The 44657-nt window shown below is 45.4% G+C and carries 33 protein-coding genes and 1 tRNA gene (1 of these 34 only partly in view); 11 read left to right on the forward strand and 23 right to left on the reverse strand.

The features are described from left to right. From rlmB to HQ43_RS00535, 8 genes are all read right to left on the reverse strand, one after another. Positions 1 to 22, reverse strand: the 5' portion of a protein-coding gene (gene rlmB / locus HQ43_RS00495; RefSeq protein WP_036788442.1) for a 23S rRNA (guanosine(2251)-2'-O)-methyltransferase RlmB. The gene continues 716 nt to the left of window position 1, outside the view; only the first 22 of its 738 coding nucleotides appear in the window; its start codon is at positions 20 to 22; the stop codon falls past the left edge of the window. A 14-nt stretch (positions 23 to 36) separates the two neighbouring features. Further along, complete coding sequence (gene recN / locus HQ43_RS00500; protein ID WP_036788299.1) at positions 37 to 1713, reverse strand: DNA repair protein RecN; 1677 nt, start codon at positions 1711 to 1713, stop codon at positions 37 to 39. Positions 1714 to 1722: 9 nt separating this feature from the next. Next, complete coding sequence (locus HQ43_RS00505) at positions 1723 to 2571, reverse strand: type IX secretion component PorD family protein (RefSeq protein ID WP_036788303.1); 849 nt, start codon at positions 2569 to 2571, stop codon at positions 1723 to 1725. Further along, entirely contained in the window at positions 2571 to 3767 is a 1197-nt protein-coding gene (coaBC, locus tag HQ43_RS00510; protein ID WP_036788305.1) for a bifunctional phosphopantothenoylcysteine decarboxylase/phosphopantothenate--cysteine ligase CoaBC, read from the reverse strand. The genes HQ43_RS00505 and coaBC overlap by 1 nt, the downstream gene beginning before the upstream one ends. 3 nt (positions 3768 to 3770) lie before the next feature. Then, positions 3771 to 4544: a 3'-5' exonuclease gene (locus tag HQ43_RS00515; protein ID WP_036788308.1), complete on the reverse strand. Its 774-nt coding sequence runs from the start codon at positions 4542 to 4544 to the stop codon at positions 3771 to 3773. Between the two features lie 85 nt (positions 4545 to 4629). Beyond that, positions 4630 to 5760 carry a DNA polymerase III subunit beta gene (dnaN, locus tag HQ43_RS00520; RefSeq protein WP_036788311.1) on the reverse strand — a complete coding sequence of 377 codons (1131 nt, stop codon included), beginning with the start codon at positions 5758 to 5760 and terminating at the stop codon, positions 4630 to 4632. A 283-nt stretch (positions 5761 to 6043) separates the two neighbouring features. Then, on the reverse strand, positions 6044 to 7336 hold the full coding sequence (locus HQ43_RS00525) for an ATP-binding protein (protein WP_036788315.1): 1293 nt from the start codon (positions 7334 to 7336) through the stop codon (positions 6044 to 6046). Between the two features lie 1132 nt (positions 7337 to 8468). Continuing rightward, a complete protein-coding gene (locus tag HQ43_RS00535; RefSeq protein ID WP_036788322.1) occupies positions 8469 to 9566 on the reverse strand; it encodes a TlpA disulfide reductase family protein in 1098 nt (365 codons plus the stop codon). Positions 9567 to 9946: 380 nt separating this feature from the next. Here HQ43_RS00535 and spt point away from each other — a divergent pair, with 380 nt between their 5' ends. After that, entirely contained in the window at positions 9947 to 11137 is a 1191-nt protein-coding gene (spt, locus tag HQ43_RS00540) for a serine palmitoyltransferase (RefSeq protein ID WP_036788325.1), read from the forward strand. Positions 11138 to 11193: 56 nt separating this feature from the next. On the opposite strand, the gene HQ43_RS00545 is transcribed toward spt, so the two are convergent. From HQ43_RS00545 to HQ43_RS00560, 4 genes are read right to left on the reverse strand one after another with little or no spacing between them, the layout of a single operon-like run. Further along, a complete protein-coding gene (locus tag HQ43_RS00545; RefSeq protein WP_036788328.1) occupies positions 11194 to 12030 on the reverse strand; it encodes a hypothetical protein in 837 nt (278 codons plus the stop codon). Then, positions 11984 to 12781 carry a metal ABC transporter permease gene (locus HQ43_RS00550; RefSeq protein WP_036788331.1) on the reverse strand — a complete coding sequence of 266 codons (798 nt, stop codon included), beginning with the start codon at positions 12779 to 12781 and terminating at the stop codon, positions 11984 to 11986. Before HQ43_RS00550 ends, HQ43_RS00545 begins: the two co-directional genes overlap by 47 nt. Before the next feature lie 16 nt (positions 12782 to 12797). Next, on the reverse strand, positions 12798 to 13238 hold the full coding sequence (locus HQ43_RS00555; protein ID WP_052102973.1) for a hypothetical protein: 441 nt from the start codon (positions 13236 to 13238) through the stop codon (positions 12798 to 12800). Positions 13239 to 13266: 28 nt separating this feature from the next. Then, complete coding sequence (locus HQ43_RS00560) at positions 13267 to 16359, reverse strand: glycoside hydrolase family 2 TIM barrel-domain containing protein (protein WP_036788333.1); 3093 nt, start codon at positions 16357 to 16359, stop codon at positions 13267 to 13269. Positions 16360 to 17166: 807 nt separating this feature from the next. On the opposite strand from HQ43_RS00560, the gene HQ43_RS00565 reads away from it, so the two are divergent. Then, a complete protein-coding gene (locus HQ43_RS00565; RefSeq protein WP_036788335.1) occupies positions 17167 to 18372 on the forward strand; it encodes a metallophosphoesterase in 1206 nt (401 codons plus the stop codon). Positions 18373 to 18401: 29 nt separating this feature from the next. Here HQ43_RS00565 and dacB read toward each other — a convergent pair whose 3' ends face one another. Next, a complete protein-coding gene (gene dacB, locus HQ43_RS00570) occupies positions 18402 to 19823 on the reverse strand; it encodes a D-alanyl-D-alanine carboxypeptidase/D-alanyl-D-alanine endopeptidase (RefSeq protein ID WP_036788337.1) in 1422 nt (473 codons plus the stop codon). A 211-nt stretch (positions 19824 to 20034) separates the two neighbouring features. Here dacB and HQ43_RS00575 point away from each other — a divergent pair, with 211 nt between their 5' ends. From HQ43_RS00575 to HQ43_RS00605, 7 genes are all read left to right on the forward strand, one after another. Next, positions 20035 to 21198, forward strand: a complete 1164-nt coding sequence (locus HQ43_RS00575; RefSeq protein WP_036788344.1) for an AI-2E family transporter — start codon at positions 20035 to 20037, stop codon at positions 21196 to 21198. 108 nt (positions 21199 to 21306) lie between these two features. After that, a tRNA-Lys gene (locus tag HQ43_RS00580) sits at positions 21307 to 21382 on the forward strand. Between the two features lie 160 nt (positions 21383 to 21542). Beyond that, positions 21543 to 22238, forward strand: a complete 696-nt coding sequence (locus tag HQ43_RS00585; protein ID WP_052110400.1) for a Crp/Fnr family transcriptional regulator — start codon at positions 21543 to 21545, stop codon at positions 22236 to 22238. Positions 22239 to 22282: 44 nt separating this feature from the next. Further along, the gene (locus HQ43_RS00590; protein WP_394358403.1) at positions 22283 to 23629 is read left to right on the forward strand and encodes an MATE family efflux transporter; all 1347 of its coding nucleotides are present in this window, start codon (positions 22283 to 22285) and stop codon (positions 23627 to 23629) included. After that, on the forward strand, positions 23626 to 24765 hold the full coding sequence (locus HQ43_RS09345) for a metallophosphoesterase (protein WP_052102975.1): 1140 nt from the start codon (positions 23626 to 23628) through the stop codon (positions 24763 to 24765). The genes HQ43_RS00590 and HQ43_RS09345 overlap by 4 nt, the downstream gene beginning before the upstream one ends. A 95-nt stretch (positions 24766 to 24860) precedes the next feature. Continuing rightward, the gene (gene tig, locus HQ43_RS00600; RefSeq protein WP_036788348.1) at positions 24861 to 26234 is read left to right on the forward strand and encodes a trigger factor; all 1374 of its coding nucleotides are present in this window, start codon (positions 24861 to 24863) and stop codon (positions 26232 to 26234) included. Positions 26235 to 26473: 239 nt separating this feature from the next. Then, entirely contained in the window at positions 26474 to 26689 is a 216-nt protein-coding gene (locus HQ43_RS00605; RefSeq protein WP_152565542.1) for a hypothetical protein, read from the forward strand. 461 nt (positions 26690 to 27150) lie between these two features. Here HQ43_RS00605 and HQ43_RS00610 read toward each other — a convergent pair whose 3' ends face one another. The 9 genes from HQ43_RS00610 to HQ43_RS00650 all read right to left on the reverse strand — a co-directional run bounded on the left by HQ43_RS00610 (position 27151) and on the right by HQ43_RS00650 (position 41077). Next, positions 27151 to 28842 carry a family 20 glycosylhydrolase gene (locus tag HQ43_RS00610; protein ID WP_036788360.1) on the reverse strand — a complete coding sequence of 564 codons (1692 nt, stop codon included), beginning with the start codon at positions 28840 to 28842 and terminating at the stop codon, positions 27151 to 27153. A gap of 256 nt (positions 28843 to 29098) precedes the next feature. After that, on the reverse strand, positions 29099 to 32395 hold the full coding sequence (locus HQ43_RS00615; RefSeq protein WP_036788363.1) for a S41 family peptidase: 3297 nt from the start codon (positions 32393 to 32395) through the stop codon (positions 29099 to 29101). Positions 32396 to 32438: 43 nt separating this feature from the next. Beyond that, complete coding sequence (locus tag HQ43_RS00620) at positions 32439 to 32888, reverse strand: YqaA family protein (protein WP_036788366.1); 450 nt, start codon at positions 32886 to 32888, stop codon at positions 32439 to 32441. Continuing rightward, entirely contained in the window at positions 32873 to 33805 is a 933-nt protein-coding gene (locus tag HQ43_RS00625; protein WP_036788369.1) for a hypothetical protein, read from the reverse strand. The genes HQ43_RS00620 and HQ43_RS00625 overlap by 16 nt, the downstream gene beginning before the upstream one ends. Further along, entirely contained in the window at positions 33796 to 35109 is a 1314-nt protein-coding gene (gene purD / locus HQ43_RS00630; RefSeq protein WP_052102976.1) for a phosphoribosylamine--glycine ligase, read from the reverse strand. Before purD ends, HQ43_RS00625 begins: the two co-directional genes overlap by 10 nt. After that, the gene (locus HQ43_RS00635) at positions 35106 to 37268 is read right to left on the reverse strand and encodes a S9 family peptidase (protein ID WP_036788374.1); all 2163 of its coding nucleotides are present in this window, start codon (positions 37266 to 37268) and stop codon (positions 35106 to 35108) included. The genes purD and HQ43_RS00635 overlap by 4 nt, the downstream gene beginning before the upstream one ends. Positions 37269 to 37303: 35 nt before the next feature. Beyond that, a complete protein-coding gene (locus HQ43_RS00640) occupies positions 37304 to 38854 on the reverse strand; it encodes a THUMP domain-containing class I SAM-dependent RNA methyltransferase (protein WP_036788376.1) in 1551 nt (516 codons plus the stop codon). 74 nt (positions 38855 to 38928) lie between these two features. Next, positions 38929 to 39462 (reverse strand): lipocalin family protein, encoded by a 534-nt coding sequence (locus tag HQ43_RS09350; RefSeq protein ID WP_052090053.1) that lies wholly within the window; start codon positions 39460 to 39462, stop codon positions 38929 to 38931. A gap of 37 nt (positions 39463 to 39499) precedes the next feature. Next, the gene (locus HQ43_RS00650) at positions 39500 to 41077 is read right to left on the reverse strand and encodes a sulfatase family protein (RefSeq protein WP_036788378.1); all 1578 of its coding nucleotides are present in this window, start codon (positions 41075 to 41077) and stop codon (positions 39500 to 39502) included. 490 nt (positions 41078 to 41567) lie between these two features. On the opposite strand from HQ43_RS00650, the gene HQ43_RS00655 reads away from it, so the two are divergent. Together HQ43_RS00655 and HQ43_RS00660 are read left to right on the forward strand one after the other, a co-directional pair. Beyond that, positions 41568 to 42833 carry a putative DNA modification/repair radical SAM protein gene (locus tag HQ43_RS00655; protein ID WP_036788380.1) on the forward strand — a complete coding sequence of 422 codons (1266 nt, stop codon included), beginning with the start codon at positions 41568 to 41570 and terminating at the stop codon, positions 42831 to 42833. 28 nt (positions 42834 to 42861) lie between these two features. Continuing rightward, positions 42862 to 43629, forward strand: a complete 768-nt coding sequence (locus HQ43_RS00660) for a TIGR03915 family putative DNA repair protein (protein ID WP_036788382.1) — start codon at positions 42862 to 42864, stop codon at positions 43627 to 43629. A gap of 380 nt (positions 43630 to 44009) precedes the next feature. On the opposite strand, the gene HQ43_RS00670 is transcribed toward HQ43_RS00660, so the two are convergent. Beyond that, positions 44010 to 44642: a DNA alkylation repair protein gene (locus HQ43_RS00670; RefSeq protein ID WP_036788455.1), complete on the reverse strand. Its 633-nt coding sequence runs from the start codon at positions 44640 to 44642 to the stop codon at positions 44010 to 44012. Between the last annotated feature and the right edge of the window lie 15 nt (positions 44643 to 44657).

Genomic DNA, 44657 nt, shown 5'->3' on the forward strand with positions numbered 1-44657 from the left:
TTTCGCTATCTTTTACTGCCATACGAATCTGTTTTATCATTTATACTGTTTGAGAAGCACCTTTGCATTATGGATAGCTTCGTCCGTCAGGACACTTCCACTAAGCATTGAAGCGATCTCTTTTTCTCTCTCTTCGTAGGAGAGATGATCTATATGAGTATTATACTCTCCTTGTTCATCTTGCCTCTTAAATACTCGAAGCTGCTCTTGTGCCAATGCCGCAATCTGAGGCAAATGTGTTATGGTAACGACCTGTACTCGATGCCCCAGGTCCTTCATCATCAAACCCATTCTTTCCGCGATCTGCCCACTGACTCCGGTATCAATCTCATCGAATATGATTGTAGGAAGAGTGGAGTGTAGTGCTATTATGGCTTTCAGAGCAAGCATAAAGCGAGAAATCTCTCCGCCGGAAGCTATTTCATTGATCGGACGAAGCTCGGAACGATTATTTGCAGAAAATAAAAAGCGAACCTTGTCCATCCCATTTTCAGAGAGACTACCCTCTTCCCAATCCACCTCTATCCGGAATAATGCTCCTGCAACACCAAGTTGTTTAAGCTCTCTTTCAAGAGGTTCGGAGAGACTTTTTGCCGCCTCTACTCTGGACAGATGAAGCTCTCTTGCAGTAGCCAATACCTCGGCATAAGCTACATTCACAGCCTGAGCCATATCTTCAAGTTCACTTGAGCCGTTTTCTATCGCACTGAGAGACTTCCTGTAACTCTCTTGCAGTTCAAGCAACTCTTTTGTATTCTCTTTCTTATGCTTGTGAAGGAGTGTCTGTATGACATCCATCCGTTGAGTCAGCTCTTCAACCTGAGCAGGATTCGCACTAAAAGCATCCATCTTTTGGGCACACTCTCTGGACAACTCCTTCAATTCTATCTTGACACTCTCCAATCGCTCTGCATACCCCTCTGCATCTGTCCAGTAAGAGAGAACACCCTGCATAGCTTTGGCAGCATCCTCTATCTGAGAAAGAGCAGAAGGGACTTCGTCTGCATCGGATAGATATGCAACCTTTCCGATTGCTTCCGTTATCTCCTGTGAGTGCTGCGCCTGCGACAGTATGCTCTGAATCTGCTCCTCTTCCAGCGGTTTAAGGGAAGCCTCGGCAAGTTGGCGATACTGATACTCTATGTACTCACGTTCGCTACTTTGCCTTTGCAACTCTTGCGTTCTTCTCTCCAAAGCTTTTTTTAGAGATTTGTAGAGTTGGAGCTGTTCCCTGTAACGAGAAAGTATCTCTCTGTTTTGCCCGACAACATCAAGCACGGAGATCTGAAAGGAAGACTCTCCTATCAGCATATTGTTGTGCTGAGAATGGATATCTATCAATCGCTCTCCGAGAGTTCTCATCTGTTGAGCGGTTACCGGGGTATCATTTATGAAAGCCCTGCTCTTACCGGAAGCCAAGATCTCTCGACGGAAAGTGCAGGTATCGTCCTCTGCATCCAAATCTTCCTTATTCAATATCTCCTTGATATCGGAAAGGAATGAAATATCAAACGTTGCTTCGACAACACTTTTTGTCTCTCCTTCTCGAATGGTCTTAACATCTGCCCGACCTCCAAGTATCAAGGCGATAGCTCCCAAAAGAACAGATTTTCCGGCTCCGGTTTCCCCTGTGATGGAGGTCATTCCGGAAGTAAAATCAATCCTTGTTTCCTTAATGAGAATAAAGTTCTTAATGTAGAGAGACGTTATCATAATACTTGTCTACAAATGTAGCGTTTTTGTCGGGAACAATCTCTTTATGAGAGCCACAACTTTAGGCTCTTTACCCATAAGTCGGATCACCTCATCCACTTTAGCATCTTCCCATATCCAAAGCCACGAACCCTTTTCGGAAGAAATCTCAAAAGCCTCCAAACTTTTTCTTATCTCATCTTTTGCCTGCTCCGAATGCTCCATAAGATGATCCAGTCCCTTACGATGATAAAGATACCAGACAGGCAACAGCTGCTCCGAAAGGTCTGTAACCAACGTAAATCTGTTCTTGGAAAGAGTGTTGGCATCCCATCCATTCCATTCTCCACGAGAGGCAGCATTCTTGGCAAGAGTGGTAGCTCGTCTCAAGTGAGCTACTCCTCCATTTTCTTCAAAACTCGAAAGCCAAAGTCCCAAAGCAATCTCTCTGTAAAAAGACAGGAGTGCCTCAAGTTGGGATGTAGGTTCTTGCTGATAAGCTATAATTGTTCGAGAAGACTGATAATCAAAAACGACCTCTTTATCGTACCACTTGAAAAGAGTGCTGTATGCGGAAGAGTGATACACCGGACGCCTCACGTCTATGGTTATATCCGCCACTATACGAGAAGAAGCAACCTGCCTGGGGTAGATTGTCAGCAAAGCCATAGGGATCGGTACCTCTATCTGCCTCTCCCCGGCATTAAGATAAGAAAGGCTCTCTCTTTCCAAGCTGTTCATCGCCTGCCTTTGGTGAGACGGCAAAGCGGAGGCATCGATACGCACAGAAAAGAACTGTGCCGAACTTTGTGCCTCTATCTCTTTGATGGAAAAAGAGACAAGCAAAGAGAAAAAGAGCAAGAGCCTTGAGAGTCTCATCAGAACAGGATTCGCACTATTTCTTTTGCCACATCGGTTTTAGACATAAGAGGAAGATCATGTCGCTTTCCGTCTGCTTCCAAGACCGATACTTTATTGGTATCCACGCCGAACCCGGCACCTTCGTGAGCCATAGAGTTGAGGATGATGGCATCAAGATTTTTACGCTTCATCTTATCCAAAGCGTATGATGTCCCCTCTTCTGTCTCCAAAGCAAAGCCGATCATCTTTTGATGCGATTGCTTTATGGCTCCGATTCCTGCCGCAATATCCGGATTGGCAATGAGTTCCAAGTTCCACACCTCTTTCCTCTCTCTTTTGACCTTATCCCCTTCCGGAGAAGCCACTCTATAATCTGCAACTGCTGCACAGAATATGGTAGCATCCGTCTCTGCATCGAAACAAGAACGAACCGCAGCCTCCATTTCCAAAGCAGAGGTTACTTTAATCAGTTGACTCACCTCTTTATCGGACGGCATCACAGATGCAGGACCGGTGATGAATATCACTTCTGCGCCCTCCTCGTGCAACGCTTGAGCCAGAGCCGTTCCCATTTTCCCGCTGGAGTAGTTACCGACAAATCGCACCGGGTCTATCTTTTCATGAGTAGGTCCGGACGTTACGATCACTCTTTTTCCTAAAAGTCTTTTCTCTCCGGAAAGAGATTCCGATACCCTGCGGAAGATCTCTTCCGGCTCCTCCATACGCCCTTTACCGATAAGTTTGGAGGCAAGAAAACCCTCTTGAGGAGAGATAATGATGCAGCCTCTCTCTTGAAGTCTTTGGAGATTTTCTTGAGTAGTAGGGTGTGCAAACATATCTAAGTCCATTGCCGGAGCGATATAGACCTTTGCCCTGGTGGAGAGATAGGAGGTGATGAGCATATTGTCTGCCACACCGTAAGAGCACTTTGCAATGGTAGAAGCCGAGGCAGGAGCTATGATAAAAGCATCCGCCCACAATCCCAAGTCCACATGGCTGTGCCACTGACCGTCTGCCTTGTCGAAAAACTCGGATATGACCGGTGCTTGAGACAGCGTAGCAAGCGTAAGCGGAGAGATAAACTCCTTTGCTGCAGGCGTCATGATCACCCGCACTTCCGCGCCGGCTTTCACAAACAGCCTTACAAGAGTGGCGGCTTTATAGGCTGCGATACTTCCTGTTATCCCTATGACGATATGTTTACCCTGCATCATTTTTTATTTCTTTGGTGCGTGTATTTCGGCATACACTTTCATGAACTCCAACTTTGTGTTACGAGGGAAGTCCGAAGACAATATCCAGTCGTAATATCCGGGATCTCTTTTCAACACTTCGGCAGCAACCTGATTGCGATACTTGCCAAAAGCGATCACTTTTTCATCCTTATCGTTCCACTGCAAACGCCCTGCGTAATCCACCACACGGCGTTGCTTGGTGTACTCATCCAAGAAATCCACATCTCCTTGCAGGTCATCATATCTGTCGAGCTGCCCTAAAAGGACCTCATACGTAGCTATCGTATCTGCCTCTGCAGAGTGTGCGTCCACCAGCTCTTTATTGCAGTAAAACTCATAAGCCGCAGCAAGAGTACGCTGTTCTTTCTTATGGAATATCACCTGAACATCTATCACTTTTCTGTCGGAGAAGTCCACGGGAATTTCTGCCCTTAGAAACTCCTCCACAAGCATGGGTAAATCGAATCTGTTGCAGTTGTATCCGCCAAAGTCGCAATTCTCTAAGATACGAGCCAGATCCTTTGCTATGCTTTTGAATGGGGGTTCATCTTTGACATCCTCATCCGATATACCGTGCACCGCTGTTGCTTCTGCCGGGATGGGTATTTCGGGGTTGATCCGTCGGGTTTTTGTCTCTGTGTCTCCGTTTGGATAGACCTTGTGAAGAGAGATCTCCACTATTCGGTCTTTGGTAATATCCGTACCGGTAGTTTCAAGATCGAAAAAAACCAAGGGTCTTTGAAGTTGAAGCTTCATTTCTCAGTATGTATAAGTATATCAAAAAGCAGATACGGAACAGTCTCGAAAGAGCGCTCCGCATCTGCTTCTATTGTTCTGTTCATTACCTCATCAGAGGCATAACCATCGCTTTCAGCTCTACATTTTCCGGAAGAGAGGCAGGCATTACCAGACCGGGAGCGGTCTTGTCTCCGAGTTTGAACTGAAGAGTATCGGAAAGGTCGAATGTAGAGAATATGTCAAGAAGATGATTGATCTTGAAGCTTATGATCATATCCTCTCCCGAATAGGATACATCCATATACTCATCCGCAGAGGTGGAGTAGTCTATGTCTCGACAGCACATTCTAAGTGCATTTGCCTTGAGATCCAGCTCTACCATTCCCAATGTTTTATCCGAAAACATCGACACACGCCTAAGGGCTGCCACCGTCTTTTGACGATCCACTTCCAACACGTTAGCCTGTTCTTTCGGAAAGACACTGCGGTAGTTGGGATACTTTCCGGCTATCAGACTGCAACGCAAAGTAAATTCATCGCAGCTCATGATCGTATGTTTGTCTCCCACATGAATGTTGATAAGGCTTTCCGGATCCAGCTTCTGCAACAGAAGACGAATAAGCAACGAAGGCTTTCGCGAGAGAATAAACTCGACCGGAGCAGCAACCTTCACATCGCTGTTGGAGTAAAGCGCGAGAAGAAATCCGTCCGTTCCCACAAAAGAGAGTCTGTCCTCTCTGGCATCCACACAGATACCGGTTGTGATAGGGCGTGCTTTGTCCTGACTTGTGGCAAATAACGTATAAGCAATTCCCTCGTCCAACACTTTTGCCGGTACGGCATAGCTCGGAGCATCTTCCCTTAAAGGATCCATCACAGGATATTGATCTGCCGCCTCTGCCCTGTAAACGAATTGTCCGTTAAGGTAAGAAACCACAGTATTAAGATCGGCTTCGTTGATATCGAAAGTGATAATCTGCTCCGGTATCTCTCTTAAAGGCTCCAGCAAGAAAGCACTCTTGACTGCAAAAGAGAAGTCATCTCCCTCTTGTTCATCCAGATCCATCCATGTTTCAAGTCTGTTTTCCCCATCGGAAGAAGCCAAAAAGAGCTTTCCGGCACGCACTTCAAACAGAACGCTTTCTAAGATTGGCACACTGTTCCGTGATGCAATAAGGCGGCTGAGTATCTGAAGTTGCGCATGAAGCTTTGTGTTTGAGACCTTAAATTTCATATATGTAGATATTTAGTTTAATTCTTCACGACCATTCCTCCCGTCTGTTTTCAGGAGTCTTTACCCGGAGATCTCTTGCCCTCGGTTGCCGTACAACTCTTCCAAAATCAAGGATATAAGAGGCAGAAACAGAGGAGACATCACGTTGTTTTCGTACAAGGATCTCAAAGAACAAATATACATAAATTGGTCGGATGGGCAATTATTGTAAGTGAGGATGTCCTTAACTCCAATACAAAAGAGGAACTTGTATGGTTTGAATATTTTTTACTCTTGTGTACCACTAATCTCTCAAGCAGCCAAGAGGAATTACTTTGACACCATCTGTGCGAGTATATGCCATTTGTCCTCCGGTCAGAATTATCAATAAATCGGGTTCTCGTATAGGCATCTGCCGCTCTTGTTTGTTGTGTTCTCGGATGAGTCGTTTAAGTTCCAGCAGATGCTCAGCTCCCATATCTATTTCTTTGCTTCCAAGTTTACATTCTATAAGCGCATATCTACCATCCTCAAGATGAAGTACTATATCGGCTTCAAGCCCATAACGATCATTATAGTATGAGACATGACTGTTTACATCCATGGTGTAAGCCCTGAGATCTCGTACACACATCTGTTCAAATATGAAGCCGAATGTTTTTAGCTGAACCGACAACGCCTCCGGAGACATCCCGAGCAGTGCGACAGCAATTGACGGATCGCAAAAACTTCGTTTGGGAGAGCTTCTAATAGCGGTTTTACTCCGGATCGCCGGGCTCCATGCGTCTATATTCTGTATGACAAAAAGGTTCTCCAAGGCTCTTTCATAATCATTGAACGTATCCATGGACAAACAGACTTCTCCGGAAGCCGTAATATCAGACAAAAGTGTAGTTTTCTTTGCGAGAGTGGATATATTACGAGCATACGAACGTAACAGGAAATCTGCGGTCTTTGTATCTCTCTGCCGTCCATCTATGCGTGAAATATCCTCACTGCAAACCGTGCGTACATAATTTTTTGCAATAAGCAGCTGTGCCTTATGTGAGCGGGCAAAAAGAGAGGCAGGCCAACCTCCCCGAGAAGCGGCGAATATAAGATCTTCTATACTCATTTTTGATGTTTTACCATCGATATCGTAGTTCGGATCATTGAATAGATTTCGCAGGGAGACTTCCCCTGCTGAGTCCCCGGACTCCCATAAACTCATTGGAAACATCTTCATACGAGCTATTCGTCCTGTGCCGGAGTGTAGGATTTTGCTTTTTTCTATCGCATTAGACCCGGTGAGGATAAACTGACCGGGCAATCCACGCTCATCGACTTGAGTACGAACCGCATCCCATAAAACCGGAGCATCCTGCCATTCGTCTATAAGCCGAGGCACATCTCCTTTGAGCAATAATGAGGGCTTGGAAGTCGCAGTAGCAAGATACTCTTCTCTCATATCAGTATCCTGCATTTTGATAATGCTTTTGGCAAACTGCGCTGCCGTGGTTGTTTTACCGCACCATTTCGGACCTTCTATCAGCACCGCACCAAAGGCATCGAGAAGATCTTGAAGCATTGCATCGGCTGTTCTTTGAAAGTATTCCATATACTGAATATTATAAAGGCAAATGTACGAAAAGAGTTTCTTTCAGCAAATTCATTCGGTGTTTTTGTGGCATTTCATTCGGTGTTTTTGTGGCATTTCATTCGGTGTTTTTGTGGCATTTCATTCGGTGTTTTTGCGGTTTGTCCGCTATCTTTTCTCTAGGGATAATCTTCTTCCCTCTATGCAAGTTTTCTAAAATTGAAATACTCTATGTTCATTTGGAGGAGGTTGTTCGGATCAATGCTGTCGGGGAAGCTTTGCCCGTCTGCCAAACAACTGTTTATCGAACCCACCCGCTATATTTACTTCGATACTATTAGTAGCGTCAATATGGTGTTTCTACAGACAGGTTTGTTATTGAACCTATCGGGTGCTTTTGAAGCCCTCATAAGGAGTTTTTCCGAAGCTCTATTTTTATATATTCCATCCCGAAAAATACTCCTTTTTTTCTTGCTCTCTATTTTGATCGGAGGGGTCATTTTCAGAGCACGACCAAACTGTTAAATCAGGGCTGTTTTATTAACACAATTTCTGATACCTATTAAGCAAAAACGCTAAACGAGCATATTGTTTCGGCTTAACGTGTTTAATTTTTCAACGAACACGTTTAGTGATTTCATTAAACACGTTTACCGGATTCGATTAACGTGTTTAGCTAAAATAACTAAGGCGCTAATAATCAGACTGCTATGTGTTTTCACCCTAAAAAGCACCTAAAAAGGAGAATTTCTTTATTAGGAAACGTTTACAGAAAAGAGTGTTAAAATTCACACCTATTAACGCGAAAAAGCCCCATGAAATGGACTGAGAAAAAATTTTTTCCAAATTCGCGATTTTCAGTAAAACCCTGATTAAAAACCTATTACAACGGCTGATTGATTTGATCTTCAAGAAGAGAGAGACGAAAGAGGTACCTGAGAGGAGAAAATTAACAGCTCCGTTTTTATATAAAAGCTCCCTGAAAATGCTGTTTTTTTTGCCCTCGTCAAAGCAGTTGAAAAGTGATAAAAACAGCCTCGTTTTGGTACAAAAAAGAAGCTGCGCCTTATCCGCTCCGAAAATGGCAGACAAGGCGCAGCTTATTTATCCTTTTAGACCTTCCCGAAGATCGGGGCAGGCTCTTCAGGAGATCTTACTTGATGTATTCAGCAATAACCGTGCTGAGTTCGCTTGGATTGATACCGCGTTTTAGGATCACCCCTTCAGGGCTGATAAGCATAAGGTGAGGAATACCGTTTACACCGTAAGCACTAGCACCTGCACTCTCTTTGTCGAAAAGGTTTTCCCACACGATACCGTGCTCTTCTTTAGCCTTTTCGTTTGCTTCAAACTTGTCCCAAGTAGCAACGCCAAGTACGCGAAGACCTTTGTCTTTATAAGCATCGTAGGCTTTGCGGATATGTGGCATGGCTGCCTTGCAAGGACCGCACCAAGAAGCCCAGAAGTCTACAAGAAGATAGCTCTTGCCGTCCATGAAAGAAGAGAACAACACTTCTGTTCCATCCTCTTGAGCAGCTGTGAAGTCTACGTAATTAACGCCTTCTTTTGTGGCTTCAAAGTTCTTTACAGCCTCATAGCCCTTGAGAAGTCTTGGGCTCTTCTTTACCATGTCGGAAGCTGCTTCATACATTTGTACGAACTCTGCATCTTCCAAGAATGGTCTTGCGAACTCGAAAGATACACGACCAAGAACATTTTCTTTATTGGCTTCATAGATGGCAAGAGCTTCTTTCTTCAAGCCTGCAATAACTTCCTCTTCCTTAACGCCATAGAGAGAATCTTTTTGCTCTTCTTGCAAAGTAGAGTCTGCCATCAAAGTGTTGCCGTATTCCCTTAGATCCTTGATAGCAACTCTGCGTGTCTTGATCAAAGAACTCCAAGAGTCTGCAAGAGGAGTACCGGCAAAGTCTACCTTAGGAGCAGTACCTTCTGCCACCGGATTTACTGTAACGGTAAGGTTACCCGGCTCAGCGATAAAAGAACCTGCAATGTCTTCTACCTTGAACACCAAATAAGCGATAGTGTCTGCTGTAATAGGAGCAAAAGTAAACTTACCTGCTTCCACCAATACTGAGTCCACCACTTTTTCGTCTTCCGAATAGATGTAGGCATACTTGCCGTCAAGAGAACCATCCGATACGGTACCGGAAATAAGTGCCTCGTTTTTTGAAGTGTTACAAGCAGTGAGCAACAGCGCTGCACTCATAACACCGAAAATAAACTTCTTCATAATAAAAATAAATGTTTGTGATAATCTTCTTGTCTTAAAGTCTCTGAAAGAACATCCAAAGATGGAGCAAAGGTACAAATATTTAGTCGGTTAGCTCATATTTAGAGAAAAACTTTTGTGCCGACAGTGATATTTTGGAGAATTTTATACAAGAGAGGAAAACAAGAGTATCTCTCAAAGTGCAATCCTCACACCCTTTTCTGCAAATGCAAACGGCTCTTCTGTCTCAATGAGATAGTATCTTTTCAACATTTACACATTGCACACTTTCCTGTTTTTTGTTCAATTATTTATATCTTTGCCCAATAAAGATACTTGGAGGTCTGTTTACGACTGCAGGACAGCGGCAGTCCGATCTCTCTAAAACGAAGCAGATAAGAATGCAACTCCTACAAAACAAACTCAGAAAGTTTGATGCCGACAAGAAAGCAATAGCTGCCGGCATATATCCATACTTCCGAACTATTCAGAGTGAACAGGGTAATGAAGTGATCATAAACGGGAAGAAAGTGTTGATGTTCGGATCGAACTCCTATCTCGGACTCACCAATCATCCCAAAGTGAAAGAAGCAGCCGAACAGGCAACCAAGAAATATGGTACAGGCTGTGCGGGATCAAGATTTTTGAATGGTACGCTTGATATACACCTCGAACTGGAAGATGAGTTGGCAGATTTCCTTGGGAAAGAAGCCGTACAGCTCTACTCTACCGGATTCCAAGCAAATGTCGGAGCGGTCTCATGCGTTACCGGTCGGGAAGATTACATTCTCTGGGATGAGAGAGACCACGCATCCATCATAGAAGGACACCGTTTATCGTTCTCGACAAAGCTGAAATTCCGCCATAACGATATGGATTCGCTCGAACAGATGTTGCAGAAATGCGAACCGGACAGAGTAAAGCTAATTGTCGTGGATGGCGTATTCAGCATGGAAGGAGACCTTGCTCCTCTTCCGGAGATAACCCAGTTGGCAAAGAAGTACAACGCAGCCGTCATGGTGGACGAAGCGCATGGCATCGGAGTGATGGGCGATATGGGACGAGGAACATGCGATCATTTCGGAGTGGTCGATGACGTCGATCTCATCATGGGAACATTCTCCAAGTCTTTTGCATCCCTCGGTGGCTTCATCGCCGGAGACAAGGACACCATAAATTATCTTAAACATCATGCCCGTTCTTATATCTTCAGCGCAAGCTGTACACCAGCTGCCACCGCAGCTGCTCGTGCTGCTCTGGAGATCATGAAGACAGAACCATACTATATAGATAACCTTTGGAGGCTTACGCACAAAGCGCTTAGAGGTTTCAAGGAACGCAATTTCGAGATCGGCGCAACCTCTACACCTATCATTCCACTCTTTGTCAGAAACAATGAAAAGACATTCATGATTACCAAAGAGCTGTTTGAGAGAGGGTTATTTGTCAATCCGGTTGTTGCTCCTGCCGTAGCATCGGGAGATACGTTAATACGCTTCTCGCTCATGGCATCCCATACCGACGAGCAGCTGGATTTCGCTTTAGACCAGCTCCAAGAAGTGTTCATAAAATATGGTGTCATAGAACAATAAAACAGAAGAAGCTCGACAACAATCGAGCTTCTTCTGTTTTATCGCTGTGATAGGAGCTATCGCTTGTACTGTCTAAACCAATTGTCCTCTTCAAAGATCTCTCCCCAGACGGAGCGGAACTTCTCTATCTCTTTCTCCCGATCCCTTACGGCAGATAGAGAAAACAAAGACACAGCACCAAATAGATCTCTCTTCTTTCCGGCAAGAGCCGGCTCCGTCTCTCGAAAATCCTTTCTCCAAAGAGACAAAAAAGTAATTGAGTCGTTCTCCGATTTGGCTAACTGTTCGATATAAAAGTAAGCACGAGACTCCTCTGACCGGTCTGAGACATAAGGCGGACACAGTCGCTTCTTTTTGCCATGCTGTTGGTACCCGGCAATTGCTCTGATCTCCCACGAAAAGGGAATGAAAGAGAGCTTTTTCAAGAAGTACTTTTCTGTGGTACGATCGCCTGTCCTGTTGGCAACATCCCAGCCTATGAGCGAGGCTCTCCACTTTAGAGAGGGAAAAGAGTCGCTTCTGACAAGTTGTTGAAAAAGTATTGAAGCCCGGTTGTAATCCGCACTATCCAACGCATTTTGAGCGTTGGCAACGAGATCCGAATAGCTTCTGCCGGTGTACAAATCATACTCCCGGCGCAGCTTTGAAGAGAGTGCTTCTCTATCTATCTCTTCTGAAAGAGGGTAAATCAACTGATGAGACGGGATCAAAAACAGGTTTCTCTCATGCTCTTGCAGCAGTTCTTCAAACCTTTCGGAGCTTTTCACTCTTGCGTTGTACTCCTTCCCTTTGTTCCAAATACGGCATCCGGAAAGAGTTAGAAGCAGAATAAAGAAGAGAAGAACCCTAACGCACCTTCTGTGTTGCCCATTTTGCCAGCCAAGCGAAGCCATAAGAGATACAAAGAAGAACTATGATAGTAGCCCCTGTAGGCAGATTCAAGAAATAACTGCCGGCTAATCCGACCAGCGCTGCCAGCATGGAGATGGAGATGGAAAGCAGTATGATTTTCTTCAGATCATGAGCATACAAAGAGGCAATCATCTGCGGAATGGTTAGCATACTCATCAACATCATCACTCCCATCGTTCTTATCGTAAGGACAATCCCTATGGAAAGAAATCCTATCATAGCAAAACGCACGACACCAACACCTTTTGCACGTGTGGAAGCGTACTCAGAGTCGAACATGATAAAGAGCAACGTCTTATAATAGTAGAGCACCAAAGGTATCAGGATAGCAAGAAAGCCGATCAACATCCAGAAATCGGCTTTTGAGACCAATAGGATATTTCCGAAAAGGTAAGCGGAAAGATTGGGAGCATATCCGGGCGTAAAATGACTGAAAAGAATACCCACCGCCATACCTAAAGACCATACAGCGGCAATGGCAGAGTCTTCTCTCACTCTCCCTTTACTGCTTAAGCCCTCCACCAAAAAGCCACTGCCCAATGCAAAAAGAGCAGCCGTATATATCGGATTTACGCCTAAAAAGAAGCCCAGACCAAGTCCGCCGAAAGAGGCATGCGTAATGCCTCCACCGACAAATACCATTCTACGAACCACCATAAAGGAGCCGATAATCCCCGTGAGTACGGAGATCAGCAGTGCCACAGCTATCGTATGCAGCAGAATATCGGTCATACGCTATCGGTTATGCTCAGGCAGAGGGATGGGTATAGCTGTTTTCTAGAGCGGAATAGTCTCTCATTTCGTTCACGATCAAGAATAGTTCGTCCTTGATAACAGCAGGGAGCGGGATGTTTCTAAGCTGAATGCTCCTCGCCCATCCGGGAACATCTTCTTGCTTGAGCGTGTAAAGGACATCCCGGAAACTATCTTCATCTTCCGCTGTATAGAGTGCCGGATCCATTCCGGCATATCTATCCAGCTCTTCATCATCGTAATACTCTATCTTGGTACTCACTCCGGAGTGAAGGCTATCCTTGATGCACGTCAGGTGCATACCGCAACAGCCTTCCGGGCGTTCCTTCTGTTCCTGTTCCCGTTCCTCTTCAGATAGAGGTTTACTCCTGAGCAGTATTCCTACCAGAACAGCCGTAATCACCGCTATACCTGAAAGTATGATCCATGTTTCCATATACAGTAGATTACAGAGTCTTTTCCTGTTATTTTCTATACGGACGTATGACGAAGCCGAAAGCGGTCTCTTCCACCGGCACTAAGAACTCTTTTCTCACACCGGGTCCGCATGTTGCAGTACCTATACCCATTTGGCGATGATCCAAGTGTACTGTTACATCCTCTCCATCGGGCAGATGATGTTGGTGAGTGGCTTTACGGATAGAGCTGTCGCTGTACGGATAAGCACTGAACTGGAACAGCTCCTCACCGAGTGCTTTTACATACAACCCTTTACCTCTTCCGTCTGTAATCTCCATCCAGCGAGTACCTGTTCTGTTACCCGTAGCTTGCGGACGCACATAGTTGTGGAACATCTCATCGACGCTTCGAGAATCTATCCGAACGATGCCGGCATCTGCTCTATCCACGTATGTTTCGTACGGAGCACGTCCCAAATATTTCACGTTGCGGAACTCCTTGGACATCGTAAAGGCGAGTCCCAAACGAGCCACAGCCTTCAACACTTCTTGGTTAGGCTTCCAAACGATGGATATTTTCACCTCTCCTTGAGCACCCTTACTGATCTTTTGTTCTGCAAAACCGAGTTTCTGACCACTTCTGCCCAGTAGTTCCAGATTCACTATGGTAGATCCGTCTTTCTGTGCCACAACGGAAACCACCTTTTGTTGCAGGCTATCTATTCCGGAAGATTGCCATGCACGGTTGCCATGAGCATCTCTAATGTCGTTGTCCGTAGGCGGTCTCCAGAGCGATATGGCTATCGGTGAGGTCAGCATTTCCTCTCCATCCAATGTCAGGGAAGAGATTGCACCGGTTGTTTTATCTATACGATACTCCACTTTCTCCTTACCAAAAGTGCGAACAGAGGGCTTTGCCGGAGCAATAGGAAGTGCAAACTGATCGTAAGCAACCCTCTTTCCGTCCGGAGCACACCACTCTATGTAGAAAAATCTTTCACCTACACCTTCGAGTTCTTTATCGAAAGCGATACGCATTTCGCCTTTTGAATCGGGAGCGAGATCCAGATTCTCTTTGCCATGAACAAGCATATTTCCTTCGCTATCGAGCACATTCCACTCGGCGTGGAAGGCATTCGTATTGGTGAAAGCGTACCAGTTGCGTACCTCCAAGCGGACTTCTTTCGGAGAAGCAGAGAGCAGACTGCTCTTTATATTCTGATACACCTTCTGTACTTCTGCCAAATGAGGGTGAGGAGTACGGTCTGCGGCAACCAATCCGTTGGTACAGAAGTTCCCGAAGCTGGGAACATTCTTCGGGCCATAGTCGCCACCGTATGTCCAGTAACTCTTACCGCTCTTCGGATCGACCTCTCTGAACGACTGATCCACCCAGTCCCACACGCAACCTCCTTGTGCTTTCGGATACTTCTCAATGACATCCCAGTAAGTTCTGAAGCCACCCAAGCTGTTACCCATAGCGTGAGCGTACTCACACAAAATGAATGGACGGTAGATGTCTTCCCTTGTTACATACTCCTCGATATGCTCCGGTGAGCGATACATTCGGCAGTATATGTCTGTGTTGTACGCCTCTTCGGATCTTTCGTACTGTACCGGACGAGAAGTATCTTGCTTCTTGAGCCAGTTGTATGTTGCTTCAAAGTTCACCCCGTTTCCTGCTTCATTACCGAGCGACCAGATGATAACCGATGGAGTATTCTTGGTTCTGTGATACATTCTCTCGGTCCGCGCCATGTGGTGAGCCATCCAGCGCTCATCCTTAGCGAGCGACTCTTTTCCGTAGCCCATACCATGGCTTTCGATGTTCGCTTCATCTATCACATACAGTCCGTACTGATTGCAAAGATGATACCAGTAAAGATCGGTAGGATAGTGCGAGTTTCTTACCGTATTGATGTTATGCTCTTTCATAAGGAGTATATCCTGAAGCATCTCTTCACGGGATATTGTGCGACCGCGTTGGGAGTGTTCATGACGATTGACCCCCTTTATAAGTATCGGCTTTCCGTTTACTTTCAGCAGTCCATCGGTAACCTCTACGGAACGGAAACCTATCTCCATTCCTGTCTGATAGATCGGAGTACCTTTCTTATCCTTGAGTTCTAAACGGAGTGTATAGAGATTGGGATGCTCCGCACTCCATGCTTTCACATCCGGAAGTACGACCTGCGGGAACTGTACAGCCTTAGCTCCTTTGCCCTTTATACTCGCGGAAGAAGAAGCGACCGTAGCCCCACTATCATCAAGAAGCATATAAGAGAGTTCGAGAGCACTTCTGTTGTTATTGAACAGCTCGGCACTCACATCAAGGATACCGTTCTTGTACTGCTCTTTGTCCAATGAAGCATTCAGAGAGAGGTCTTTGATGTAGCTTTTAGGCGTGGAATAGAGAAAAACATCACGCTCTATCCCGCTGATACGCCACATATCCTGACACTCCAGATAAGAACCGGTGCTCCATCTGTACACCTCTATCGCTATGGTATTGCTCTTATCGTCTCCAATGCGAACATACTCGGTAAGATCCCATTCGGTGGCAGTCTTCGAGTCCATCGCATATCCCAACTTCTTTCCATTGACCCAGAGGTAGTAGAAAGAGGATACACCTTCGAGCCTCAACAGTACTCTCCGGCCTTTCCATGCAGACGGAACGGAAAAAGAGCGACGATAAGAGCCCACCTCGTTTGCCTCAGTCGGGACATAGGGCGGATTCTTCTTGAATGAGAAGAGCGGAGAGTCGAACTCGTATGTCTCGTTCACATAAATGGGAAGCCCATAGCCCTGTCTCTCCCAGTTGCCCGGAACATTGATAAGATCCCATTTGGAGACATCATAATCCTCCTTATAAAATTCTCTTGGCGCTTTCTCCGGGTTACGCACCCAAGAGAAATGCCACTTGCCATTCAGGCTCATGAACGAGGGCGAAGCCTCTCGATCATATCTCTTTATCTGCTCTGCCGTAGCAAATGGCAGCAGTCCGGCATGAGGTTTAACACCTCCTTCTCCGGTCTTAAAATTCGCCTGCCATTCGGGCAGATTCTTGTCGGTTGATTCTTGCGCAACGGCTACACTACCCAGCAAAGGCAGAGCCATGATGAGCGCCATAAGGATATACATAGTAGAACATCGTTTCATAGTATTACAAAGTTACATTATTCGGTGCAATAGAACAAAAACAGAGTGTTTCTTGATGATATTCTTCCCGTTCTGCATGGTATTTTTATATAAAAACGGATGGCAAAAAATCCGGTAAAGAGGCGGCATGAGGCTTCCTCGCATTTCCCTTCCGGGCAAGAGACAAATCCGCAAAAATATGACAAACAACGAGATACAAAAGATCGCGAATTTGGAAAAAATTTTTTCTCAGTCCGTTTGATGGGGCTTTTTTGCGTTAATTCGTGTGAATTTCAACATCCACTTCTGTAAATAAGCCTTAATAGGATTTTGCCTCTAAAAACAGCAAAAAAGAGGGCAAAATAGATAAACCACTATCTTTCAATACCATAAGCAAAAATTCTAAACACGTTAATTGAATCCGGTAAACGTATTAAATGAAATCGGTAAATACGTTTACCGATTTCGGTTAATACTTTAAGCCGACAAAATATACTGCTTTATCGTTTTGAGTAAACCTGCATCAAAAATCGTGTTAATAAAACAGCCCGAATTTAACAGTTCGATCATGCTCTGAAAACACTTCCTCCGATCAAAATAGAAGCAGGAATTTTCGGGGCATTTCACTCGGTATGGAATATATAAAAATCTCTTCGGCAGATGGTCTCAAAAAGTTTTTTGAAAAGGCAAAAGTATTATACATTAAGACACAACTTATAACAAACCGACTTGCATCAAAATAAAAATAAGTTTCGTAGCTTTGTATCCGGTGGCTTTACGTTAATACAAAGCCTTATGAATTAGAATGTTATTAACACATATTCCGCAATGAAAATAGCACAAAGCATTAAAAATATTTTCCGGATAGCACTGCTATGTATCTTGTCCGGTACCATCCAAACCCCCAATGCCTTTTCCGGCATCCGCCCGACATCATCGGCTCTCTTCTCGAACACTCCCGATGGAGACGACGAGGACGACAAAGATGATGATGATCTTGATGGAGTGGATGGCCCTTATATAGTGGGAGAAACACTGTACAGAGTAGATGCACGGGACAACCTGCTCAAAGAAAAAGTGGACAGAAGCAGACCGATACGGGTAGAGGTAAAAAATGAGGATCGAGACCACTTCAACCTCTTTCTTCGTTCCGGTTTCAAGATGTCTCCCGGAACCATACCGATGCCGGACAAGCTGGTTGCAATCTCAGACATCGAGGGGAACTTCGACGGATTTGTCTCTTTCCTCCAAAGCAACGGAGTGATAGACCGAGAGTTCGGATGGAGCTTCGGGAACGGACATCTTGTACTCGTGGGAGACTTTGTGGATAGAGGAGACAATGTAACAGCAGTACTATGGCTGATCTATAAACTGGAACAAGAGGCAGAACAAACAGGTGGAGCGGTACACTTCATACTTGGGAACCATGAACTGATGAATATGCAAGGGAAGTTCCAATACAATCGCGAAAGATATGTTGCCGCTGCTCAAAAGATAAGCGGACATGACAACCCGAAAAAGGCTGTCCAGTATATCTTCTCTGAAACAGAGTTGGGCAGATGGCTCCAGACCAAAAACGGTATCATGAAGATAGGCTCGACCATCTTTGTGCATGCAGGTCTTTCGCCAGAAATATTGGAACACAATCTTTCAATAGACGACATCAACCGAATATCAAGAGCCAATCAGACAAAGGATCTCTACGGATACCCGGGTGAAGATACGAAGGCCAACTTTCTGTTAGGCCCTAAAGGTGTGTTCTGGTACAGAGGCTTTGTATCGGCATACAAGGATAGATACGCCAAGATAGAGCAGTGCCGGCTGGATGAAATACTAAACCACTATGGAGCGGATCGAGTTGTATTCGGACACTCGGTCGTTAAGGACATTGTTCCGACATTCAATGGCAAAGCAATCAACATAGACCTCAAACATGGTCAAAAGAAACAGACCGGCAAAACCAAAGGTCTCCTTGTGGAAAGGGGCGTATTTTACAGCATCGACGACCTCGGCAATCGCAGAAAGTTATACTAAGACTAAAAGCGTGTAGGAGCCATCCTCTCTCACGGAAACATACTCAACAGCACCTTTCCTACCACATCTCTCGTGGCGCGATAGGTGCTGTTGTGGTTATTGACCATAATGCAGACCGCATAAGTCTTCCCTTTATAGGGGATATATCCGGCATAAGTAACCACTTGTCTCATGGATCCGCTTTTCAGTTGAGCCTTTCCGGCAAGAGAAGTATTCTTGAGAAAGTTCTTTACACTACCGTCCTGCCCAACGAATGGCAGCGTACTGCGAAACAGCGCACCGCGAGGAGAGCGGTGCTCTTTGGCAAGCAGTTCGGAGAGGAATGCCGGAGACAGTCTGCCGTATGGCGATAGTCCGCTACCGTCCATCAAGTCTGCCTCTTTCAGCGATAACCCTCTGCCCGTCCAATAAGCTTCGAGATCTGCCAATGCTTTCTGGAAAATATTTTGCCCGGCAAGGTGTTTTCCTTGAGGAGAAGCTATTGCAAGCAGAAGCTGTTCGGCAAAGAGATTGTGGCTGTGTACATTGGTGATCTTCGCTATTTCGAGAAGCGTCGGGGAGAGGTGCCTGTACAAGAGTATTGCCTCCGAGGGGAAGTCCATCGTTTGATCTGCAGGAAGAGCAATGGAAACACCATTCTGCCGGAGAACGGATGTGAGTCTTCGAGCGGCAAAAAGTGCCGGAGAAGGGATGCTGCCACGTATGGTTACACTCTCTTTATCTGCCGGAAAAAGTCCGTAAACGGTTCTTTCGTAAGAGTTCAAAGCCCCCGTGATATGCAGACTGTCGGTACTCTTTCTGCCGGAAACTTCAAAACTTTGGCGGATATTCAGTTCAGGAACATTCGGAAAGACTCTCACATCCCGTCTGTCTCGGTACACGGTAACGGAATAAGCATTATCATAGAGGCAAAGACGAGAAACGTGAGGAGCATAATAGTTGCCAAGATCGGTGTGAAGCCAATACGGATTTATGGGAAACAGATCTGCTTCCGATATCGGTGCCAATACTCGTCCCATAATCTGACGTATGCCGAGTGCTTTAAGCTCTTTCAGCACAGCGGAGAAAAGCGTGTCTTGAGGAATATTGGTGAGAAAACGGGAGCCAAGAGAGGGATCTCCTCCCCCGATGATATAGAGATCGCCATTCAAGATACCGCCTTTCTCTATGGTGCCGGTATATCTGACCTCTGTGGAAAAGCGATAATCCGCACCCAAAACTTCGAGTGCGGTAGCTGTGGTTATCACTTTCATCACACTTGCGGCAGTGAACAGCACATGGCTGTTTTGAGATAAAATCTCTTTCCCGGTATCGGCATCCCTGACGCTTATACCCAGTAAAGCATTCTTTAGGGATGCAACAGAAGATGAGGCAGGCATCCTCTGAGAGTAAGCGGAAGCATATCCGAATGAGATAAGAATAAGTGTAAAGAGGTGTCGAAGTCCAATCATACAAGTCTAAATCTTTTTTACGTATTTCTTCAAAGATAGCGATCTTTTGCTCGCGACCCGATATTTCGAGCGTGAATCTTGTTAAGACAGCTCAGTAAAAAAGGCAACAAAATTTAACGCAGCTGAAAGAATAGTAGCACAAAAGGTATCATTCTAAATTTTTTATCTTTGTAAACATCAAGTTTTACACAGACACAAGACCGAAAAATATATGATTAAAGACTTTTTCGACAGGCCATTTACCTTAGACAGACTATCTAAAATCTTCTTTTCCGTACTGTTTGCGGCGTTGGGAATATTTCTGTTCCAAAAGTTATCGGGCATATTGATCCCTTTTATACTGGCATGGATCATCGCACATCTGCTTATGCCGTTGGTTTACTTCTTCGAGAAGAAACTCAAAATACGCTCACGGGCTCTCTCGGTACTTACGGTTCTGATCCTTGTTGGGGGAACAATTTCGGGAATAATCATAGCTATATGGCCCTCTTTAACGGCAGAAGCGAATAAAGCATGGGAGTTACTCCAGACGTATGCTTCGTTTGAAGCCTTAAAGAGCATCCTTCCACCGAGTGTGGTAGAGCAGCTGGAACAGTATCCCGATGTGGCTTCGGTGATGAATGAGTTCAATATGGAGAACCTGATCAAGACACTCCAACAGTTCTTAAGCAAGTCTGTCTCTATTCTTGCAAGCACGTTCTCCATCATCATGAGTACGACAGTGGTTTTCCTATTCCTCCTTTACCTCATCTTTATCATGCTGGACTACGAAAGACTAAATGCCGGATTCATGAAGCTGATACCGGATCATCTGAAGCCATTCGTGATAGAAATGGGACACAATGTAGAATACTACCTGACCAACTACTTCAAAGGGCAGTCTCTTATAGCCCTTTGCGTGGGCGTACTGCTGTCTATAGGCTACTCTATACAAGGGCTTCCTCTCGGTATTTTACTGGGTATGCTAATCGGACTACTGAATCTGGTTCCATATCTGCAAATATTGGGACTGCTTCCTATCGTCTTTCTTTCAATGCTGCATAGCGCAGAGACGGGTCAGCATCTGGGCATAGTCCTCGCAATATCTTTGGGCATACTTCTTTTGGTGCAGATTATCCAGGATACGTTCCTCACTCCGCGCATCATGGGAAAGACCATGGGAATGATGCCTGCCGTTATCCTTATTTCTCTATCCATATTCGGGTATCTGTTCGGACTGCTTGGAATGGTGATCGCTCTCCCTGCAACAATGATTCTGTACACCTTCCACATGAAATATATCGTGGGCAAACCGGTGGAAAATCTTGAACTTGAACAGAAGAAAGCCGATCCGCTCTGGAGTAAGATAGTAAAGAAAACAAGGAGAAAGAAATAGATTTTTGAGTAGAGGTATTGGAGAATTAAAAATTTCTCTCTACCTTTGCGCTGCAATGAAGTGATTCATGCGCTAGTTTTTCATTTGATTTTCATAATTGACAGGTGGGATTCGCTAGCTCAGTAGGTAGAGCACATCCCTTTTAAGGATGGGGTCCTGGGTTCGAGCCCCAGGCGAATCACCAAGAGAGGTGGAATTCGGGAGAATTCTGCCTCTCTTTGGTTTTTATAAGCACCTAACGCTTGCCAGATGAAGAGAGAAAGCGCCAGAATCAGAAAGCAATAGACTTTTTTCGTAACTTTGGACTCTTCTTTTTTGATTCCTTACATAATATCTTCCACAACATGATTCCAAAAGAAAAGCATCCGCATATCTCTACCATGATTCCACACTTGTGGGAATTATTGGCTCAGAATGAGAAAGAGTTTTTTCAGATCTACTCTGCTTTTGAGCAGGTAGCCCCGAAAGAGATACTACTCGAAGAGGGGATGATACCGGAGTATTGCTATATCCTTATTCAAGGACAGGTAAAAGTAACAATGGAATCTTACGGGGGGAGAAGGCATATCGTCAACCTTATCTGTCCGGGGAAGCTTTTTGGGTATCGCACTTTCTTTATGGGAAAGCCGAGTGCAGTCCGCATCTCTGCTGTGGGTGCAAGCCTTGTTTATAAATTTCCTTTGACAGTCTTGGAGGATATTGCAAGAGAAAATCCCAAAGTAAGCTACTGGCTGATGCTGGAAAGCTATCGGGACATATTCTTAAGCGACAGAAGATCGGTAGGGTTGCTGGTCAAGCAATCCCGCGCACGCATGGCAGAAGGACTGCTGTTACTGAAAGAGATGTACGGACTCAAGCCGAACGGTTCTTTGAATATCAATCCGACCAGAAAGGATATGGGCGAACTTTCCAACATGACCATCAGCAATGCGATACGTACTCTCAATGCATTTGAAGAAGAAGGTCTCATAAAAATGGAAGGTCGGGAGATTACAATACTCAACGAAAAAAGCATCGATGAGATAGCACGAAAGGGTTAAATCAACGCATCAAGAGCCGTTCCCGAACAGAAAGGATAAAAGTGATGGACAAAAGAAGCGAAGCATTGGAGCATCTTCCGGTAGGACGACTACTAAGGCAGTTTGCCGTTCCGGCTGTGGTTGGAACGATGGTAAACTCGCTTTACAATGTCGTGGATAGAATGTTTATCGGAAATGGTGTCGGCAGCTTGGCAATATCCGGACTGGCTGTAACATTTCCCATCATCATATTCCTTCAGGCTATGGGAATGCTCATCGGTTCGGGAGCATCTGCAAGGGTCTCCATTTTGCTCGGAGCAAAAAAAAGAGAGACAGCGGAAGAGCTTTTGGGCAATGCTTTTCTCCTCACGCTCCTGATCAGTCTTCCGGCCACACTGCTCTGTCTCATCTATCTGGACGATCTCCTTTTGGCATTCGGTGCAAGCTATCAGACCTTGAAATATGCTCGTGAATACCTCATCATAGCACTGCCCGGCAACATCTTTGCAAACATTGCTTTCAGCTACAATGCGGTAATGAGAGCGGCAGGCTATCCCTCTAAGGCCATGACGACAATGCTTATCGGAGCCATATCGAATATTATTCTGGATCCGATCTTTATCTTTGTCTTCAACATGGGAATAGCGGGAGCAGCATGGGCTACCGTCATATCCATGTTCATCAGTATGTGTTTCGTCGTTACTCACTTCCTGAGTAAGAGCAGCAACATACAGCTTCGCATAAAAAACTTCAAACTCAAAAAGAGACACATCATCGCCATCCTCTCCATCGGTATGGCGCCTTTCTCCATGCAGCTGACCGGCAGTCTCATCACCGTGATCCTCAATAAAAGTTTGGCACAGTACGGAGGAGACTATGCGGTGGGGGCGTATGGCATACTGAGTAGTTTCGCTATGCTTATCCTGATGTTGTGTTTGGGTGTTTCTCAAGGTATGCAGCCGATTGTCGGTTATAACTATGGAGCCGAACTCTACCACAGAGTAAAAGAGGCTTCGTGGCGATCTTTCGGCTTGAATATGAGCATTGGTCTCGTTGGCGGACTATTGGGTGTTCTCGCTCCGAGCCTCATCGTACGAGGCTTTACATCTGATCCCGAACTCATGGATCTCACTGTATATGCTGTCCGGGTATGTACTTTTCACTTCGCCGTTGTCGGTTTCCAAATCACCACAACGCAGTACTTTCAGAGCATTGGCAGGGCAAAAGTCTCCATGCTTCTCTCTCTTACCCGTCAGATTATCTATCTAATTCCGCTGTTATTGCTGCTTCCTCCCATTTTGGGACTCAAAGGAATATGGTTTTCACTCCCCATATCCGATATACTGGCAGCGATGACAGCTTTTTTTGTGTACTTGTACCACTATAACAAACGCATCAAACCGGCTTTATGAAAGTATTCCTCATGTCCATTGTAGGGCAGACTCTCATCATGTTATACCTGCTCTACAAAGTGAATCAGACCTCTCTCAAAAAAACAAAATGGGGAAAGGTGATCATGGCACTTCTTATCCTGATGTATCTTTTCTTCCTCGGAGTATATATTGCTCGTAAATCCATACCATGGGAGAGCTTCGGGCAGATCATGTATTTCCTTAACAACTACTACGTTATCATTCTCATATACAGCTTCATCATTGCTCTGATAGGCTTGGGAACGCGCATTGCGCTTCTGCTGTTCCGCAAGAGGTGGAATGTCTCCGCTGAAAACAAACAGCGGTGGTATGGCTACATGATGCTCCTGTCTCTTCTGCTCCTCATACTGGCGTGCAACAAAGGCTACCGTAATACGATGGAGCCGATCGTCTCACGCTATGAAGTGAAGATTGCAAAGCCCTCCCCCGGACAAGAGAAGCTCCGCATAGCTTTGGTGACAGACCCTCACATCGGAGAGATCATGGGCTTAAGCAGCATAGAACGTCTGGCTAAAATGGTCGAAGCAGAAAAGCCCGATATTTTTCTCATCGGCGGAGACATCTTCGATTATGACCTGAGATATGGAGAGAAAGAGGGCGTAAAAGAGACCTTGAAATCCATCAGCAGCAAATATGGCACCTATATCGTAATGGGAAATCACGAGTACAGAGGCGATGTCGAGGGCAAAAAGGCTTGGCTTCGAGACGCAGGAACGCTTCTGATAGACTCCCTCATCACTCTTCCCGGAACGGATATACAGCTGCTCGGAAGGGATGATCACAACAACCCCGACGGGCGTGCCTCTTTCTCCGAGCTGGCAATGCGCTATCATATAGACCGCAATAAACCCCTGCTGCTACTCGATCATCAGCCCCGTCAAATAGACGAAGCTCAGAGTTTGGGCATAGATCTTGCAATGTTCGGACACACTCATGGCGGACAGTTTATACCTTTCCGCTTTCTCGTACAGCTTGCTTTCAAGCAGATCGAAGGCATTTCACGGTACGGCAATACCACGGTGGTGGTCTCTTCCGGATATGGAGTAGCCGGCTCTCCATTCCGTGTCGGCACACGTAGCGAATTGGTTATTATAGATGTCGAGTTTCAAAAATAACTTATCCCGTCCTGCCATTTTTGGTCGGATGAAATAATAGCACTAATTTTGTAAGCTTCAATAAAGTAGGATATTAAAACACATCATATAAGAGTATGAACATAACAATAAAAGAGAAGAGCGGTATCAAAGCCATCTTTGAAGTGGTTATCACTCCGGAAGACTACAAACCGGGAGTAGAAAAAGCCCTTAAGCAGATCAAGAACAACGGTAACTTCCAAGGTTTCCGCAAGGGTAAAGTGCCTATGGCAATGGTACAAAAGCTCTATGGTATGTCTGCCAAAGTAGAAGAAGTTCAACGTCAAATCAGCGAAGGAGTAGATAAAGCCTTGAGAGAAAACGAGCTTAAAGTGCTCGGACAACCTATGGTTACGGACAGCACTCCTGCTATCGACTTTGAGAAGCAAGAGACTTTCGCACTCGACTTTGAAGTGGCTCTTCGCCCGGAAGTAACCAATCTTCCCACAAAAGAAGACAAGCTGGCATACTACAACATCGAGCTTACAGATGCAGATATAGATGCTCGCATCCAAGAGATACTTAAGTCCAACCCTCGCTATGTAGATGCAGAAGTGGTGGAAGTAAACGACATCATTCGCGGAACAGTATGCGAGCTTGACGCAGACGGTAAGCCTCTCGAAGGCGGATTGCGCAAGGAAGAGAATGCCATGCTTCTTGTCTCCATGATCAAGAATGAAGAACAGCAAAAACTCTTCATCGGCTCATCTCTCAACAGTGTCATAGTATTCGACCCTACGGTTGCTTTCGGTAGCACAGTAGAGTTTGCTTCACTTCTCGGTCTTAAGAAAGAAGAGGTGGAAGGCAACCAATCCAAGTTCAGCTTCGAGATCCAAAAGATTACTCGCAGTGAAGCGGCAGAACTCAACCAAGACTTCTTCGATGCTCTATTCGGAGAGGGTGAAGTGAAGAGCGAAGACGAAATGCGTGCAAAGCTGAAAGAGATCTACGGCAGACAAAACGAGAACGACTCCATGTATAAGTTCCAACTCGATACAGAGTCTTACATCAAAGAGCACAAGGCAAACGCCATCGCACTGGATGAAGAACTCCTCAAGAAGTGGTACAAGACTACCGAGCAGGGAGCAAAGATGACGGACGAAGAGTTTGAAAAGTCTATGCCTCGCTTCTTTGAAGACATCAAGAGCTACATTTACAGAGATGCAATCCTTACGGCAAATAATATCGTAGCCACAGAGGAAGACACTCTCAACTCTGCAAAACAGATGGCAGCGATGCAGTTTGCACAGTATGGCATGAACAACATCCCCGAAGATGTGCTTGCCAACTACGCCAAGACGCTTATAGAAAAGCCTGAAAGCCGCAACCAGATCAACGATCAGATCGAGAGAAGCAAGTTTGCCGCTTGGATGAAAGACCAGGTAACACTTGAAGAAAAGAACGTTACGGCAGAAGAGTTCAAGAAAATGTTTGAACCGGCAGAAGCATAATCTTCTCCCGCCACAGATAACAATACCGGACTCCGGTAACCAAGCTGCACCCCGAAAGTTAGGAACAAAACTTTCGGGGTGCAGTTTCTTTTGAGCCGCCAGCCCGGAAATCCTCCGTCTGAAATACAGATTAACGCACACCATAAAGAGACCTTTGAAGCAGATAAGCTGCTATGCAAAGGTCTTCTTACGGCTATTTGGGGTATATTTGCACCAAGATCAACAAGACCACACAGATCATGACACAAAAAACAAAGTACGTAATCGCCTACCTGATGGTAACAATACTGATAGCTGTAATAATAAGGTTTATCATCGAAATGGGTTGGCTCTCCCGCACTTCAGGAGTTATCGTTTTCATTATGATTGTCGCATCGGATCTCATAGGCAGATACACTCGCAAAAGAGTGGAGAAGAAAAAAACGTGCGAAGAGCAATCCGATCTTCCGAGATAGTTTTCAGCCCCCGAAACCGCCCTTCATTTTTATATATTCCATCCCGAAAAATACTCACTTTTTTTTCGCTCTCTATTTTGATCGGAGGGAGTGTTTTCAGAGCATGACCGAACTGTTAAATTCGGGCTGTTTTATTAACACGATTTTTGATGCAGGTTTACTCAAAACGCTAAAGCAGTATATTTTGTCTATTAACACGAAAAAGCCCCATCAAACGGATTGAGAAAAAATTTTTTCCAAATTCGAGAAAATCCGTATCACTTTGGGATAAAAGAGCTTACGACATTACGGTTTTTCTTCCATAATGAAAAAAGAGAAAAAAGAAGAGATTTTCAGGAGCTTCGGAGGAGGTCATTTTTATATATTCCATCCCATCAGAAGCTCTTTTCAGCCGAGCCTCTGTACCCGCTTTTCCATAAGAAAAATGGTGCAAATCTTGTGAGCAAATATCGCCGAGCCAATCAGCGCACGACGATTTCGTCCGTAAAGATCCACTCACCCCTGCTTCCTGCCTTGCCAACCACACGCAGGTAACGCGCCTTAATCTTTCCCTCCCACTTCCAATGCTCTATGAAAGAGATTGTTCGAGGCTCTTTCGGATGCTCTTTTCGGAAGATTTCCACAAAGTTTTTCCCATCTGTCGAAGCCATGATACAGAGTTCTTTTGGCAGATAGATCCCTGCGACATCCGCTTGGAGGAAGTCCATTCCGATGGATTGTAGTGTAGATGTTTTCCCAAGATCAAGAGTAAGGTCGAGGCAATTCTCTCCCAGGAAACCCTGCCAACGTCCATCGCCGTGCTGCCAGTTACCGCGAAGTCCGTCTACCAAAGCCTGTTCGCCGCCGGCATTATAGGAAGGATAGAAAGGTTTGTGATAGATGACCTTCGCCCCCGAGGCCTTGTGGACGACAGGCTGAAGAGTCTCCGGACGATCGCCTTGCTCATGTTTCAGGTCGAATGTATTCACGTTGTTTCGGCGCAGATGCTCTGTTTGTTCCAACGCCCAAGCTCTGAACACCTCATACGGCGGACGCTTATCTCCCAGACGTCCGACCTCTGCAATCGCGAGCATACGAGGGTAGAGCATATACTCCAGATGCTGAGGTGTAGCTACGTATTCCGTCCAAAGGTTTCCCTGCACGCCGAGTATTCCTTTCGGCAGCTCCATTTCCCAGACACGTTTCAAGGGGAGATAGCCTCCGAAAGACCGGGGTTGAGACTGTGGTGCATCTTGTGCATAGTCCAGATAACAATATTGCGACGGGGAGAAAATAACGTCATAACCTTTTTCCAATGCACGCTGTACCTGCTTGACATCGCGCCAAACCATGACGATGCTGCCTTCGGGGAGAGAGTCGCACAGGGCATCGTCCCAGCAGACAGGCTTACGACCATGATCCGTGACACGACGCATGGCATAGCTTACGATATGGTCTTGGAGTTCGTCGGTGCTTTTCAGCCCCGGCCGTGAAGCCATCTCCCGGCAACGGGAGCAGGTGCGCCAGTGTGTCTTGCCCGCTTCATCGCCTCCGATATGGATATAATCCGAAGGAAAGATCCTCACGACCTCGTCTATGAGATGGTCTATGAACTTGTAACAAGCAGGATTGGAGGCACAGAAGTCTGCCTGCGCCCCATCGTTCCCAACGCACTTCAGCTCCGGATAAGCCGCCATCACCTCTTCGCTATGCCCCGGTATCTCCACTTCGGGAACGATCATGATGCCTCGTTCATTGGCATAAGCGATGAGGGCTTTCAGTTCGGCCTCGGTGTAATATCCGCCATAGGCGCCGGGTGTTCCTTCCGGGAGGTATCGGCGATCCCCTTCTCCCCACCACTTGTCCCAGTCGCTCTCGGTACGCCATGCCGACAGCTCGGTCAGACGAGGATATCCGGACAATACAAAACGCCAGCCTCCGGCATCGGTCAGATGCAGATGCAGGCGATTGATGCCGTAGGAGGAGAGGATGTCTATCTGCTTTTTCAGCACATCCACACCGAAGAAATGACGCGAAACGTCTATCATGCAGCCCCGCCATTCGTAGGCATTCGGGGAGCTTTGATGCAATACTTGTGCGGATACGGTGTGCCATTTTGCCAAGAAGAGCCATAGCAAAACTGCGGGAACAAGGAGAGTAATACGAGATTTCATGATGAAAAATTGGGGTAACGATATAATGTTTATAAACGGAAGCAATGTAGCATTTATTTTGGAGATAATTATCAACCTGAAAAACGATAATTACTAAACCGGAGAACGGTAATTACTAAACCGAGAAATGGTAATTACTAAACCGGAGAATGGTAATTACTAAACCGAGAAATGGTAATTACTAAATTGGAGAACGGTAATTACTAAACCGAGAAATGGTAATTACTAAATTGGAGAACGGTAATTACTGAAAGTATTACTTCTTATTCAATTGCTCTTGGAGAGTCTTCACTGCTGCACGCAGCTGTTGATCGTCATCGACAAGGTATTGTTCCGGTGTATTATAAACCAAAACATCCGGTTCGAGCTGTACGTTTTCCAGCGGTTTGCCATCCAAATCGGAGCATGTTACCTGCGGAATACCGAAGACCAAAGTAGGATCTATCTGGCTTTCCCACCATACGGCAGTCATGGTTCCCGGTACGGGCGCACCGATCAGCTTGCCCAATCCGAGCGTCTTATAGACATAAGGGAAGCCGTGAGCGTTGGAGTAGTTGCCCTCGCTCATGAGTACGGCAGACGGTTTGGTCCACTGAGCGAAAGGATCGGAGCCGATATATGTGCCACGAGGCGTGAATCGGGAATAAACCTTTCCGCTCAAAAGGATAGCCAAATCTTCATGCAGCCAGCCGCCACCATTGAAACGGGTGTCCACGATAACGGCATCGCAATGACGATATTTACCCAAAAGCTCCTTGTACATCTTGCGGAACGACGGGCTGTTCATCCCCTGAATATGGATGTAAGCGATGCGTCCGTTCGACCATTTATTGACCATTTCGGCACGCTTCTCTACCCAGCGTCTGTATAGAAGTCCGTTCTCTGCCGATTGTGAGATGAGACGGACGTACTCTTCCGTTACCTTTCCGCTCTTTGTATCCTCGATGGTGAGAAGTACGTGCTTTCCGACTTTGACCTTTCCGCTACTTGGATTCTTGATGGTAAGAAGTACGCGCTTTCCGACTTTGCCGTTGAAGTAGTGCTCTATCGGAACATTGCGTAGGATCTTTTCGCCATCTATGCTTTCGATGATAGCTCCGGGCTTGGCATTGCTCGCTGCATTCTTGAGAGGACTGCCCGGCATTACCTCTGCAATCTTGAGCCCGTCGCCTGTATAAGATTCGTCATAGAACAGACCAAGACTTGCCGTAATCTGTGCAGAGACGGGAGCTCCGTATCTTGCACCGGTGTGAGAAGCATTGAGCTCGCCAAGAATTTCGGACATCAGCTCGGCAAAGTCGTAGTTGTTGTTGATGTAAGGCAAGAACTTTCCATAGTTCGCAGAGTACATTGCCCAATCCACGCCATGAAGATTGACGTCGTAGAACTTATCCTGTACCTGCTGTACCATGTGGCGGTAAATATACTCACGCTCCTGTGTCTTACGAAGTTCGTATGGCGCAGAGAATGTTACAGGAGTCTGCTTGGTTCCGTCGATCTTCTTGATACCTGCGGAAGTAGCCACGAAAAGTGTGGTACCATTCTTACCCATGAACAGAGAACCGGATCCGATGTTGGGGATAAGTACTTTGGTAGAACCTTCGACAAGATTGATTTCGTACAGATTGAACGCATTGTCTACAAGACCAATATAGTAAAGGATTTCTCCCTTTGGCTCTATAACATAATCTGTCTGTATTCCGGACGTTCTGGTAAGACGAACAGTGAGATAATCTCTGTCTTCAAGCTGGAATACCAAAGGCTTTTCGGTCTTTTTCTCTTTATCGTCTTTCTTGGCTTTGGACTTTTTGTTCTTATCCGCACTCTTTTCGTCTTCTTTCTTCTTATCGACATCAGAAATCTCTGTCTTTGCCAATTCGCGCTCTTCTTTAGAACGGATAAACTGATCGTACGCTTCTCTATCCAAGAACATCAAATAGATGTCTCGCTCTGCTCCCCAGCTACCATGGCTTCTATAACCGGATCTGTCCGAAGAGAAAAGAACTGCTTTACCTCCAAGTACAAATCGTCCTCTGATATCAGAGTAACCACTCTCAGTAAGGTTGTGCACCGTTCCACTACCATCTGCTTTGAAGATAGCAACGTCTTTATTGTTCCAACCACCAACGCCGATATAGTTCGTTATAATCCACTTGGAATCCGGACTCCACTCAAACCACTGATCACCGTCCGAATAGGAATAGTCGAACACTTTGTCCTTTATCAATCGCTCTTTATTTGTGGCAAGATTAAGCACCACAATAGCCGAACGATCTCTTAGGAAAGCAATCTCTTTGCCATCAGGACTGAACTTTGGATCAAAAGAGGGATACGGACTATCTGTCAACTGAGTCTCTTTCAACTCCCTGGCATAAGTAAAGCTCTTGTCATCTTTACGGACCAGTTCTGTCATGAAAAGATCCCACTTGCCGTTGCGTTCGGAAGCATAAACAATCTTTCTGCCATCGGGACTGAATGTAATGTTTCTTTCTTGTTGAGGAGTATTGGTGATACGCTTTGTGGTTTTGTAGTCTACAGATGTTACGTAAACCTCTCCACGAACAACCATTGCAATCTCTTTATTATCCGGAGAAAGTGCCATACTGCTGAGACCGGATGAGAGATTAAAATGCTGCACTTCCGGAGTTGTATAGTCCGCTACGATCTCAATATCAACCTTTCGAGGCTGCCCACCCACAGGCATATAATAGAGTTCGCCATTCCAGGAGAAAGAGAGATTGCCCAAGCGGTCTGCAGACATATAGCGCACAGGATGATGCTTAAACGTGGTAAGCTGAACATCCTTTCCTCCGGCGAGTGCACGCTTGTAGATATTGAGTGTTCCATCCTTCTCGGATGTATAGTAGAAAGCATCTTCATTTGCCACCCACTGTGCATTGCGGTCTTCTCCCACAAAAGATGTGATCTTCTTATACTCTCCGTCTTTGCTGTAAAGCCAAATATCTCTCGTTACAGATGAGGTGTGATGCTTGCGGAATGGATCTTCATACCCTTTTCTATCTGTATAGAGGATTTTTCCATCTCTGATAGATGGTTCTTCCATGGTAATGGCACTGAACATCTTGGCTCTACCTCCTGTAACAGGAATAGTATAAAGCTGAGAGAAGACTCCCGTTGGGAACAGTCCGACCTCTTTTGCAGGACGGATATTGGCACGATAAATAACGTTATGATTGCCGTCAAAAGCAACAGGAATTTCCGAAGAAGAGTTAAACGTAAGGCGTTTGGCCTGTCCTCCTTGCGAAGTAGTAAGATAGACATTCATCGCGCCCTCACGATCCGAAGCAAATGCAAGGTTCTTGCTGTCCGGAGACCATACCGGAGCTGTATCGTAAGAGGGATTGGAGGTAATCTGTGTGGCGCGTCCTCCGGAAACAGGGACAGTGAAAATATCCCCCTTGTAAGTAAATGCAATGGTCCGACCATCGGGCGAAAGTGCCGTTTGACGCACCCACATCGGAGCCTCTTGAGCAGAAGCAAAAGCACTCAAGCCTAAACCGGCGAGTAGAGATAATGCAATCTTTCTTTTCATAAGAGTGTTATTGTTAAAGTATAAGTATGTGTTAATGCCTTGTTTAGAACAGGGCAACAAAAAAGTCTACAATCTGCTGCCAAACCAGATAACGCACAAGTTTTCCGGCAAGCATAAACAGCGCAACGCTCCAAACATTGGCACGAAGAAGACCAAGAGCTATTGCAAAAAAGTCTCCCACTCCGGGTAGAAATGCCCAAAAGCCCATCCAACTGCCTCGACCTTGAAGCCATGTAGTTATCTTCTCCAGACGTTGCGGATTTACTCGGAGATACTTAATAATCCACTCCTTCTTCCCTTGCGCTCCAAGCCAATAGCAACTCATACCTCCAAGCCAATTACCCAGGGTTGCAGCAACAATGCACATCCAATAGTCCGAACCGGCAAGCAATACTCCGGAGAGTACCACTTCGCTCGAAAAGGGTAGGATGGTAGCTGCAAGAAATGCGGCAATGAATACTCCCAAGTATCCGTATTCTATGAGAAAGTCCATGTTGTATTCAATAAATTTTGTACGCAGGAATAAAGCAAAAAGAGATATGGTAGCAATATCAAAGTGCGTAAGATCATACTTTTGGCTTGAGTCAGACAATATCCCGAAAGTATAGAGGTATAGAATGCACAGCAAAGGTACAGAGATGCCCCCTCAGGCTCATAAAGGAGATGAGCGATATAGAGAAGGATAACCAAACGAATGTGTATATCAATGGTAATCCGCTGTCTCTCCAAAGATCTTGGCAGCATTCCGGTTGTTTGCACCACTATCATAATGATAAGCGCAATCAGAGGAAGCTCCCTCAAGAGAAACTGTTGAGAAAATATCCGGTAGGATTGGAGATTCTTCACTAAATCGCCCGGTAAAAGAAGGTAATGAACTACACTATCCTTTAGAACCTCTATACCGGAGAAGATATATATAATCAGAGCAGAACACCAAAATATGGAGAAGATCCCCAAAATAAGTGCCCCTATCTGTTTTTTATGCAGAAGTTCCAATCGCCTAAGTACCCTAAAAATAATAGGAAGCAGGATAAAGAAGACCGGATGGATATGAGCAAGCAGGGCAATGAAGATTCCCGTGTCAAACATCGCAACTACTCTCTGCTTGCGGCCATAACTATTCAGACCTATCTCTACAAAGAAGAGTAAAAAATATGTACTTAACAAGGAGAGAGTCCAGACCGAAATATCCCTAAAAACAGCACCGGCAAGGAGTGTAAACAACAGAGGAACGACAAATGCCTGAGAGCGTCCTCCGTAGTATATCAGTCCGTGCCGGCGCACAAAAAACAGGGTCAAAACAAACACAATACCAAGCACCCACGGAGTAAGAAACTCGTAAGTAGAAAAGCAAAAACGAATCTGTTCTAAAGCTTTTTGTGCCGGTAAAGCGATGTTTGTTATGTCCAAGGTATCAAATCTTTTCCTATATCGGATCTATTATACTTGTCTGTAAAAGAGATTAACGATGTGGCTCGATAGCTCTTATCCAATGCCTTCTGAAGCGTAGGGGCTATGCCGGTACATGCCAACACTCGTCCTCCTGAAGATAGAAGTTTACCGTCTGCTCCTTTAGTACCGGCATGGAAGACAACCACTCCGTCTCCATTTTCTGCCGACTCTATTCCGGCAATCTCGTATCCTGTTTTATATTCTTCCGGATACCCCCCGCTGGTCATGACAACAGTGGTGGCATACTCCGCAATCTCTTCCAATGATCCGGAAGACAACGTTTGGTCTTTCAGTTTGATAAGATGTGGCAGAAGATCTTCTCCAATTCTCGGCATTACCACTTCCGTTTCGGGATCTCCCATTCTGCAGTTGTACTCTATCACATAAGGGTCTTTCCCCTCACAGATCATCAAGCCGATAAAAACAAAGCCCTTATAGTCCAACCCCTCTCGGTTGAGTCCCTCTATGGTAGGGCATACCACCTGTTCCTCTATACGCTTTTTGAGTTCCGAAGAGAGGAATGGAACGGGAGACACAGCACCCATCCCTCCGGTATTGAGGCCTTTATCTCCATCGCCGATACGCTTGTAATCTTTGGCATAAGGCAGCAACATATAGCCTTTGCCATCGGTCAAGACAAAGCAGGAACACTCTATACCGGAAAGATACTGCTCTATCACAACCTTATTTCCGGCGTTCCCAAACTTTCCGGTAAGCATCTCCCGAAGTTCTTTAAGAGCTTCTTCTAAGGAAGATAAGATCAATACCCCTTTACCGGCAGCCAGTCCATCTGCTTTTAGTACATAGGGAGCAGAAAGAGATGCTAAAAATGCTTCTCCCTGCGCTATGTTTTCAGAAGTTACGGTAAGATACTTTGCCGTCGGGATGCCATATTTCTGCATAAACTCTTTTGCAAAATCTTTGCTTCCTTCAAGCATTGCACCTTTAGCGGATGGTCCTATGATATGAAGCCCTTCAAGCTCTTTTTTCTGCTTGAGGAAGTCAACCAAACCATCCACAAGAGGTTGCTCCGGACCTATGACCACAACATCAATATCCTTCTCTTGTATAGCAGAGCAGATGGCATTAAAGTCGGAAAGCTTTATATCCAACTTCTCTATACCGTTTCTTTCCGTTCCATTTCCGGGAGCGAGGTACAGATGGTCTGCCAAAGGACTTTGTCTCAGTTTCCATGCAAGAGCATCTTCTCTACCTCCACTACCGAGAACAAGCATGTTGTGCTTTGTTTTTGCCTGACTCATTTCCGTATATTTTTAAGATGATCATCAAAATATCTGGAGATCGTAAAGTACAAGTGTACTCTTTGAGGACCTCGAACATTGTGTTCATGTCCCGGATAGACCATGTAGTCCGGATATGTTCCGGCATCTACTGCTGCTCGTACAAATTGTATGCTGTGTTGCCAAACCACGGTAGGATCAAGGTCTCCATGTATAAGGAGTAGCCTGCCTTTAAGATCGCCTGCTCTTTTAAGAAGATTGTTGGTATTGTATCCTTCCGGATTGCTTTGAGGTGTATCCATATAACGCTCCCCATACATCACTTCGTACATAGACCAATCCATGACCGGTCCACCGGCAACACCCACCTTAAAGATATCCGAGTGTGTCAGCATAAGGTTTGTAGTCATAAACCCTCCATAACTCCAGCCGTGTACTCCAATCCTATCCGGATCGACGAAAGGAAGAGAAAGAAGATACTCCACACCTTTCATCTGATCTGCCATCTCTACTTCTCCAAGTCGTCTGAACGTAACGTTTTCAAACTCCAATCCTCTATTGGCTGAACCTCTACTATCCACCGTAAATACAACATATCCATTTTGTGCCATGAATATATCCCATCCACGATTCAGGCTATTCCATGAATTTGTTACAAGTTGGGCGTGAGGACCTCCATATACATAAACAATTGCAGGAAGCTTCTCCCCTGGTTTGATGTCTTTAGGATAAGTGATCTTATAGTGAAGGTCATACTTCCCCGAAGCATCTTTTATGATACCTCTTTCTACATTGGGCAAGCGAAAATCTGAGATAGGGTTCTCACTCTTGAAGAATGTCTCTTTTTTCCACTTGTTACCTTTGAGTGTATAAATATCTTCCTGACCGGGAATAGTTTGAGAAGAGAATCGGTCGAAGATTGCCGTAAGTCCCGGATTGAATAGAGCAGTATGATATGCAGGAACGGAAGTGATCAGCTCCATCTTTCCACTCGGGATGGCTACACGAGCAACTTGTCTTTCCGTCGGATTATTGATATTGCAGGTAAAGTAGGCATACTTATGATCTGCGGACAATCCGTGAAAATCGGTAATCTCCCACTCTCCTTTAGTAAGTTGTTTGCTCTTAGCTCCATTCTTGGTAAACAGGATAAGATGCTTAAATCCGTTGTTTCGGGAAAGTCTGAGAAAGCTGTCCTGTTTCTTGCTATTCAGAGGGATAATAGGATCTGAAGGCTCTATATACTTTGGATGAGTCTCCTGAAGGATTTCTCTCACCTTTTCTCCAGTACGGACATCATACATCACCAAAGAGCAGTGGTTCTGTTCCCTGTTCACCTCATCTATATAAAGGTATCTGTCGTCCGGGCTCCAGGCAAGATTGGTAAAATATCTGTCCTCCGGTGCACCGGTCTTTAAGTAGATGGTCTTTTGGCTTTCAAGATCATATATTCCTACCGTAACATGATGGCTCGCCATCCCTGCCATGGGATACTTTATAGGAGTATGCTCCGATATTCTTGCTGCCGTATTTACCAACGGATAGTCTGTAACCATGCTCTGATCCATTCTGTAAAAAGCAAGAAGACGTCCGCCGGGAGACCAGAACATACCATCATTTATTCCGAACTCGTTACGATGAGGCACCTCACCATAGACCACTTCTCGCGATCCATCCGGAGTGATCTCTTGTGGTTCGGCATCGGGATAGATGATATATACTTTATGGTTGGCACTCTGAGATATTGCGCCCTTCTCTGTCGAGTGATAGAGCTTATCCCCTCCCGGCACACTCCTGTACTTTGCCAGTATCTGTTTCCCGTCATTGGAGATATGATAAACGAAAGAGGGGTGATATGCTATGAGATAAGAGCCTTTTGCCCCTGGGGAGATGGCATACGGCATCTCCTCTTCCCCAGTCAAAGATTTCCAGCTGTCGGGGGTCAGGAATGGTCGATGTTTGCTCACATCGGAAAGTGGAGCAGCTACCCAGATATTATCTCTCTTATAGATAAAATGAGTATTGGTAAGCAGAGGACGTGCTGTGCTTTCCGGCACTATCGTGTGAGACTCTTTTCCTCCCGGAATAAGTTGATCCAACGTAAACGTTTTCATCTGTGCTGTGGCTTTTCCGCCTAAAAGCAGTATCAAAAGTAGAGATACGCTCAGGGTCTTTTTCATCTTCTCTTAAAATGTTTGGATATATGACTTGTCTGTTATTCTTTCTCTTCCTGTATATGTTTTCGGCGAGGACGGAAGCGCACTTCGTTCTCTCTCTTGGGTGCTCTGCGTCTCTCGTCATCGAAATGAGCTATCCTGCGAGGTCTGAACTCTCTGCGAAACTCTTCTATCTCTCTTTCGGAGCGAGACAGTTCCGGTTCTTCTCTCTTCTTCTCTGTTTTGGCAGCAAAAGTACGAGGCTTAAATGCTCTCTTCTCTCCCTCTTCCCGCTTCTTGAAATCGCCTCTTCTTCTTCCGCCTTTCTCACCATCTCCGGAAGATTGTCCTTTTGAAACGGAGTAACCTCTGGTTTTGAACTCCGACTCCTTAGAAGATTTTCGAGATGGTTTTTCGGGAGACTTTTCCAAAAACTCGCTTCTCTTTCCCGAAAATGTCTCATAGCCTCTCAGCTCGCACTCCAAAGAACCGTTGAAAAGCACCTCTTTGAAAAATGGTTTAAGACCGATCTTCCACAACCCCTCCTTGGATGAAGAGATAACCCACGCACGATACCCTGTAAAGATATGCTTGAGTTTAGAGCCGAGTACACTGTATGTCTGTTCGAGATCTTCCGGACGAAGCCGCTCTCCATACGGAGGGTTTGTCATAAGCATCGGCGGCTCTTCTCCCGGAGATACAGCCGGAACCTGCTCCGGTAAGACGTCAGATATATCGGATACAACAAAAGAAATATCCTTCAAAACACCTGCATATTCTGCATTTTTCTTGGCTGCAACTATCGCCTTTGGGGATATATCCATCCCCACAACGGGATGATCGAATGGTTTTTCTTCCCATTCGTCCAGGATGGAACTCAACAGCTCTTGATCGAAATCTTTCCATCTCTCGAAAGCAAAAGAGGGGCGGAAGATACCGGGAGGTATCCCCTTGGCCATAAGAAGTGCTTCTATAAGGATGGTACCGCTACCGCACATCGGATCCACAAAGGCACTCTTGCCTTCCCAACCGGCAAGAAGCAGCATCCCGGCAGCCAAAACCTCCGATATGGGAGCATCTGTCTGAACTTTCCTATACCCTCGGATATGAAGGCTTTCACCACTGGAATCGAGAGCGAGTGTTACGGTTGTATGCGAGATATGGAGATGGAATAAAATATCAGGGTTACTCACCGAAACATTGGGTCTGCGTCCCTGCAGATCCGAGAAGTAGTCGGCAATGGCATCTTTCGTTCTGTAAGCAACAAACTTACTGTGTGTAAAGTGATCCGAATAGACCACGCTGTCCACCGCGAAGGTGGATTTGGGATCCAGATAATTGTCCCAAGCGATATGCTCATTAAGATAGTCATAAACCTCATCTGCATTTGTCGCCTCGAATGTGGCAATCGGGACAAGGACTCTCAATGCTGTACGAAGATGAATATTGGCTTTGTACAGCAGCCTTTTATCTCCCTTAAAATAGACCACGCGTCTACCTTTTTCTATCTCTTCGGCTCCAAGTTCCTGCAACTCTTTGCAGAGTACTTCTTCCAGACCGTGCAAGGTCTTCGCCATCATCCTGAATTGTTCTCTTTCTTCTATCTCCATCTATCTATTTCTATTAAGCAGGCTATCGTTCCGATAGTTTGACAACAGTTGTATAAAATCACAGAAATCCTCCTCTAAGCCAGACAAACAAAAGCCCCCATCTTGACGCCGATATATTTGGCGAGGGATATGTACTTCTCCATTATCTCTGCCGGCACATCCGGAGTACGCGAAAGGATCATCGCTTCCGCTGCGGTGCGTCCTATTATAAGAGCCACGCTGTAAGCTTCATCTACCGCAACAACATTGTATCCACGATAAAACGGTCCACAAAAAGAGACTCTGAGGGCACCGCGAGAGGAAGAACCGCGAAACAGCACATGCCCTACCGAGCGATGCCAACGCTCCTTGCTCGCCTCGCAGTAGCTCTTCAAGACTTGCATGGAGCCATCCGGAAGAATGGAAAAGTCGTAGCTCAAATTCTCTCTACAAGAAGAAACCCACTGGGGTGTACCTGCCACCACAAGCCATGAGCCGACAAACTTTTCCGGCTCAAAAGAGTCTATCGGATACGCTCTTGCCGGTTTTACTCTACCCCACTCCCTGTATGCCATATAGCCCAATGCTCCAACGGCAAGAGTTATGGCTGCTTTAGTTCTTGTTTTCATGGACTAAGACTCTATTATTTACCTCTAAAGGTAGTCATTATTCTATACTTACACTTGTCCGAATAGGATCATCGTACAACTCTTGCAGGCGTTTAAGCTCCTGCTTAAGCTCTTGTGTTACCGCTTCGTAGCCGGGATCACCATAGAGGTTGTTCATTTCGGAAGGATCGGTCTTAAGATCGTACAGCTCCCAGGCATCTATATCCTTGTAGAACCGGATCAGCTTGTACCGCTCCGTACGAACACCGAAGTGGCGACGAACAGCATGCTCTCCGGGGAACTCATAGAAGTGATAGTACAACGATTTTCGCCAATCTTTGGGGGCTTTCTTGCTTGAAAGCAACGGCATCAGCGACACTCCCTGTATATCTTCAGGTATCTCCACTCCAGCGATGTCCAGCATCGTGGGGGCAAAGTCTATGTTCTGCACCAGCTCCGATACCTCTCCTCTCTTGCCATAACCGGCAGGAAGACGCATGAGCAACGGAGTGGAGAAAGACTCCTCGTACATGAATCGTTTATCGAACCAGCCATGCTCACCCATGTAGAACCCTTGGTCCGATGTGTAGATTACGACCGTATTTTCGAGTAGTCCGCTCTGCTCCAGATAGTCCAGCACTCTACCCACGTTGTCGTCCAGAGACTTCACCGTCTTGGCATAGTCTCTCATGTAGCGTTGGTACTTCCACTCCGCAAGCTCTTTTCCTTGAAGATTGGCAGAAGAAAACTGTTGGAGAATCGGGGTGTAATGTTTGTCCCACACCTCTCTCTGTTCCGGTGTCATTCTCTTCATGATTCCCGGATACCAGCCACTAAGTCTCGATGGCTTTCCCTCCCTGTACATCTTAAGGTCATAAGCCAAGTCCATATCCTTATCGCTCGCAATGCTCATCTCTTGCTTTGCTGCAGCTGCTCTTCCTTCGTAGTTATCGTAGAAGTTGGCAGGCAATTCAAAAACCTTATCCTCGTATAGAGCAAGATCGGCAGTATCTGCCATCCAATTTCTGTGTACGGCTTTGTGATGCAGGAAGAGACAGAACGGCTTACTCTTATCGCGCTTGCTATCAAGCCACTCCAATCCCAAGTCGGTTGTAACTGTGGTTACGTACCCCTCATATTTGGTCTTTCCGGCAGCAGTGATGAAGTCCGGATTGTAATAGTCTCCTTGTCCCGGCAATATCTCCCAGTGGTCGAAGTGAAGAGGCTGGCTATCCAAGTGCCACTTACCGATCATCGCCGTCTGGTATCCTGCCTTTTGCAAAAGTTCCTGCACCGTCTGCTGATTGCCGTCAAAAGTGGTATGGTTATCCTTCTTACCATTCTTATGGCTGTGCTTCCCGGTAAGAAGACATGCTCGACTCGGTCCGGAAATAGAGTTTGCCACGTAAGCATTGGAAAATAAGACCCCCTGCTCCGCTATCCGATCCAGATTGGGCGTACTGATATGACGCCCGTCATAACAGCTCATCATCTGTCTGGTATGATCATCGGTCATGATATACACAATGTTCAGAGGCTTATTCGATTCTCTCTTTCCCTCGGCAAACAGCTTTGCCGGAGCCACCATCGCAACACCCGAAAGGGGCAGCAACACCACTTTATAGACACTCTTCATCTATGGATCCTTTGAAAAACATTAAACTTGTACCACAAAGATAACCTTAATCGCCCTAATGGTAATACATCCGATACCGGAACGAAAAATTTTCTGCACACAAAAGGAAGAGAATGAGTCTGAAAGGGAGAAAACAGAGTCCCCCTTCTTTCTTCTTTTAGATATACTCACAACTTACTCCAAACCTGTTTACAACCAAGACTTAACACGTTCAGAGCCGAAAATCAAGGCTTGACTTCTGCAAATCAAAGCATGATTTGCACCAATCGTGGCTTGACATCCACAAATCAAGATTCGGTTTGTAGATTTATACCGCTTTAGCACAACTTTTGACCCTGTTTATAAACACTTTTAAGAGTTTATATTCGGAAAAAACAGGTGCAATTCGGCTTCGTTTATAAGAGTTCATATCGTAAATTAGACTATCTTTAGGTGTCGTAGAAAGAGGTAAAACTTCCTCTCACAATACCGAGCAAAGACACTTTTCCTAATGAATGAAAGCACGATAGAGAAGCTGAAAACGCTTGCAGAAGCTGCAAAGTATGATGTATCCTGTGCATCCAGCGGTTCTTCTCGCAAGAATACAAAGGGCGGAATAGGTAACGCTTCGGGGTGGGGTATTTGTCACAGCTTCACTCCGGACGGACGTTGCATCTCTCTATTCAAAGTATTGCTGACCAATCACTGCATATACGACTGTGCCTACTGCTCCAACAGAAGAAGCAATGACGTGCAGCGAGCCATGTTCACGCCCGAAGAGCTGGCAGAGCTGACTATTGAGTTTTACCGCAGAAACTATATCGAAGGGCTCTTTCTAAGCTCCGGAGTGATACGCAATCCGGACTATACGATGGAGCAGATGCTGCGAACAGTGAAGCTACTAAGAGAGGTGTACGGATTCAACGGCTATATTCACATGAAGAGCATACCGGGAGCGAGCCGGGAATTGGTAGCCAAAGCAGGAACGTATGTGGATCGGATGAGTGTAAATCTGGAGATCCCGTCCGAAGAGAACCTGAAAATCCTCGCCCCGGAAAAGGATTATGCCGGGGTGTTCGGACCTATGCGTTTTATCCAACAAGGAATGTTGGAAAGCGTCGAAGAGAGAAAGAAGTTTCGCTCTGCACCGAAGTTTGTTCCTGCCGGGCAGAGTACACAGATGATTATAGGTGCCACTCCGGACAGCGACAAGCAGATACTGACCCTCGCATCCGCTCTCTACAAACGTCCTTCATTCAAACGGGTTTATTACTCCGGCTATATCCCGGTCAATACGAATGACAGCCGTCTTCCGGCTCTGCTCTCTCCGCCACTGGTACGAGAGAACAGACTCTATCAGGCAGACTGGTTGATGAGGTTCTATAACTTCAGTGCGGATGAGATTGTAAACGACCGGCATCCGGACTTGGACTTGGATATAGATCCGAAGATGAGCTGGGCGCTTCGGCATCTGGAGTATTTTCCGGTGGATTTGAGTACGGCTCCTTATGAATTGATACTGAGGATACCGGGAATAGGAGTGAAATCTGCAAAGCTGATTATCGCTTCAAGAAGATTCGGGACACTCTACTCTTTTCAGCTGAAACGAATGGGAGTGGTGATGAAAAGAGCACAATACTTTATCGTTTGCCGAGATCTCCCGATGCGCACCATCAACGAACTTTCTCCCGAATACGTTCGCAAGCAGGTCGCAGAGAAAAAAGAGAAGCAGGCATTGGCTGTAGCAATGCAGATTCCTATAAACTTCGGAGAGTGATAACAGCCTGAAAACAGACAGAAGAAGGATGGCGATATTTCTTTACGACAAAACACTCGACGGGTTGCTCTCCTGCATCTTTTTCTCCTATGAGCAGAAGATTGTACCGGAAGCCATCCTTTCGCAAGACGCACAAAGGTCTTTTCTCATGGACGAGGTATACACCATAAGCGCAGACACAAAAAAAGCCGGACGTGTATGGTCCGGCTTGGAAAAGAAGATCTCTAAGATTGCTCAAAACATGCTTCTCTTGGTGTGGCTGTCGGAGCTGCCTGAAGTGGAAATGCTTCTATTCAGATACATCTGTAAGGTGATAGATGCCCCTAAAGGCTATGAAATGAACTTCGGAGACGAAGACGTAATACGGGTAAAAGAGATTACAAGAAAGGTTGCAGGAGAATCGAGAAAATTCATCCAGTTCGTCCGATTTCAACGAACGGCAGACAACATCTATTTTGCCCCCATAGCTCCCCGTTTCAATATACTCTCTCTTATCGTTTCTCACTTTGAGGCAAGATATGCAGACCAGCAGTGGATCATATATGACACGAACAGAAACTCCGGCATCTACTACGACAAAGCAACAACGCGCTATATCTCATTCTCCGAGAAAGATTTTACTGCTCTCAAAAGCGGCATAATAGAAGAGGAGAAGCTGTCTGACGAGGAGATTTTATTCCAAAAAATGTGGAAAGAATACTTCCAAAGTATCACGGTAAAAGAGCGCATCAATCTCAAACTTCAACGCCAAAATATGCCGAAACGATACTGGAAGTATCTTACGGAGGTGCAATAAAGGCTACAAAATCTGCCTCTTCAAGGACATTGAACAGGGAAGTATCGGCTATTTGCTTTTACTTCCTCATTTAACTTATTTAGTTAGGTATTATCTTTGGCTCAACTCCACAATTGGATGTTCCGATAACCCCAACAACACTATTCCATACCCATCTGGATCTTAAAACCAGACCTCTCATATCTCACTCGTTCGTTAAAGAATGGAGCTTTGTTCAGAGGTATTTGATTTGCACTTAATCGTTCTACTGCCTCTGTATTGCTTACGATAATAAGTATCAGTTGTGGATTTTTCTTCTTTATCTCAGATAGAGATATATTCTTAGTATTCAAATTAACTATCAAGGGTAGCTGTCCAAAACTTTCATACTAAAGGCATTATCACCTTTTCTTTTTCACAAGCTTATAGGTAAATAAAACCAATGGATCGGATAGGTCCCAACTCTTTAATTCTTCGAGTAGTAAATCTTGATGCTTTTTTCCTATATCTCTCAAAGCATTTCCTACAGATTTTCTCAGGTATTTGCTTGGATGAGCCTTATGTTTGCTGATAAGTTCGATAGCTAATAATGGTCTATCCTTGAAGAAAGGGCGGCTTGTCCATATTCTCAATCCCTCTGTTACAGCTCGAATAATATTAGGATTTCCTGCATTCATCCACTCTTCAATAAGAGGTAGAGATGCTTCGTAACCTCTTTTTCTACATATCTCATCAAAAGCTTTTGCAAGCATCTCTTGCACTCGCCAGTTCGTATCCATACTGACTATGTCTTTCAGATACAGAAGAGCTGCCTTATTGCTCACGGCTAAATGCCCTAAAATAACAGTAGCCAACATTCGAACTTGATAGCTATCTTTCTTAAATAGATCAAGAGCTATATCGAAACAACGCTCATCTCCATACAGCAATATGATTTCTTCTGCTCCTTCATTCACATGTTTGAAGCCGTGTTCTATCTGTACTATTCTATTCAAAATAGTATCAATCTCTCTACTATTAGCATCCTTACTCATTACCATAATCGTCAC

Source organism: Porphyromonas canoris (assembly GCF_000769115.1).
In the GTDB taxonomy this organism is placed as follows: Bacteria; Bacteroidota; Bacteroidia; order Bacteroidales; family Porphyromonadaceae; genus Porphyromonas_A; species Porphyromonas_A canoris.

Excerpts from the sequence above, each read along its gene's own strand:
- tig (WP_036788348.1), top strand. The coding sequence starts at position 24,861 with ATGAACATAACAATAAAAGAGAAGAGCGGTATCAAAGCCATCTTTGAA.
- HQ43_RS00660 (WP_036788382.1), top strand. The coding sequence starts at position 42,862 with ATGGCGATATTTCTTTACGACAAAACACTCGACGGGTTGCTCTCCTGC.
- HQ43_RS00545 (WP_036788328.1), bottom strand. The coding sequence starts at position 12,030 with ATGGCTTCGCTTGGCTGGCAAAATGGGCAACACAGAAGGTGCGTTAGG.
- HQ43_RS00620 (WP_036788366.1), bottom strand. The coding sequence starts at position 32,888 with ATGGACTTTCTCATAGAATACGGATACTTGGGAGTATTCATTGCCGCA.
- HQ43_RS00560 (WP_036788333.1), bottom strand. The coding sequence starts at position 16,359 with ATGAAACGATGTTCTACTATGTATATCCTTATGGCGCTCATCATGGCT.
- HQ43_RS09345 (WP_052102975.1), top strand. The coding sequence starts at position 23,626 with ATGAAAGTATTCCTCATGTCCATTGTAGGGCAGACTCTCATCATGTTA.
- recN (WP_036788299.1), bottom strand. The coding sequence starts at position 1,713 with ATGATAACGTCTCTCTACATTAAGAACTTTATTCTCATTAAGGAAACA.
- purD (WP_052102976.1), bottom strand. The coding sequence starts at position 35,109 with ATGAGTCAGGCAAAAACAAAGCACAACATGCTTGTTCTCGGTAGTGGA.
- HQ43_RS00590 (WP_394358403.1), top strand. The coding sequence starts at position 22,283 with ATGGACAAAAGAAGCGAAGCATTGGAGCATCTTCCGGTAGGACGACTA.
- HQ43_RS00655 (WP_036788380.1), top strand. The coding sequence starts at position 41,568 with ATGAATGAAAGCACGATAGAGAAGCTGAAAACGCTTGCAGAAGCTGCA.
- HQ43_RS00650 (WP_036788378.1), bottom strand. The coding sequence starts at position 41,077 with ATGAAGAGTGTCTATAAAGTGGTGTTGCTGCCCCTTTCGGGTGTTGCG.
- HQ43_RS00505 (WP_036788303.1), bottom strand. The coding sequence starts at position 2,571 with ATGAGACTCTCAAGGCTCTTGCTCTTTTTCTCTTTGCTTGTCTCTTTT.
- coaBC (WP_036788305.1), bottom strand. The coding sequence starts at position 3,767 with ATGATGCAGGGTAAACATATCGTCATAGGGATAACAGGAAGTATCGCA.
- HQ43_RS00555 (WP_052102973.1), bottom strand. The coding sequence starts at position 13,238 with ATGGAAACATGGATCATACTTTCAGGTATAGCGGTGATTACGGCTGTT.
- dnaN (WP_036788311.1), bottom strand. The coding sequence starts at position 5,760 with ATGAAATTTAAGGTCTCAAACACAAAGCTTCATGCGCAACTTCAGATA.
- HQ43_RS00635 (WP_036788374.1), bottom strand. The coding sequence starts at position 37,268 with ATGAAAAAGACCCTGAGCGTATCTCTACTTTTGATACTGCTTTTAGGC.
- HQ43_RS00585 (WP_052110400.1), top strand. The coding sequence starts at position 21,543 with ATGATTCCAAAAGAAAAGCATCCGCATATCTCTACCATGATTCCACAC.
- HQ43_RS00605 (WP_152565542.1), top strand. The coding sequence starts at position 26,474 with ATGACACAAAAAACAAAGTACGTAATCGCCTACCTGATGGTAACAATA.
- HQ43_RS00550 (WP_036788331.1), bottom strand. The coding sequence starts at position 12,781 with ATGACCGATATTCTGCTGCATACGATAGCTGTGGCACTGCTGATCTCC.
- HQ43_RS00615 (WP_036788363.1), bottom strand. The coding sequence starts at position 32,395 with ATGAAAAGAAAGATTGCATTATCTCTACTCGCCGGTTTAGGCTTGAGT.
- HQ43_RS09350 (WP_052090053.1), bottom strand. The coding sequence starts at position 39,462 with ATGAAAACAAGAACTAAAGCAGCCATAACTCTTGCCGTTGGAGCATTG.
- HQ43_RS00535 (WP_036788322.1), bottom strand. The coding sequence starts at position 9,566 with ATGAAGAAGTTTATTTTCGGTGTTATGAGTGCAGCGCTGTTGCTCACT.
- spt (WP_036788325.1), top strand. The coding sequence starts at position 9,947 with ATGCAACTCCTACAAAACAAACTCAGAAAGTTTGATGCCGACAAGAAA.
- HQ43_RS00565 (WP_036788335.1), top strand. The coding sequence starts at position 17,167 with ATGAAAATAGCACAAAGCATTAAAAATATTTTCCGGATAGCACTGCTA.
- dacB (WP_036788337.1), bottom strand. The coding sequence starts at position 19,823 with ATGATTGGACTTCGACACCTCTTTACACTTATTCTTATCTCATTCGGA.
- HQ43_RS00670 (WP_036788455.1), bottom strand. The coding sequence starts at position 44,642 with ATGAGTAAGGATGCTAATAGTAGAGAGATTGATACTATTTTGAATAGA.
- HQ43_RS00525 (WP_036788315.1), bottom strand. The coding sequence starts at position 7,336 with ATGGAATACTTTCAAAGAACAGCCGATGCAATGCTTCAAGATCTTCTC.
- HQ43_RS00610 (WP_036788360.1), bottom strand. The coding sequence starts at position 28,842 with ATGAAATCTCGTATTACTCTCCTTGTTCCCGCAGTTTTGCTATGGCTC.
- HQ43_RS00515 (WP_036788308.1), bottom strand. The coding sequence starts at position 4,544 with ATGAAGCTTCAACTTCAAAGACCCTTGGTTTTTTTCGATCTTGAAACT.
- HQ43_RS00575 (WP_036788344.1), top strand. The coding sequence starts at position 20,035 with ATGATTAAAGACTTTTTCGACAGGCCATTTACCTTAGACAGACTATCT.
- HQ43_RS00640 (WP_036788376.1), bottom strand. The coding sequence starts at position 38,854 with ATGGAGATAGAAGAAAGAGAACAATTCAGGATGATGGCGAAGACCTTG.